Origin of the sequence: Cystobacter fuscus DSM 2262, assembly GCF_000335475.2 — a bacterium.
Lineage (GTDB): Bacteria > Myxococcota > Myxococcia > Myxococcales > Myxococcaceae > Cystobacter > Cystobacter fuscus.
Map to the genome: position 1 here is coordinate 1 of NZ_ANAH02000008.1, position 56,842 is coordinate 56,842.

The following is a 56,842-nucleotide window of genomic DNA, read 5'->3' on the forward strand; positions in this document are numbered from 1 at the left end:
GCGCCGCGCCCCCCCGTCGCGGGACAGGTGACGCCGCCTCGTCCCGCCACCGCCGTGGGAGGAGCCGCCACCCCGGCCCACCCGACCATGGCGCCTCGTGTTCCCGGAGCGGCCCCCGGGCAGATGCGGCCCACGACTCCGGTCCCTGGCGCCGCTCCAGGCACCGCCGTCCCCACGGCGCGGCCCGCCGCGACGCCCGTGCGTGCGCCCACGACGGCTCCCGCGATGTCTCCGGCGCCCATGGCGCATCAAACTCCGCCCGTGGCCGCCGCTCCCGAGGTGGCTCCCGCTCCCACCGCGCCCGCGGTGTCGGGAGGCTTCCCCTCGGCGGCGAAGATGACGGCGGCGGGAGGGCGCAAGCCGCGCATCCTCATCGTCGACGACAGCGAGATGACGGCCCGCATCATCGAGGCGGACCTGGTGACCAAGGGCTTCGAGGTGCACATCGCCGACTCCGCGGACAAGGCGACGAAGATCATCCTCAAGAAGCAGACGCGTCCGGACCTCGTGCTGCTGGACGTGCGGATGCCCAACGTGAACGGCGAGCAGTTCTGCCGGTTCATCAAGAGCAACAGCCTCTTCAAGGGCATCAAGGTGCTGCTGTGCTCCGGGGAGAACGTGGAGGAGTTGCAGCGCATCTGCCGCGAGGCCGGCGCCGATGGCTACGTGCCCAAGGACGCCGTGCTGGGCAACCTGGTGGCCAAGGAGCTCAACCCGGTCGTCCCGAACGAGTAGTCCCCTCCCCTCCTCCCGGAGCCCGCCGCTACACGCCCGGTGGGCGCCGGAAGGGACCGGCCACCTCGGCCAGGGCCTCGGCCACGGACAGCAGGGCCTCGTCCTTCCACCGCCGGCCCACCACCTGGACGCCCAGGGGCAGTGTCCGCCCGGACGCGGGAGGCAGCGGCATCGCCACCACCGGGTGTCCCGTCAGGTTGAAGAAGTTCGAGAAGCCGCACGTGCCCTCCATGTACGGCACGCGCCGTGCGTCCACCTCCACCCAGTCTCCGCTCGGGCGGTGGGTGAAGGCCGCGCCCATCGTCACCGGGCACAGCCAGGCGTCCCACCCCACGAGGAAGTCCTCCACCTTCGCCATCATCTGATCGCGCACCGAGAGCGCCTGGACGTAGTCCGTCATCCGGCCCCACAGCCCACGAACGATGCCGCGGTTGATGGCCGAGTCGCCCCGCATGGAGCGAAAGTGCAGGGCCGTCATGACGCGGGCAGGCAGGGGGATCTCCGCGCCCACCTCGGCGCCCAGCAACTGGCCCCAGGCCGTCCACACCGCGTCGAAGTCGATCTCCGGCGTGCGCCGCTCCACCACGCACCCCGCCCCTTCCAGGGTCCGCGCCAGTCCCGCCAGCGCCGCGCGCGTCTGTGCCGAGACGGGCATGCCGCCAAAGTCGTCCGTCCACACGAAGCGGTACGAGCGCAGCTCCCGCCTCGGCACCTCCTGGAAGGGCACCGGGGGCATCTCCGTGTCCACGCCATCCGGCCCGGAGAGGATCCGCAGCGCGAGCCGCAGATCCTCCACCGTGCGCGCCAGCGGCCCGGCCACGCCCTGGTGGCGCACGCCGCGCGCAGTGCCCGGCAGGCCCGGGATGTGGCCGGACAGGGGGATGCGGCCATCGGTGGGCTTGAGGCCGAACACGCCGCAGTAGTGCGAGGGGATGCGGATGGAGCCGCCGATGTCACTGCCCACCTCGAGGGGGCTCATCCCCGCCGCCACCGCCACCGCGCCGCCCCCGGAGCTGCCTCCCGGCGTGCGCTCCACGTCCCAGGGGTTGTTCGTCCGGCCGAAGACGGTGTTGTGCGTCTGCGTGTCCAGCGCGAGCCGGGGCAGGTTCGTCTTGCCCACCACGACGGCGCCCGCCGCCTTGAGCCGGGCCACCACCGTCGCGTCCCGCTTTGGCACGTAGTCCGCCAGGCGCTCGAAGCCGCTCGTGGTGCGCAGCCCCGTCGTCTCGAAGGCATCCTTGATGGTGAGGGGCACGCCGTGCAGGGGCCCCCACACCTCGCCGCGCGCGAGCGCCTCGTCGGCCTCGCGCGCCCGCGCCCGCGCCCGCGCCTCGTCCAATGTCACGAGGGCATTGAGCCGCACGTTGTTGCGCGCCACCTGCTGGAGATGGGCCTCCAGCAATTCCACGGCGGACACGTCACGAAGGCGCACGCGCTCCGCCATCTCATGGGCGGGCAGAAAGGCGAGTTCTTGCATCCACCGAGTCTATGCCCGATCCCCTCGCCCCTGTCGCTCGTCGAGACCGCGCGCGAAGTTGCCGATGACGAGCCCTGGCCGGGCCGCCTTGAGCCGGCGCAGCAGCTCGCGGATGCCCACCGGCTCTCCGCCCGCGCCCTTGTCGCGCGCCACCTCCAGGTACTGGATGGGATCGATGCACAGCGAGCGCGTCTGCACCTGATCCACCTTGTACTTCTTCACCAGTTTCGCCAGCGCCTGCACCTCGCCCTCCCGGTCGGTGACGCCCGGGAAGAGCAGCAGGTTGAGCGCGAGGTAGGCCCCGCGCTCGCGCGCCAGGGCGATGGACGCCTCCACGTCCTCCCAGCCGTACTTCACCGGCTTGTAGTAGGCCTCGTAGAGATCCTTCACCGCCGAGTTGAGCGACACGCGGATGGCGTCCAGGCCCGCGTCGAAGAGCGCCTCGAGGCCGTGGGTGAGGCTCGCGTTGGTGTTGATGTTGATGGAGCCGCGCGAGGAGTGGGCGCGCATGTAGCGGATGGACTCGGCGATGAACTTCCAGCGCGTGAGCGGCTCGCCCTCGCACCCCTGGCCGAAGCTGACCATGGTGCGGCCCGGCGCGTGCTCCAGGTGGTAGAGGCCAATGGCGCCCATCTCCTCGGCGCTCGGCCCGTCATCCATGCGCTCGTGCGAGGCGGGCGGCCCGTCGGCGGGCTGATCCGAGATGCAGCCCACGCAGCGCGCGTTGCACATCACCGAGGCGGGGATGGCGCCCTCGTCGCGCACGTAGAAGATGTTCTGCGAGGTGAAGCACCGGTAGAGCATGGCGCACGTGGTGAGCTGCTTGAGCACGCGGTTGCCGGGAAAGCGCGCCAGGTGCGTGTCCACCAGCTTCTTGAGCTCCGGGGTGGAATAGCGCTCCGGCTCCCAGTGCGAGCGCTTGTCGGTGTGGATGGCCCACGCCACCGGGCCGTCCTCGCCCCAGGCGGCGGCCGTGTACGCCCACTGCGGCAGCACCGGCCCGGAGGCCTTCACCTCGCCGGGCAGGAACGTGCGCGTGTAGCCCGGGGGCAACAGCGCGCCCACGGCGCTGGGCACGAAGGTCTTCCCCTCCAGCTTCATCTCGCGCACCAGCTCCAACTCGCCCGTCTCCGGGTTCAGCCCCACCGGCAGCCGGCCAGGCAGATGCACGAGCCGTCCCGCGGAGGGCAACGGAATGGGCTTGTCCTGCGGCGGGACGAGTTCCTCCCCACTGCGCAAGGTGGCCAACAGGTAGGGGTGCTCCATCACCCGGCCCTTGGGATCCGCGAACAACAACTTCGGTGCCTGCGTCATGATCCCGTTAACTACCATTGAAGGGCGCGGCTTTCGACGCATGCCTGGGCGCGTCTTGACTCCCCCCAGGGCCCTGCCTAGGGTCCGCCCGCTTTTCGCCGCGCCTGGATCGCGGCGCATCTGGAGGCATTCCACGTGATTGTCGGCGTTCCCAAGGAAATCAAGACCCGGGAGTACCGGGTGGGCATGGTTCCGGCGGGGGTCCGTGCGCTCACCAGCGCGGGTCACACCGTGCTCGTCGAAACCAATGCGGGCGGTGGGTCGGGCATCCCCGACTCGGAGTACCAGCGGGTGGGCGCGCAGATCGTCCAGACCGCGGACGAGGTGTGGAAGCGCGCCGAGATGGTCGTCAAGGTCAAGGAGCCCATCGCGCCCGAGTACGAGCGCATCCAGGACGGGCAGATCATCTACACCTACTTCCACCTGGCGGGCGTGGACCCGGAGCTCACCCGCACGCTGGTGAAGAAGCGCGCCTCGGCGGTGGCCTACGAGACCATCCAACTGGATGACGGCAGCCTGCCGCTGCTCAAGCCCATGAGCGAGGTGGCCGGGAAGATGGCCATCCAGGTGGGCGCCGCGTGCCTGGAGAAGGCGCACGGGGGCAAGGGGATCCTCCTGGGCGGCGTGCCCGGCGTGCGCCGCGGCCGCGTGGTGGTGCTGGGCGGCGGCGTGGTGGGCACCTGCGCGGCCAAGGTCGCCGTGGGCATGGGCGCGGAGGTGACGCTCATCGACATCAACCTCGAGCGCCTCACCTACCTGGATGACGTGTTCCTCGGCCGCGTGGCCACGCTCGCCTCGGACTCGGAGAGCATCTCGCGCAGCGTGCGCGAGGCGGATCTCGTCATCGGCGGCGTGCTCATCCCCGGCGGCAAGGCGCCCAAGCTCGTCTCCGAGGCCCTCATCGCCGAGATGAGCCCCGGCTCCGTGGTGGTGGACGTGGCGGTGGACCAGGGCGGCTGCATCGAGACGTGCGTGCCCACCACCCACGACAACCCCACCTTCGTGAAGCACGGCGTCGTCCACTACTGCGTGGCCAACATGCCGGGCGCCGTCCCCCAGACGTCCACCTTCGCCCTCACCAACACCACCCGGCCCTACGCCCGCAAGATCGCCGACCTCGGCCTCGTCGAGGCCATCAAGTCCGACAAGGCGCTCGCCCGCGGCCTCAACACCTACAACGGCCACGTCACCTACGAGACCGTCGCCAAGGACCTGGGCTACAGCTACCTGCCCATCCTCGACGCCATCGGCGCCAAGGGTGCGGCGAAGTAGTCGCTCGTCCTACCTGAACCGACGTCCCCCCCCTTTTCAGCGGGGGGGACGGGAATAAGTTTTCCCCCCGCGCGTCTCCTGCCCTTTCGGGCAGCCGTGCAAACGGCGCGAGGTGATTGGCTTGTTGTCCAATCTGTTCCCGTACATACATTGACGGGTGGACCACGACTCATTTGCCTGCAATTTCGGGCCTTTGGAAGGCGGGAGCATGCTGGACTTCAGGCAGAACAATCGGACCAAGCAGGAGTTCGAGGAACTGGCCCTGGCCCACCTCGATCCGCTGTACTCCGCGGCCTTGCGGCTGACGAAGAACGAGCGGGATGCCGAGGACCTGGTGCAGGACACCTGCATGCGGGCCTACCGCTTTTTCGACAAGTTCGAGCGGGGCACCAACATCAAGGCCTGGCTGTTCAAGATCCTCACCAACACCTTCATCAACCGCTATCGCCGCAAGGTGAAGGAGCGCAGTGTGGTGGAAGGTGTGGAGCGCGAGGCGGTACATGAGCGCTTCGTGAGCCGGGACGCCACGGACTTCGCGGCCAACCCCGAGCAGTACTTCTTCGATCGGCTCCTGTCGGACGACGTGTTGAGGGCCATCGACGCGCTGCCCATCGACTTCCGGCTGGTGGTGATCCTCGCGGACCTGCAGGAGTTCTCCTACAAGGAGATCGCGGAGATCCTCGAGTGTCCCGTGGGCACGGTGATGAGCCGGCTGTTCCGGGGCCGCAAGCTGCTGCAGAAGACCCTGAAGGAGTACGCCGAGGGCACCGGCGTGCTGCGTCAGGAGGCGGGTGGCGAGCCGGTGAATCTCGAGAACGCCACGGCGAGCCTGGACGAGTATCGTCGCAGGAAGAAGGTGGGGTAGTCCGAGGTTGATGGGCCCGGAGAAATATTTCTCCACGGGCCCACCGCCTTCACCCCTCCCTGAGCGCTCATGACCTGCCAGGAATTCGAGTCGATTCTCTACCTGTACCTCGATGGGGAGTTCCAACCCGAGGAGCGCGTGAGCGCGGAAGCGCACCTGAAGGGGTGCGCCACGTGCGCGCGCCGGGTGCACGCGGAGGGGCAGTTGAGGCAGTCGCTGCGCCGGGCCGCGCGCCACTCCGTGGAGACGTCCCGGGCCCCGGCGGCCCTACGCTCCCGGCTCCAGGCCAATCTCCACCAGGAGCAGCGCCGGGCGGCCCAGGCGGCGTGGTTGCGCATGGGAGCCGCGGCCCTGGTGTTGGTGACCGTGGGCGGTGGCACCTGGATGGCGCTGCGCCCCGAGCACCGCCAGCGCTACATGGAGGATGCCGTCCGGCGCCACACCAAGAAGCTCCCGGTGGAGATCGTCGGGGTGTCGCACGAGAACGTGGAGGCGTGGTTCGACGGCAAGTTGGATCACCGCGTGTCCGTGCCCCGGCTGCACGATGTGCGGCTGTCCGGCGCGCGCATCTCCAACGTGACGGATCGCCCCGCCGCGTACATCAGCTACGAGCACAACGCGGAAGGCCAGGGCGGACCCGCGCGGCGCATCGGGGTGTTCGTCTTCGATGACGCCCGGCGCGAGGTCGAGGCTCCCACCCTTCCCGCGGTGCAGGTCGGCTCCAGCCTCGGCTACAACGTGGCCATGTGGCGCGACGGGGAGCTCGTCTACGAGCTGGTGTCGGATCTCAACGAAGCGGACATCCGCCGCATGCTCGCCGAGCAGTCGGCCCAGAAGGCCGCGGCCGTGGCGCCGACGACGCCGTCCGTGCCCGTGCTCCCCGTGTCGCTACATCCTTGATCCGGCTCGGGTTGCTCGCTTCTCCCAGCAGCCTGACGGCCGGGCCCCCTCTTGGACCGAAGATTGACGGTCTGGGTGTGCGCCGATAGCCTCCGAGCGATTTTCTTCCAGACTCGTCGCTCCCGCGTCCCACCGCGGGAAGCGCGCGCTCCTCCTGGTCCGGCACCTCTTCCATGTCCAAGAACATCCTGATTGTCGAAAGTGACACCACGCTCTCCGCGACGCTGCGAGAGGCCCTGGAGGCCCGGGGCTTCGCGGCGCAGGAGACCACCGACGGCAAGGGGAGTGTGGAGCGCATCCGTCAGGAGCGGCCGGATCTGGTGGTGCTCGCGGTGGACCTGTCCGCGGGGCAGAACGGCTACCTCATCTGCGGCAAGCTCAAGAAGGACGACGAGCTCAAGCCCATCCCCATCATCATCATCGGCAACCCGGACGGCTTCGCGCAGCACCGCAAGCTCAAGGCACACGCGGATGACTACGTCTCCAAGCCGGTGAACCCCGAGGAGCTGGTGGAGCGCGTGGGCGGGCTCATCGGCTTCCCGGAGCTGCCCGCGGGCGAGGTCGTCGACGACGGCTTCGCGCTCGGGGACCTGGACGGCTCGGGCGATGCGCCGATGCAGGGCGAGGAGCTGGCCATCGAGGGCGAGCCGCTGGAGAGCCAGGGCGATGATCTCTCACTCGACAATCCCTTCGGCGAGCCGGGCGAGCCGCTCGGCGGCATCGAGGAGCCGGTGGAAGCGCCCGACGAGCTGCGCTCGCCGGAAGAGGACTACGGTGGCCTGGATGACCTGAGCGGCGGCGGGGACGACAACGAGCTGGACTCGCTGGGCGTCAGCGACGACAAGACGATGGTGGGCTTCCGGATGCCCACCGCGCCCCCGCCCGCCCCCACTCCGGTGCCCCGCCCTTCCATGGTGATGCCCGCGGTGACGAGCCGTGCCGCGGCCCCCACCCCGGCCCCTGTTCCCACCCCGGCCCCCGTCCGCGTCACGGCCCCGGCCCGCACGGCCCCGAGCGCCCCCGCGGCCTCCGCCGCGGACATGGCGGAGCTGCGCAACCTGCGCGCCCGTGTGGCCGAGCTGGAAGGCGCCCTGGACGATGCCCGCAACCAGGCGAGCACCGCCGAGTCCCGCGTGGCCGAGCTGGAAGCCGAGCTGGAGTCGCGCACCACCGAGCTGGAGACGCTCAAGTCCAGCGCCGGCAAGAATGATCAGGCCACCCTGACGCTGCGCGAGGCCTCCAACCGCAAGGATCGGGAGATCCTCCGGCTCAAGACGGAGCTGAACCAGAAGGAGCAGGAGATCGTCGAGCAGCAGGATCGTCTGCTCGCGCTGGAGCAGCAGACCAACGGCTCCTCCGAGGAGCTCGCCCGGAAGGACTCGCAGCTCAAGGTGCTGCAGGCCAAGGCGGAGCAGCTCCTGATGGATCGTCGGCGCGTGGAGCAACAGGCCACGGCACTCAAGGAAGAGGCCCGGAGCGCCACGGCGCGCGCCACGGCGCTGCAGGCCGAGGTGGAGCAGTACCAGATGCAGTCGGGCGAGGTGGAGGATCTCCGGGCGCGGGCGGATCAGCTCGAGGCGGAGCTGACGTTGGCGCGCAACGACGTGGACGCCGCCCGGGCGGAGCTGGACGATGCTCGCGCCCAGGCCAGCCAGGAGAGCGACGAGCTGCGTCGGCGCGTCACCGAGCTGGAGGACGCGGTGTCCCGCAACGAGGGCCGGGTGGCTCGCCTCTACACGCGCATCAAGGCCGACGAGAAGGTGCGCGAGAAGGCGAAGAAGGCGCTGGCCATCGCCTCGCAGCTCATGGAAGAGCAGCCGGTGGCGATCCACGACGACGAGGAAGCGGTGGCCTGAGCCCCTCGTGCCCGTCCTTCCCGGGCGGGCGCGTGCTGGAGCGGGGGCCTCGCGCCCCCTGCCCCGCGGAAGACGGCCCTACTTCTCTTCCTTCTTCTCGTTCTTCTTCTCCAGCATCTTCTTGGCGACGCCCTGGAGGCCGGACGGCACGTTCTTGTCGCGCGACAAGTCCTTGACGTCGTTCTCGCGCAGGGTGTTGAGGAACTTCATCCCCACGGCGAGCGGCAGCTTGGGGTTCTTCAACAGCGCCATCTTGATCTTGTAGTTCTTCGTCCACTCCCGGCTGTTGTAGATGTAGCGGAGGATCTCCTCGTTGACGGCCTTGTTGCCGGCGCAGTTGAGGATCTCGCCCGCGGTGATGCGCGGGCTGCGGATCGCGGCGGTGCAGACGAGCTTGTTGGTGTCGCGCAGGAGGTGGCCGCGCGCCTCCTTGTTGCCCAGCGTCGCGAGCTTGATCTTCTGCGCGATGCTCATCTTCATGATGCGCTGGGTGAGGCTCTGCCGCTTGACCTCCTCCATGGGCGGAGGATTGGGATCCTCGTCCTCCACCTTCTCGTTGGCGCCGTCGGCCTGGAACTCCGCGATGACCTCCTCGGCGGTGGGGCCGGGCTCCGGCACGGCGGCGGCGGCCTGGGGCCCGAACAGACGCACGCGCGCCGCCTGCATCTGGGGGACGTCCGCGAGCGCGAGCCCGCTGCGCACGGCGAAGTCACACACGTTGTCGATCAACGCGGGGCTCGCGTTGGGGTTGGTGCACAGCTGGCGCAGGATGTCCTCGTGGCGCAGCACGCGCAGCTGGTTCTGCCCGATGATCTCCGCCACCTTCGCGCTGCAGTCGCGCGCCACCTGGGCCACGGCCTCGTCGGGCGTGGTGGTGTTGAGCACGAGCATCTCCGCGAAGGCGTCCTTGGTGCGCAACAGCGGCAGGAGCCAGCCGAGCACCTGGGGCGCGACGTTCTCGTCCCGCAGGCCCGCGGAGAAGCGGTCCGGCAGGGCGGCGGCCGTCTTGGTGGCCGTCTCGCGCACGCTCGCGTCCGCGTCGAAGGTGAGCATGAAGAGCGCGCCGAGCATGTCCACGGGCGCCAGCGGCACCATGGCCTTGGCGGCCATCATCCGCAGGGGCACGGGCGCGGCGGGGTCCACGTGCTTGCGCGTGTTGGGCGGGAGGACCTCCGCGGAGATGGGACAGCCGGCGGGAGTCGCGGCGGGAGGCTGCGGGGCGGTGCTCATGGGGTGTGATTCCTTCCGTAGATGATGCGCAGTCCCTCGAGCGTGAGGAACTCGTCGACTTCCTGGATGTGCGTGGAGGCGCCCGCGACGAGGGGCGCGAGGCCGCCGGTGGCCACCACGTGCGTCTCGAATCCGAGCTCCGCCTTCATCCGCGCGCACAGGCCATCCACCATGGCCACGTACCCGAAGAAGAGTCCGGACTGGATGGAGTGCACCGTGTTGCGGCCCACCACGTGCGGAGGCCGGGCGAACTCCACGCGCGGCAGCTTGGAGGCGTTCTGGAAGAGCGCCTCCATGCCGATGTGGATGCCGGGGCAGATGGAGCCCCCGAGGTACTCGCCCCGGGGCGTCACCGCGTCGAAGGTGGTGGCGGTGCCGAAGTCCACGACGATGAGGCCCCGGTGGTGCTTGTCGTAGGCGGCCACCGCGTTGACGATGCGATCGGCGCCCACCTCGCGCGGGTTGTCATAGAGGATGGGCATGCCCGTCTTCACCCCGGGCCCCACGAAGAGCGGACGCGTCTTGAAGTAGCGCTCGCTCATGCGTCCGAGATGGGACTGCAAGGGCGGCACCACGCTGGAGACGGCCACCGCGTTCACCGCGCCCGGCTCGATGCCGCTGGCGAGGAAGAGCTGGCGCAGCAGGATGCCCAGCTCGTCGGAGGTGCGGCGCGCGCTCGTCTCCACGCGCCAATGACTCAGCAGACGCTGGCCGTCGTATACCCCCAACACGGTGTTGGTGTTGCCCACGTCGATGGCGAGAAGCATGGCTCGCCACGCAGTCTAGCGGGGCCGCACCTGCTCCACATCCCCGGCGAGTACCCTTTCCAGGCGCCCCTCCGGCGTGCGCACCAGCAGCGCCCCCGCCGCGTCGATGTCTTCAGCCACACCGCGCAATTCCGCCCGGTCCGTCCGGACCCGCACCTCCTGGCCCAGCGTGGAGGACAGCTCCACCCAGCGCTGGCGCACCGGCTCGAAGCCCACCTCGTGGTGGAGATCCATCCACTCCTCCAGCCGCCCCCAGAGCGAGCTGGTGAAGAGCGCCCGGTTGACGCGCCGGCCGAGCACCCGCGACAGCGAGGTGGCCGTCTCCGCCAGTTCGGGCGGGAAGTCCTCGGGGCCGGAGTTGAGGTTGACGCCCACGCCCAGCACCACGAAGTGCACCTGGTCCGGGTCTGCGGACAGCTCGGTGAGGATACCCGCCACCTTGCGCCCATCTATCTGCACGTCGTTGGGCCACTTGATGCGCGCGTCGGCGTCCTGCTCGCGCAGCGTCTCGGCGAGCGCCACCGCGGCCACCAGGGTGAGTTCCGAGGCGCGCTGCGGCGGCAGCTCCGGCCGGAGGATGGCGGAGAAGTACAGGTTCACCCCCGGGGGCGACGTCCACACCCGGCCCCGGCGGCCCTTGCCCGCCGTCTGCTGCTCGGTGATGACCACCTCGCCGTGCTCGGCGCCCTCCGCGGCGAGCTGGAAGGCCGTCACGTTGGTGGACGGCAGGCTCTCGTGGAAGTGGATCTGCTGGCCCAGGTGGTGCGTGGACAGCAGCGGCGTGAGCTCCAGCGGCGTGAGCTTGTCCGGCACGTCCACCAGCTTGTAGCCCCGCGCGGGCACGGCGTCGATGCGGTAGCCCTTGCCGCGCAGCGACTCCACGTGCTTCCACACGGCGGTGCGCGACAGGCCCAGCTTGTCCGAGAGCGCCTCGCCCGAACAGAACTCATCCCGTCCCTCCACGAGGAAACCAAGGATGATCTCTTCGTACGTCTGCTCGGCGCTCTCGACACCCATGGGGCCTGCCTTCCTGAAAAAAGGCCCACAGGGTAGGGAGGCGCGATCCGACTTTCAACCCGGCCCCCTCCCCTCCTGTCGATCAAGCCGCTCGCCTGCCCTCCTGGCGGCCAGCTAGCGGCCGGAGAGCAGCAGACCGGGGCCTTCCTCGATGCGGATGACCTGGGTGGGGGCCCGGGTGCTGCGCAGCGAGTCAATCCACTGCACGGCGGCGATGACGTCCGCCTCGCGCGTGTCGTGGGTGAAGACGACGATGGTGGCGTGCGTGTCCTCGGGGCGGGGCGGGCGCTGGAGCACCGAGTTGATGCTCACCCCCTTCTCGCCGAGCACGCTGGCGATGCGGCCCAGCACGCCGGGCTCGTCGCTGACGGAGAAGCGCAGGTAGGTGGGCCCGCGGCGCTCCCCCGGAGGCAACAGGGGCACGTCCTGCACGTTGGGCGCGCACGGCAGGGGCAGACGGCCCGACACCCCCGCCAGCAGGCCCCGGCAGGTGTCGATGATGTCGGACACCACCGCACTACCCGTGGGCAGGGCTCCGGCGCCCAGGCCCGAGAAGAGCGAGGCACCCAGGGCCGCGGACTGGAGCAGCACCGCGTTGAAGCCGCCCTTCACGTCGGCCAGGGGGCTGGCGGCGGGGATGAAGGCCGGGTGCACGCGCACGTCCAACCCGTCCGACACCCGGCGCGCCCGCGCGAGCAGCTTGAGCACGAAGCCCGCCTCGCGCCCATGGGCGATGTCCGCCGGGGTGAGCGTGGAGATGCCCTCCACGAGGATGGACCCGGGGGACACGCGCGCGGAGAAGGCCAGCGAGGCGAGCAGACACAGCTTCTGCGCCGCGTCCATGCCGCTCACGTCCAGCGTGGGGTCCGCCTCGGCGTAGCCCAGCTCCTGCGCGCGCCGCAGCGCGTCCGCGTACGTGGAGCCCTCGTCCGCCATGGCCGAGAGGATGAAGTTGGTGGTGCCATTCACGATGCCCGTGAGCGACTCCACCCGGTCCGAGGCGAGCGCCTCGCGCAGCGTGCGGATGATGGGGATGCCGCCACACACGGCCGCCTCGAAGTGCACGTCCACGCCCCGGGCGATGGCGCTCGAGAAGAGCGCCTCGCCGTGCGCGGACAGGAGCGCCTTGTTGGCCGTCACCACATGGCGGCCCGAGGCGATGGCCTGCTCCACGTACTCGCGCGCGGGGCTCAGGCCCCCCATGAGCTCCACCACCACCGACACCTCGGGGTTGGCGAGGATCGTCTTCATGTCGTGGGTGATGAGCGCCGAGGGCACGTCCTCGGGACGCGCGCGGCCCGGCTCGCGCACCAGCACGTGATGCACGCGCACCCGAGCGCCCAGCCGCCGCTCGATGTCCTTCGCGTGCTGCGTGAGGATGCGGTACGTCCCCAGTCCCACGTTGCCCAGCCCCAACAGGGCGATTCCAATCTCCTTCATGGCGCTGCCTCCGCCTGGCCTCGCGCGGTCGGCGCCCCAGGGTTGAGTTGATAGGACACCAGCTCCAGCGACGTCTGCGGCAGGCGCTCGCCGTTGCTCTTCTGGACGAACAGCTCCATGCGCACCAGGCCCACGCCCCGCGCGAAGGTGAGCGCGTTGATGAGCGTGGTGTTCGCGTCCACGCGGTTGCTCGCCTCCACCCGGACACACGTGGGGAAGGCGCCCGCGCGCGTCTCACACGGCACGTCCGCCTGGAGGATGCGGTAGCGCTCGGTGGACGCCACGGACACCACGTTCGTCCACTGGCTGCCCTCGGTGAGCGGCCCGCGCAAGAGGTAGCGCTTGCGGTCGCGCACCCCGAAGGCGTCCACGGTGAGCTGTCCGCCCTGGCTGTCGTGGAAGTAGCCGTCCTCCTCCTTGAGCACCTCCACCGACACCGGCTTGTCCTCGCGGCCATTCACCCGGTACGTCCAGCGGTTGCCCACGGCCAGCGGGTAGTACGCGGACAGCGACTCGGTGGCACGCGAGGAGGACTCGGACGCGGAGTCGGCCACCGGCTGCCGGCCCGCGCACGCGCCAGCCCCCAGCACCCACGTGGCCCCGAGGGCCATTCGTACGACGACAGACGAGAGCTTCATGTCTCAGTGTTCCGCGCGGTCCGTGCCGCGCGCCTCCGGGGTGGCGAGCTTGTGAGCCGCGTAGAGTGTATCGAGCGCCTGCTGGGCCGCGGCCTGGACATCGGGCTGATCATGCCCCTGTGCCACGGTGAAGAGATACGCCTCGGCCTCGGCCCCGCCGATCTCTCCGATGGCGAAGACGACCTCCTGCATGAAGCCCACGTCCCGCTCCTTCACCAGCTCGATGAGCGCGGGCACGGCGGCGCTCTCCTTCATCTCCACCAGCGCGCCCATCGCCTGGCGCGCCACCTGGAGATCCTCGTCCTGCAACTGGCGGATGAGCAGCGGGGCCGCCGCGGGGTTGCGCCGCTCGGCGAGCACGCGCAAGGCGAACTCCCGCACCCGCTCGTCCGGGGACTGGAGATCCATCACCAACGCCCCGTCCGGGCGCCCCACCGCCGCCAGTTGGAGTCTGGCCGCGTCGGCCAGTTGGACGAGCCCGCGCCGCAGGGCCTCGCGCAGCGCCTTGCGCCGGGCCTCGGCGTCCTTGGCCTCCACGCGCACCTCGCCCAGCCCCACCACCTGGTAGCGCTGGGTACCCTCCCCCGAGCGCCGCTCCATCACCAGCGTGGCGCCCACCTCGGCGAAGGAGTACGTGCCGCCGTCCTTGAGCGCCTCGCGGGTGAAGGGCAGCTCGAGCGTGAAGGACCAGGAGCCCGGCTCACTCCGCTCGGGTGCGTCCTCCGAGAGCAACTCGAAGCGGCGGCTGTCTCGCAGCACGTCCGTGAAGAGCGCCTGGATGTCCGACGCGGACCATCCGAGCAGACCGTTGTCGATCACCGTCGCGCCCTTGAGCGAGACGTGCTCCACCGGGAAGCGCGGCTCGCGCGAGCGGCAGGCGCCGAGCAGCAACAGCGCCACGAGGAAAGGGAGCAGGCCGGACTTCATACCGGCCTACCCTAACCCAGTCCCGCGCGCCCCTCACGCCCGGAGCGCGTGGATGTCAGGCCGTTCCGCCTTCCGGCGAGCCACCGTTCGATGAGGACGGCCCGGGCTCCCCCTGGGGCTTGGGCTCCTCGGGGGCGGCCGGAGCCGCCTCGGGAGCTGCCTCCGGGACAGGCGACGTCTCGACGGCCACGGCGGGCTCGGCGGGCGGCACGTCCAGGGCAAGCGAGCCCTGGGCCTCGACCGGAGGAGCAGAAGCGGCCTCCACGGGCCCCGCCTCCACGATCGTGGCGGTGACCAGGGTGGTCTCCTGCTGGGTGGTGGTCTCCATCGCCGCGGTCTCCACCGTGGTGGTGGACACCAGGGACTCGGTGGTCACGGCGACGGCGACAGCCCCCTCGGCGGCGCCCGGCTCACCCGGAGCGCCCTCCGGCCCACGACCGCCCCGGCCGCGACGGCCCCGGCGACGACGACGACGACGCTTGCGCTCACCTGCCGCCGCGCCCTCTTCCGAACTCCCCGCCTCGCCTGCCCCACCCGCCACGAAGGCGCTCGCGGCCTCGAGATCCTCGTCCTCGCCCTCCTCGTCGCCCTCCTCCTCCTCGGACAGGCCAGCGGGCGCCGTGGGTGCCGCCTCGGGCGCGGCCGCGGCGGGCGCGGACTCCTTGCCCGGCTCCTCCTTCGCGGCCTTGCGCGCCTGGCGGCGCTCCTCCCGGCGCGCGTCCCGCTCGCGCTGACGCTCCTCGCGCCGCTCCTCCCGGCGCTTCTGGCTGTCGTCCGTGGCCTCGACGGTGACGGGCCCGCGCGACTCCCCTTCCACGCCCGCCTCCTCGCCCTCGTCGGCGCGGGACAGCTTCTCGCGCTGGCGCTCCTCGCGCCGCTTCTGGGCCTCCTCGGCCTCCAGCTTCGCCACCTCGAAGAAGCGCTCGTCGACGTCGTACAGCTCCACCGTGGTGACGCTCACCGCGGCCTTCGCCTCGAGGAACTTCTCGCCCAGCGCGTCGCCGCACCACAGCATCACCAGCGAGCCACTGGCCTGGGCCTCGGTGCGCGCATCGCCCCGGGCCTCACCGGCGCACGCGAGCAGACCCACCTGGGCCGCGTAGTGGCCCAGGTCCTTGCGCAGCTCCTGCACCGCCTTGCGATCCAACGCGGGCGCGCCCTTGAGCATGCGGATGGCGAAGCGCAGATCCACGCTGCCCTCGCGCTTGCGGGCGGTGAGCAACGGGCCTTCCTTGGAGCGCTTGGCCACCTTGAGCTCGCGGAAGCCCAGCGCGTGCATCATCTTCACGACGGACTTCTCGAAGGTGCCCACGTCCAGCTCGCCCAGGCGCTTGCGCAGCGAGCGCGCCACGGCCTTGCGCGCGTCCTTCACCGCGGAGCGCGCCGCCGTCAGCAGCGCGGCATCCGCCAGGGCCTCGGGGGCGGCGGCGGCGGCGCTCGGGCGGTTGAGCACCGGACGCCCGTCCTCGAGCGGAATGCCCAGCGCGGCGGCGAACGCGGCTTGCAGCTCCAGGGGCGGCGCCTCGCTCGGCGAGCCCGCGCGCTCCAGCGTCACCGCGCCCGTCTCCGTGGAGAACGAGAACTGGGGACGACGGCCCGCGTCGATTCGCCGCTGGTTGTCCTCCAGGAGCGCGGTGAGCAGCGCCTCCACCGTGGCGTCCTCGGCCGCCAGCTCCTTCGCGCGCGCCTGCTCGAGCAGCTGCTCCGGACGCAGCGATTGATCCGCCTCGCTGAGGATCTCGAACACCACCTCCGGCATCGGCGGGAAGCGGCGCCGGCGACCACCCCGGCCCTCCTCCTCCTCCTGGCGACGCTGCTTGCGCTCGCTGCCCCGGCCCGCCACGCGCACGTTGTCCGTGCGGGGATCCGGGTGCCGCTCGGTGGGCCGCAGAGCGGGCAGTCCCTCCTCGGGATGCGCCTCCATCACGCCCGTGTGCGCCAGTGCCTCCGCATCCTCCGGCAACGACCAGTCCGTCAGCGCGAACGTGTCCTTGGCGGTGACGATCACCTTGCGATCGCGCGTCCGGCGGGCCATCGCCGCGAGCCGCGACAACATCGTCAGCTCGGGCGTCTTGCCCACGTGGGACAGCAGGTTCTGGGCGATCGATCTCTCGGTGATCTCGAGGAAGTGGAGGGGACGGCCTTCGCTCTCGAGCACGCGGAGAGCGGCCTCATAAAAAGTCATCGACGATTCCCCAATAAATTCAAACGGTTACAAAAATGTAGGTCCGTTGGGCGGCGGATGCTAGCCATCGCTATTCTGGCTTGTCAACGAATGGGGAAGGGATGATCCGCTTTCGCATCGGACATCGATGGAAGCGCGAACCCGCGGAGGCGCCGCATGATTCCGTGTCGCTGGAATTGGACGGGGTGAATCTGCTGCCCGGCGCGGTGGAGGAAGCGCTGGTGGACGTGGTGCCCGCGCTGCTGGGGGCCCTGGCCGCGCTGCACGCGGGAGGGCAGAGGCTCGCGCAGGTGTCGCTCACGGAGGCGCACCTGGAGTTGGTGCTGAGACGTTCAGGAGGCGACATCGAGGTGCAGGTGGCGAGCCTGTCGCGTCCGGCGCGGCTGCTGCGGCCGGCGTTGCGGCTGGACGCGGAGGAGCTGGTGGAGGCGGCGCGGGCGTGTGGCCACGGCTTCCTGGAGGACCTGGAGCAGGTGGCGCCGGAGCGGCTGCGGGACGAGCCGGGCCAGGCGCTGAAGCGGGCCCTGAAGGAGCTGGAGGAGTCCGCGCCCCATCCCCGCGAGCTGCGCCCCGAGCCCTTCACGTTCCGCGCCACGGCCCCCACCCTGCCCGGCTTCGGCTTCGTGCTGGAGGATGGGGATGACGTGTTGCGGCGGGCGGCGCGGGAGAAGGGGCCGGCGCTGGCGTCACTGCTGTGTCCGGGCGAGGTGTGGCTGGCGCTGCCGCAGCGGCCGGTGGCGTGGCGCGCGCCGGGGCCGCCCTTCCTCACGGCGCTGGAGCTCACGCGGCAGGCGGCGGACCTGGCGCGCGCCATGGAGGTGGGCGAGCCGCGCTTCTCCTTCGAGCCCGCGGGCGTGCGGCCCGAGCTGACGTTGGACTTGAAGGCGGGAGAGGCGCGCCTGGGCGGGCCCCCCATCGCCCTGCGCGCCGAGGAGCTGCTCGCGGCCATGTACCACCTGGGCCAGGCGCTCGCCCTGGCCATGTCCGAGCGCGAGCGCTCGCTCGCGAACAACCCGTACCTGCAGGAGCTGACCGAGCGCAGCCGCGAGGGGCTGTCCCACCTGCGCGGCGCCGTCCGGCCCCCCGAGGAGGCGGGAGCCGCGCCGGCCCGGGTGGCGCCGGCCTCCGGAGCCTCCCGCCCGCTGAAGGTGCCGGGGAGGCTGCGCCGGCTGCGCTTCGAGAGCCTGTGGGAGCAGCGCAAGCTGGTGGACGCGGACACGGGGCGGCTGATGATGGGGCGCCAGGGGCTGGTGTACTCGTCGCCGGACATGGCGTGCGCCTTCGAGCGCAAGACGGGCAAGCAGGTGTGGCGGCGGGCGGCGAGCCATGGCGTGGCGGCCTCGGAGGACGGCTACAGCCTGGCGGCGAGCGCGGTGCGCCTGTGCGGCTTTCCCGGCAAGGGCTCGGGCGCGGACTGGTTGCGCGTGCATGACGGGTTGCGCGTCGGCCCGTTGCTCCTGCGGCAGTACGGCATGCTCTACACCCTGGCGGATGAGCGGGTGGTGCTCGCGCTCAACGAGGTGACGGGCCGCGAGGCCTGGCGGCTGACGCCCGCGCGCACGCGCCGGGGCTACCTGTCCATCCATGCCCACCGCGCCCTGCTGGCGACGGACTCGGGCTACCTCTACGGGCTGGGGCTCGGGGATGGCCAGGTGCGCTTCCGCATGAGCGCGTCCCTGCCCTTCCTGGGCGCGCCGGTGCCCTGGGCGCGGCGCTTCGTGGCGCTGCTCGGCCAGGGCTCCAACTCGGCGCTGCTGCTCGCGGACGCGCACACGGGCGAGGCGGTGTGGACGTACGAGATGTCGCTCGCCCTGCCCTCCACGCCGCTGCCCAGCGGCAAGCGCGTGTACATCGCCGGAGAGCTGGAGGGAGAGGGCGTGCTCTTGTGCGTGGACGCGGCGGGCCAGTCCCGCTGGCAGCGCGCGCTGCACCTGGGCCCGGGGCCCTTCGCGCTCGCGCGTCTGCCGGGCGCGGTGCTGGTGACGTCCGCCCTGGGCGCGGCGGCGCGGGTGAGTGACTCGGGCGAGGTGGACTGGCGCGTGGGCGCCTCGGGCGAGCAGCTCACCCGCCCCCTGCGGCCCATCGTCTCGCGCGGCGTCGCCCTGGTGCCGGGCGAGCGCGTGCGCGCGGTGGATCCCGTGCGCGGCGACGTGCTCGCGGAGGTGCGCGCCGGCGCGGGACTCATGGCGCTCCAGGCCGACGCCCAGCTCAACCTCTACTTCCTGGACGAGCTCGGCACGCTGTCGGCGTACCGGTTGGGCTCGCACTTCACGCTGGTGGGCGGCTAGCGCCTACTTGCGCGCCGCCTTGGCCGGATCGATCTCCTCCTCGGGGCGCTCGGTGACCTCGGCGCCCTCCCACTTCTCCCCCGCGCCGAGCCGCCAGTCCGAGGGCACGTCCAGCTTCCACACGTAGGAGGCCGTCACGTCCCCGCCCGACACCGCGCGCGAGCTCACCTCGAAGGCGATCTCCATCTTCTTCACCTCGTTGGGCACCAGGTCCATGTCGTAGTGGCCCAGCACCATCTGCGGCGGGAACTCGGCGATGAAGCGCTCGGGGAAGTCCACCTTCATCGAGGGGTCCTCCGCGCTCATCTCGCCCAGCAACTTGCCGCGCTCGTCCGTGAGCTTCCACTGCGTCTTGAACGAGGCGCTCGTCACCATCTTCTTCACCTTGCCGTCCGAGCGCTCCTCGCGCTGGGCGCCCCAGAGCGCCAGCCGCAAGCGCACCTGCGGCTTGTCGAGCACCTTCACCACGTCCGCGGACACCACGTCCAGGCGCATGCCCTTGTCCGTCGCCGTCCACATGGGCGCGTACTTGCCCTCGCGCATCTGATCGAACACCTGGCGCGTGTACTCGTAGAAGGCCTTGCGATCCTGGACGCGGTCATCCTTCTCGCCGCGCTTCTCCAGCTCGGCGAGGTACGCGTCGTACGTCTTGCCCAGCTTGTAGCGATCCTGGTGCGCGTCCACCTGCGTGAAGTACGCCTTGAAGAAGGGCGACAGCTCCTGCCGGTAGGCCTTCTCGTCCGGGTTGACGCGCAGCCAGCCCACGCGCTCCAGGTAGTCCTTCTGCACCCGGGCGAAGTCCGCATCCCTCTGGGCCTCGAGTGCCCGGGCACTCGAGGCACGGGTCGTCACCACCGCGGCGAGGATGACGCCGACGATGAGCACGATGAATCCGAAGTAACGCTTCACGCGAGCAGCTCCTGGGTCGGTGAAAAACGGTCGTAGTGATATGAAGCCTGACTCTCGTGTACCAGACCCACGGCTCCTACGTGTCTCCGGTTGCACTTCCCCTGGAGGAAGGCGGCCTGCTGGGCGCAGCCCGGATCGCCTGGTGCGCCTACGGCGAGCGCTCCGAGGACAATGTTGTGGTGCTGTTGCACGACCTGCCGCACTCCCACCACGCCCTTCACCCCGCGGGGCAGGACGCCGGCCCTCACTCCGGGTGGGGCTCGGAGTTACTCGGCGAGGGGCGGCCCCTGGACACGGCGGCGCTGCACGTGGTGGTGCCCAACCTGCTCGGCAGTCCGTTCGGCTCCACGTCGCCGGTGGCGGTGGATCCGCACGTGGGCCGGCCCTATGGCGCCGCGCTGCCCACGGTGACGGTGCTGGACATGGCGCGCGGGGTGGCGGCGCTCTTGCGCTCGATGAAGGTGGAGCGCGTGCGCGCGGTGGTGGGCGTGGGGCTCGGCGGGCTGGTGGCGCTGCGGCTCGCGGCGCTCTTCGCCGAGCGGGTGGCGGGCGTGGCGGTGCTCGGCGCGGCGCGCACCCTGCCCGAGTCCCTGCGCGAGCGCCTGGGCCTCTCCCGCCACCTGTTGCGCCTGGATCCCGACTTCCATGACGGGCACTACGCCCCGGGGGCCGGACCCCGGCGCACGCTGCGCAAGCAGACGCTGGAGTACCTGCGGCTCGTGCACGGGCCCGGTGGCGAGGCCCCGGACACCCCCCAGACGCTGGAAGCCCAGGCCCAGGCCCTCGCGGACTGCTTCGACGCGAACGCCTGGGCGCTGTTGTGCACGGCCTACGCGGGCGCGGACCTCACCGAGTGCCTGGCCGAGGTGCGCGCGCCGGTGCTGCTCGCGGCGGCCGCGAATGACGCCCTGGCCCCTCCCGCGCGCGTGCGCGACACGTACCACCTGCTCAGCGCGGCGGGCATCCGGGCGCACTACCACGAGCTGCCCGAGCCCTGCTCGCACCAGGGCCTGCTCGCCGGCTCCCGGCGACTGCACGGCCCCCTGCGCGACTTCGTGCGCCGCCGCGGCTGAGCGCGCTCAGCGCGGCGCGGCGGGGTTCATCAGCCGGGCGCGCAGCGCGCCGACGATCATCCCGATGGCGATGTCGTTGTTGCCCCCCTGCGGCACGATGATGTGCGCGTGGTGCTTGGAGGGCTCGACGAAGCCCATGTGCATGGGCCGCACGTGGCGCAGGTACTGGCTCACCACGTGATCGAATTCCTGGCCGCGCTCGTGGATGTCGCGCTCGAGCCGGCGCAGGATGCGCAGGTCGTCATCCGTGTCCACGTAGATGCGCACGCTCATCTCGTCGCGCAGCGGCTTCATGTGCAGCACGAGGATGCCCTCCAGGAGGATCATGTCCCCGGGCTCCACGCGCACCGTCTGCGGCTGCCGCGTGCAGGTGACGAAGTCGTACACGGGCTTCTGGATGGCGCGGCCCGCCTTGAGCTCCGCCAGGTGCGCCACGAGCAGATCCGTGTCGAAGGCATCCGGGTGGTCGAAGTTGACCTCGCGGCGCTCGGCCATCGGTAGGTCCGACAGATCCCGGTAATACGAATCCTGATCGATGAAGGCCACACGGCAGTCGGCGAGCGCCTCGCGAACCTTCCGGGCGACCGTCGTCTTGCCGGAAGCGGTACCACCGGCGATGCCTACGACGAGGGGTGACGACATGGGGCGCGAACTACCGCAGTGGGTGGACGGACGCAAGACTGTGTCCAGAACTCCACCTTTCTCCCTCCCCCCAGGGCACCTCACAGTCCTGCAGTCCACGGACTCCCTGTTTAAACCGACACCACTCCCGGTTCGCAAGACTGGCCCGTATTTCAAGTTTGTCTATTTAGGCGTATAACCCAGGAGTGGAGCCATGAGCGTGGCTTCACTCCATGGACGCGGTCCAGTGCTCGTTGCAGACCGGTGCTGTCCCTAGCCGCCGGGGGGATGACATGCAAAACGTACCGAACGAGACGTCTCGTCGTCTGTCCTCTATCCACGGGCCGTGTTTCCGAGCGGCGCTGTCGCTGTGGCTGGGAGTGGTCGCGGGTGGCTGTCACCCCGCCGAGGAAGGGAGCGAGCAGCAGGAACGGCCCGTCCAGGTCTGGGCCGTGGGCTCCATCAATGGCCTGTCGCTCAATGGCCTGTCGCTCAATGGCTTGTCACTCAATGGCCTCTCCCTCAACGGCCTGTCGCTCAATGGCCTGTCCACCAGCCAGTTCGATCTCTGGTTTCAGACCAATCCCACACTCAACGACTCGGTGATGCGGTACGTGGTGATGTGCGCCGTGCCAGCGGGAGACACGCGCACCTATACGTCCTCCAGCACGGGGAGCACCTGGAGCTGGACGGGAAGCCTGGGCCTCGCACCCGCCTGGGCCCAGGGCGCGCCCGCCACGCTCACCGAGCAGCGCCTCGTGTCCGCGTGCCTGGCCGCCCATACCAACAAGTTCGGCGTGCAGATTCCCCTGTCCGTCCAGGGGCACGGCGCCGCGGGCTCGAGCATCCCCACCGACCCCGGCGAACTCGAGGACTACCCGGAGCGCGAGGGCTGCTTCTTCGGCAACCTCTTCAACGGCGAGGGCGTCTACGCCGGCAACAACCGCAAGGCGCTCAACCACAAGGAGAGCACGCCGCGCGCCTGCGCCCTCTCCATCAAGAAGTCCGGACCTCCCGAGTGCCCGCCCCTCATCCGGGTGGACCCGGACTGCTCGGAGATCTGCACCCAGGACGCCGCGAGCGGCATCTACACGTCCTGCACCTACAACGGCATCACCTACCCGGCCCTCACCACGCGGCTGCGCAAGCAGGACATCTACACGTGTGGAGACGGCGTCTGCCAGGTGAGCGAGAAGTGCGGCACCGGCAACGACTACGACAACTGCGCGTCGGACTGTGGCCGCTGCCCCTGAGCCCTTCCGAGCCCCTTCATCCCCAGCGCAAGAGGCCGAGCACCCCCGCGTCGGCGAGCCGTTGGACGGGCACCTCCCGCGCGGGCCGGGGCGCCCGCTCCAGCGCGGCCAGCTCGTCGAGCACCGAGGCCGCCGCCGTCAGCACCTCCAGCCCCCGGCCCTTGCGCCGCACGATGAAGCGCCATGGACCAGGCGCCGGACGCCGCGCCACCTGCTCGAGCGCGTCCAGCCCGCTCACCTCCAGGGCCTCGCTCGCCCAGGCCCGCCCCGTCAGGTGACGGCGCAGGGCCCGGGCGGCGAAGACCAGCTCGGTCAGGTCCACCGGGAAGTTGCCCAGACGCACGTCCTCGGCCAGCCCCACTTCGCCCGGCCCCGGCGCGGCGCGGGACCGGGCGCGCGCGGCCTGGGGAAGGAACGTCTCGAAGGAGACCGCCGCCGCGAGCCCCTCGTCCGGACGCTCGCGCAAGCGCCGCCGCGTCCAGGCCGCGAACGCATGCCCGGGCGAGCGCCCCAGCCCCTCGAAGAGCTCGCGGAACTCACGCGACGCGGTGAAGGCCAGAAGGCGCTCGCGCGTGCCCGCGAGCAGCAACCGGGACAGGGGCCAGTCGCGATCGAGCCCCTCGGCCACCACCGCGAGCCGGAAGTCCTGCTCCGCCCGGACCCCCTCCTCGTCGCCGCCCGGCTCCGCCGTCACGCCATATCCGGACTCGAAGAGCGCCCAGGGCGCGCTCTCCCGGGCGAGGGGCGGCGCGGGCCGCTCCACCGGGGGGAGGGACAGCGCGGGCCGCGGCGCGGCGGGCACGAGCTGGCGCAGGCGACGCAGCGTGAGGAGCGCCACGTCCAGCGGGTGTCCATCTCCCTCGAAGGTGACGGCGCGCAGCGCGGGGCAGCGCGGCAGGAGCCGCTCCAACAGGCCGAAGAGCTCCTCGCGCACCGGCTGGGTGTGGTCATCCACGTAGTGGCTCCGGCCGCCCCTCCGGGTGACGACGCCGCCCGCGAGGTGCACCTCGATGACCTGGTCCAACGGGAAGTCCGCGAGCCCCGCGTCCAGGGGCAGCCCGGCGGCGAGCTGGTAGCTGAGCAGGTGCCCCAGGTCGAGCAGCAGCGGCAGTCCGGTGCGCGCGTGCAGGCGGGCCATGAAGTCCAACACGTGCAGCTCCCCCCGCCGGGCGAAGACGGCGGGATTTTCCAGCGCGAGCGGCACGGACAGGTGGGACTGGACGTGGAGCGCGTGCGCGGCGCAGTCGCGCACGCCCGCCTCGGTGAAGGGGGGCGTGAAGTAGAGGTAGCCCGGAAAGGGCTGTCCCCCCGAGTGCCACCACCCCACGTCGTTGCCCACCCACGCGCTGCCCACCGCGCGCGCGTGCGCGTCCAGGGCGGCGAGCGCCCGCTCCGGCTCCAGCTCGGGGCCATAGAGGTTGAGGTGCACCGGATGGAAGAGCACCGGCACCTCCCCCCGGCGCTCCCACATCTCCGGGAAGAGCGAGGCCTCGGCGCGAGTCTCCTCGAGCGACAGCGGCGCGCTGTACTCCACGAAGTCGAAGAGGCCTGGCGCCTCGGCGAGCAGGCGGTAGGGGTGCGGTGCGTCCGCCGCGTCCAGGTTGCTGCTCAAGCCCAGGCCCCTCCAGGGCAGCTTCCAGGCGGATGCCTTCGTGTCGCTCATGGGCTCACACCCTAACGCGAGCCCGTTTCATTCTCCCCGTCCAAGGACACGAGCACTGGAATCCTCGTCCCGGGGTTGGCCGGTGTACCAGGGTCCAGGCCCGCCTCTTGCGTCCGGACGCCCAGTGCCGTAACTCGCCCGCCATGCGCCCTCTTCCTGTCATGCATGAGACGAAGACATGGACCACTCCGAATGGGGAGCAGTGGCTGTGGCGGCCCGCCCCCCATGTCATCGTCACGAAGTTCAGGGGAGCGATGTACGACGCGTCCCTGGCGAACCTGGCCATGCGAGCCATCGAGGACATCATCTCCACCGAGCCCCGGGTGGACATCTTCCATGACTGGGAGGACATGGAGCTGTACGCCACCCCGGCCCGGACCCTGATGACGGAGCGGGCCATCCCCCTCGCCCCGTACATCAACACCCTGAGCGTCCTGTTCGGCTCGAAGGTGGTGCTCATGGGCGTGTCCCTGGCCAGCATCAAGCTGGGCGGCATTCCCACGTTCACCCAGCGCAAGGAGTTCGAGCAGGCGGTGCGGCAGGCCGCGGAGTCCCCTCCGGGCACCTTCAAGCTCAAGCTGCCCATGGAGGAGTAGTCCCCCACCCCCAGGGCCCGCCTCACGGGCCCTTCTGGCCGCGCCGCCACTCCTCCCGGCGCCGATCCTGGGTCGCCTTGCGCCCGAGCGCGTCCTCCACCTGCCTCGGAATCTCTTCCAGGCGGGTGCGGTGCATCTGGATGCTCAGCTCATACAAGCCGCGCTCCTGCTCCGACAGTTGAGCGCCATGCTCCTGGAGCACCCGGCTGGCGAACGCGATGAAGTCCTCGGACACCGCGCGGCGGTGATCGTAATACTGGTGGATCTCCTCCTCCGTGGCCGTGTTCGACTGAACCTTGCCCAGCAACGCGTTCCAACGCCCCGCCTGTTCCTCGCGCCTGCGGAGGATCTCCGGATCCTTCGTCGGGGCGCCCAGCTCCCAATAAAGATTATCGGGCATCTGCTCGCGAAGTTTCTCCAGGTTCACCGGATGCTCGCGCGCCGCCTCGAGCGCGGGCGCCTGTTCGGGCGCGGACGGGGCGGAGCCGGCATCGGGCTCACCCGCCAGGGTTGCCTGGGGAGCAACGGAGCGGGACGGCGTGGGCGCCACGGTGTCCACCGCCGGCGGTGGGGGACGGCTCCGCGCCTCGCGTCCGGGTGCCTCGGAAGAGGGGTTGTCCTCGCGTGGCGGCAGCCACCACAGGACAGCCATCAGCACCGTCATCAGCACCACAATGATTGACGCGCCGAGCCATGGCGAAGCCTTCGACCGCGGAGTGACACCCATGCGGTCCAGATACCTTGCGCCCCTCGCGCTTCGCAACCCCGCGCGTTAAAGTGCGCCCCGGTTCTCCGAGCTTTCCGGATGGTCGAGAACTGAATCGAATAGCCTTACCCCAAGCCCCCACAGGAATACTCACATGAAAAAGCAATGGCTGTTGGGCCTTCTCCTGGCCGCGGCACCTGGTGTCGCGAGCGCCGAGGTGCTGGTCTCCGGCATCGTCGACGTGCTGGTGGACGGCGGAAACACCTACGACTGGAGCAAGGTGGAACTGCCGGGAACGACGTGCGGCAACGGCTCGCAGTACAAGTTCTTCGTCCATCGCAGCACCACGGGCTCGCAGAACCTGCTGTTCTTCTTCGAAGGTGGCGGCGCGTGCTGGGACTACGACACGTGTAGCGGGCGCGCGGGTGTCATTGGCGCGGCCAATCCCAACGGCATCACCGACGACTACATGACGCAGTTCACGGCGAAGTACGTCTCGCCCATCGTCAACGGCGCCGATCCGGGCCTGCCCTTCCGCAGCCGCACGGACATCGTGACCAAGGACTGGAACATCGTCTACATGCCCTACTGCACGGGCGATGTTCACGTGGGCAATAACGTCGCCACCTACGCGGACCAGACGGGCCAGCAGCCGCCGCTGTCCTGGCACCACTCCGGCTACAAGAACTCGCTCGCGGCCATCAACTACGCGAAGGTCCAGTTCCCCAACGTGCAGAAGCTGCTCGTCACCGGGTTCAGCGCGGGCGGCACCGCCACCTCGTCCTCGTACTACTTCGTGCGCCGCATCATCAATCCGGCCCGGGGCTACTTCCTGAACGACTCGGGCCCCATCTACCTGGCGCCCAACGTCAACGACAACTCGCGCCCCCTGCACGACAAGATCCGCCAGTCGTGGAACCTGGACTCGGTGTTCAACCAGTTCCCCGCGTCCTTCGATCGCAACAACCTGGGCACCATCAACCGCATGCTGGCCATGGAGTTCCCGAATGATCAGCTCGCCTACACGGGCTACTCGCGGGACTACAACTACTCGCGCTTCTCCTACGAGCGCTTCTACACGCCCAACGATCAGGAGGCGGTGCTCACCCGCTGGAAGGCGGACCAGGACAAGCTCGTCGCCGAGCTGAACCTCTACAACAACTACAGCTACTTCATCCCCCACGAGCGGCAGATCAACGCGAGCCACTGCAGCACCATCATCACCTTCGTGGGCGCGCACGCCTGCCAGCGGATGGAGAAGAAGAAGTGGTACGAGTACGTCAACGAGCCGTGGCAGGACTACAAGTGCAACAGCGAGTTCGTGTCCATGAGCACCTTCCTCCAGCGCTTCATCAATGACAACCAGCGCGTGCGCATCTACGAGCCCGCCAACGGCTACAACGCCGATGATCCGGGCATGTCGGTGCTCGCGCCGCTCATCAACGGCGCCCTCGGTGGCTAGTCCGTACCGGGCCTGACCGGGCCTTCGGGGGGAGCCTTCCGCGTGGAGCGGGAGGGCTCCCCTTTTTCATGGGCCAGGGGCGGACCCGGCGCGACCCAGGCGCGTGGCGAGCAACGTGTGCACGGAGGCGGGCAACCCGGTCAGCACCGCCTCGCCCACCAGGTTGTGGCTGAACCACGCGCCGCGCACCAGGGCCCCCTCCTCCAGCTCCCGCCAGGCCTCCACCAGCCGCGCCACGCTCACCTCCAACACCTCGGCCGCCAGCTCGAGGCCCACGTCGGCGCGGGCCACCGCCAACAACTGCGCCAGCCGGAGTGCCTCGGGCGACAGACTCTCCAGACGATTCTGGATGATGTAGCGGGCCCGGCCCGGAGGCGGCATCCCCTCGGGAAAGCGTCCTCCGAGGCTGTTGGACTCGATGAGATGGCGGGCCGTTTCCACGATGAACAGGGGGTTGCCACCGGTGTAGCGGACGATGTCCTCGGCCATCTCCTCCAGCCGGGGCTCGTTCATGCCACGCAGCAGGGTGCGCACCTCCGGCAGCGCCAGGGGCTCGAGCTGGATGAGCTCCGCGAGCCCCGCCTCCACCTGCATGTGGATCCGCTCGCCCTTCCAGAGCGTCTCGTCCGTGCGCTCGCTGAGGAGGATCCACGGAAAGCGCCGGGCCAGCATGTCCTCCTCGAGCTGGGCGAGGAGGTAGAAGCTGAGCTCACTGCTGCCGCTGTCGGAGTACTGGGCATCGTCGAAGACGAGGACGTCCAGCTCCCTCAACGCCTGGCGCGCCATGTGGAGCACGGCGGAGAACAAGCGGGCCGTCTCCTCGGGAGTCACCGGCAGGGGCAGGGGCTCTGGACCCAGCTCCGGCACCAGGCGGGACAGCTCGCGGCGGACCCAGGGCTCCAGCACCAGCCCCGGGTTGTGCCGCAGGAGGGTCCGCAACCCCCGGGCATGTGTGGAGAAGGGCACGTTGATGTCACCCGGGCGCGACGTCAGCAGCAGCGAGCGGCCCCGCGAGCGGGCGAAGTCCCCGATGAGCCGGGACTTGCCCACCCCCGCGGGCCCCAGGACGAAGGTGGGCCGGCGCGCCGCATGAGCCGCCTCCAGCTTCGCCCACTCGCGCTCGCGGCCGGCCAGCACGGGGGGATGTACCACCGTGAGCGGAGGCACCTTGCGCTCCGGACCCGCGGAGGGTTGCACCGTGGGCTGCCGCTCCAACTCGCCCGCCAGCCGGCTCGTCTCCGCCGAGGGCCGGATGCCCAACTCGCGCGCCAGCACCTCCTCGCACTGACGCCAGACGCGCAGCGCGGCGTCGCGGTTGCCCATCCGATGATGCAGCCGCATGAGGTGGCGGAACGTCTCCTCGGAGGTGGGCTCCAGCACGAGCATCCGCTGGGCCGCCTCCAGGGCCAGGGTCATCCGCCCTTCCCGCTCCTCCAGCCGCAACTGCTCTTCCAGGGCCTTGCGTTGCAACCCCGTCACACGCGGGCGGGTGGCGCGCAGCCAATCCTCCAGCGCCTCGCAGTCGTCGTAATTCAAACCCGCGAGCAGCTCGCTTCCTGGACTCTCGAGCCATGAGGGCTGGCCGCGCACGAGCTCGCGCACGTCCACCCGGAGGTCATCGCGCAGCCGCACCGTCTTGCGGCCCTCCACGCCAGACTCGCCCAGCAGCTCGCCCAGGCGGCGCAACAATTGAGACAGGTTGTTGCGCGCCGTGGCCTCGCGGGACTCCGGCCAGAGCAGGCCCGCGAGCGTTCCCCGCGCCGTTTCTCCCTCCAGCGCCAGGTAGGCCAGGAATGCCGCGGTCTTCCGCTCCAGCGGCCTCGATTTGTGGCGCTCCTCCAGAATCCGGGCACCACCCAGAAGCTCGATACGCGTCTCGCCCAAGCGGAGGGAGTGTAGACGCGCGCTCGTGGCAAGTCACAGCCTTCCGGTGGCCGATCGACACGACGGGGCCCGCCCCTGCTTCGGGACGGGCCCCGCGTGTCACGGCCTCTGCCGTACGTGGACGCTTCTACTTCAGGCCCAGGGTGCCCGCGGACAGCCCGTACTCACTGGCCCCGATGTCCGGCGCGGAGCCCGAGAACGGCAGCCCCACGTTCGCGCCGCGATCCACCACGTTGGCGCTCGCGCTCGCCGCATCGAAGTAGGGGAAGGGCATGGCCCCCGAGCGCACGAGCTGCGCGCTGCCCAGCAGGTTGCCCGCCTGGGAGGCCGTGGGGGGCAGGGCCGTGGGCGCGTTCCTCGACAGGTTGTTCGTGAAGGCCACGCTCGTGGGCGCCGTCGCGTTGTTCTGCTCCGTGTACGCGAACATCTTCACCGCGCCGCCGGTCTCGAAGATGTTGTTGCGGATCTCGATGGCGCCGCTGCCCTGGGAGCTGGGACGACGGAACTCGAACAACGCCGGCGTGGCCGTGCTGATGACCGTGTTGTTGTAGAACTTGAAGTTGTCGACCTTGGTGGTGAAGACGAACATGGAGGGGCCGGCCGCCGCCAGGTTGAACACGTTGTGGTTCACCCGGATGTTCTTGAGGAGGGTGCCCTGGGTCGAGGCCTTGCCCTCGTTGTACTCGCCCATCGTGTTCCAGGGATTGGTGTTGCCCGTCATGTCGAAGGAGTTGTGCTCGACGATGATGTTGCTGTTGGCCAGCTCCAGGAAGCCCGCCTTGGTCACCTTGAAGCGGTTGTGGTGGACATAAAAGCTGTAGGGGTACTGGTCGATGGGCGCGTTGAACTCGAGCGACATCGCGGCGTTGAAGTCACAGTGGGCGATCTCCACCCCATCGGCGCCGATGTTCCAGAACTCGAAGCCGATGTTGGCGGCCTTGTAGTTGTCCCAGGGAGCGCTGTCCTTGCCACGCTGGATGATGTTCAACAGCTTGGAGCCGCGGATCTCATCCTGCTTCCGCGCGGTGTCCTCCCAGGAGCGCAGGGCCTTGAAGGCATAACCCGAGCCCGTGTGGTAGTTCTCCGGGCGCGAGGCGGTGGTGTAGTGCTCGATACGGCCGTTCTGGATGAGGGCCCCTTCGTGGGTGCCGCGCAGGGTGATGTTGCCCCAGGACGCGCTCGTGTTCTCGAGCGAGGACTCGGCGATCTCGAAGTCGGAGACGCGCAGGTTCTTCACCCCCGCGTAGCCCTCGCTCGAGCTGTAGATGCCCGCCCACGAGTAGTTCTTGATCTTCACGTGATGGATGTTCACGCCGTTGCGGTTGACGATCTTGATGCCCGAGGAGCCCTTGTTCTGGCCATCCATCGAGAACCCGGAGAGCTCCTGGGGGGAGTCGACCGGGAGGTAGCGGTCGAACGGGCCGTACGTCTCGCCTTCGTGCTCGAAGGCGGGAATCTTCGCCGCCGAGGGGTCGAGCACCCGGGACGCCAGCTGGATGAGGCCGCTGCTGTTCCAATCGAACTGGCCGCCCCGGATGAAGGTGGCGTCCGCGCCCGCGCCGATGAGGTTGACCTTCTCCTTGAGTTGGATCTGCCGGGTCTCGTCGAACGTGCCGGCGCCCACCTGGATGGTGTGGCCCGCGTTGGCGGGCGCCACGTCCGCGGCCTTGGCGATGGTGCGGTAGGGTTTGGCCTGGGTGCCGTCGCCCGTCGAGTCATTGCCATTCAAGGCCACGTAGTAGACGCGGCCGCCCGTCGACGGGGGCGGAGGGGTGGTGCCCAGCGTGAAGAGGGCCAGGCCCATCAGGTGCGGATCTCCCGACCGGGCGCTCAGGTCCAGGTTGAGCGTGCCGTCGGACACCTGCACCGAGTAGGGGCCGTACTTCTTCCACTCCCCCTTCGCCAGCGTGCCCACGCCCTGCGCCACCTTCTGTCCTTCCAGGGAGACGTCGAGCGAGCGGTAGTTGGTCTGGTGGTTCTCGAGGATGTAGAGATAGACGCCGTAGCTGGCCGCGGGCACGGTCTGGGCGATCTTCAGGGTACCCGCCTGCCAGATGGCGCTGTTGAGCATCACTCCCGTCGGGGCGTCCGTGGCCGGGCTGGGGCTCAGGCTCGACTGGGCTTCTGAATAGCCAGAGGGGATGCTCAGGCCCTGGGCCTTCGCCTCGGCGAAGGAGAGGAACGGCCGGCCCTCGATGGTGGCCGCGCTCCCGGCGAAGTTGATCGCCTTGTAGAAGGTCTCGCTCTCGGCGAGGGCTTGAAGCTGCTCGGAAGTGTCTGGACTGGCTGGCGCGCCCACGGACGTGGAGGGATCGCAAGCGGACAAGGTGCTGGAGAGGAATACCAGCGCGGCGGTTCTCTTCATGGGGAGCATCCTTTCGAGGCCACTCGGGAGAAGGGCCCTTCACGCGACCAGGAACGAATTGCCGGTCTGGCTGCGATTCCCGCTCTAGCAGGAGATGCGTGACTGCAAGATGACAGTGGCTGGGAGGGTAAATGACAACAGCGCGACCCGGCGCGGATGGGCCAGTCATCATCTCGCGCTCCTGGGGTCATCTCCCAACTTTCGAGAAAGGATTCATTTCCCGAGAACGTGAACTCCAAATGATGAGAAAAAAAACAACAGGACGAGCGATTTCCCCTCCTTGACGATTCATGGAATTCAGGTCCAAAGTATAAATACGAACTTACCGTACAAAACCAACAATCAGGAGATTCGACATGATGAAGTCAGTGAAGGTGGGCTTTCTCGGGCTGGCGATGGGCGTGATCGGCGCCGTGGCACTTCCTGCGCAAAATGCCCATGCCCAGAGTGATTCGGGTCCAGACGGGAAAAGCCCTGTTTGCATGGCAAGCTACGCGGCTTGCATTGTTGGCGCGAATGGCAACGCAGCAGTTATCGCCGTGTGTCAGATGAAGTACGCGCTGTGCAAGTAAGGCTGGACTCCAATCCCGAGCAGGGTTGAGTTCTTCCTGCTCGGGCAGTCCGTTGCCAGATGAGCTGTTTGCTTCGCGGGACCAAGGCCATCCACTCGAACGAACGCCTTGTCCGGCGGATGCATTTGTCACCGGAAAGCACAATCCACGCGCGGCTCGTTGTCTGTCATGAGCGCGCGGGCCGGTGCCCTCTGCTCTTGGGGGCACCTGTCCAATGGGCAACGCCGTGACGGCGCTCCCCTCCTGGTGAAGCCAGACCCCGGCGCAGAATGGGACACGTCACGAGGGTTGCTCGCGACGGGCATGCTGGCGCTGTGGTTCCGGAGCGACGGCGTCTGGCCACGTTGCCTCCGGAGGTGCGCCGTGTCCATCCGTCTTGCTGGCTCGCGCCCTCCTGGCGCATGGCTGCGCCCCTTGCTGGCCGGCTGGCTTCTCCTCGCTCTCTTTCTCCAGTCCGCCTGCGCCACGGGCTCCCCACGTGGCGGCCTCCTCGTGGGCTACCGCTCCCATCAGCTCACGCCCCCGCCAGCGCCCAAGCAGGACGTCACCCTCACGCCGAGTAGCGACTTCGCGCCCGTCCAGCTTTCGGACGCGCAGTTTCGCCAGGCCTTCACCCAGCTCGTTCTGGAGGTTCCCCTGCGGGTGGCCCCCCGTCCTACCAGGCCTCTGGCGGGCCGCCTGGTACTGGCCTCCTGGCCACCGAGCGGCGCGGGCGACTCCAGCGTCGAGGGCGGCTACGCTCGCCTGTGCGAGCGGCGCGGCTCTCCGGGGGACTGCTTCTGGTTCCTGGGAGAGGGCCCCCACGATACTGCTCTCAGCCACCGGGACAGGTTCGCGCTGGCCCTCATCCTCGCTCTCACCCCCGCGGTGGAAGCGGCCACGGGCATCCTCCAGGACATCTCCGCGCACGCCCTGACGACGCTGCTCACGGGCCTGTCCCTGTACCTCGTGGTGCTCATGGCACCGGAGCCCATCTCTAAAGGCCTCGCCCTGGCGATGACCCTCTTCCTCTGGGGCTACCTGGGCCATGAGCTCTGGGGATTGATTTCCGCCACGAAGGACCTCTGGGACGAGGCGAAGGCCGCCAGCGCGTTCCACGAGCTACGCGACGCGAGCGAGCGGTACGCCCGGGTGCTCGGACCCAACACCTTGCGTGTCCTCATCCTCCTGGCGACCTGGAAGGCGGGCGCCAAGGGCCAGGAAGCCGTGACGGGGAGCGGGCTGCCGGGTTTCCCCCAGGCGGTGCGGAACGCCGCCGCCGCGGGCCACTTCCGCCTGCCCGCGGCGGCTTCCGAGGCGACGTCGGTGTCCGTGGTGGAGGGCAGACTCGTTCTCACGCTTCCCTCCGGCTCAGGTGCCATCCTCGCCATGCAGAATCAGGCAGAGGGCGAGAAGACCCCCGTCCACCATATCGCCACCGTGGAGAACGAGAAGTCTCCTGCACGCGGCGGACCCTGGACGCCGAAGCTCAAGAAATTCTTCGACAAGGCCGGCATGTCCATGGAGGACGACGCCAACAAGATCCCCATCCCGGGCCACAAGGGCCCCCACCCCGAGGCGTACCATCAAGAGGTCTTCACGCGCCTCGGGAGGGCAGTCAAGACCTGCGGGACCACGATTCAGTGTCGGGAGGCCCTCACCCAGGAGTTGAAGCTGCTTGCCGAGCAAATCCAAAGGGCAGGCTCCAGGCTCAACAAGCTCGTCACTCGGTCCGAGTGACGCTAGGAAAGCCACATGACGAAGAGGTACTTCGAGCTGTACGAGGACATGAGCAGCCCGGACCGATGGGTGCTGGACGACACCCTGGATGCCCAGGGGCAGCCAGTGGGAGCGCGGCTGTACCTCAACGCGGTGCCCATTCGTTTCGATGGTCGCCTCCGGGTTCCCATCCTCCATCCGGGTAGTCCGCTCGACTTCTCGCTAGCGGACGCGGGGGATTTTCCCGTGGTCACCGAAAAGGTCGCCAGCACCCTCGCCGAATTGGCCCCTGACGACGTGCAGCTCTACCCCGCCGAGGTGGACTCGCGGCCAGAGCCCTACTTCCTCGTCAATGTCGCGCGACTGGTGAAGTGCATTGACGACGAGACGTCCGAGGAGGTGCTCTATTGGAAACCGGAAGACAACCGACCTGACCTACTCGGCCAGTATCGGTCCGTGGGCGGCATGCGCATCGACCCCTCGAAAGTGGGTGATGCCAAGGTCTTCCGACCCTGGGGATGGCCGCCCGCACTGCTAGTTGCCGAGGATGTGAAGGAGGCCCTCGAGCGCACTGGCGCCACGGGATTGGAGTTCACGGAAGTCACCGGACCCAGCCCCATCTCCGACGAGGAGCGTGCCTACAAGCGCAGGTGTAACGAGCTTCTGGATCCTCCCCCTGCCGCCAGACGTGCGGCGTGGAAGTCGCTCGGCACGCTGGATGAGCTGGCTGGCACCCCCAGAGCCATCTGTTACGAATGGCCAGGCCACCGGCAGGATTGGGGCCTCATCCATCGCGGGGCAGGGCGCTTGCTCCTCGTCTCCGAGGGCCTCTCGGATCCCTTCATCTCCCGCCTGGAGCCCTCCGTGGGCTATGGCTTGGAGCTCGCCCTGGAGACGGAGCCGACCGAGCTGCCCCTCGACGCCATTGAGCAGAGCTGGCCCTACCTCCTGCTGGAGCGAGTCTCCAGGGAGGTGGTGGCCCACGAGCACGTGCGTGAGAGGGCCAAGACGGGCCTCCTCTCGCTGGAGGTGGCGGGGACAGACATGCCCGCGTCCCTCGTTTCCTCGGGGGGTCGCGTGGGCGTGCTGCTTGGCCAGGAGTCGCGCTCACTGCCCCGACTGTTTCCCACACCCTTCGGCGACGTGCGGCTCGTCACCGTCAAGGCCCTGCTGCCCGCGGAACTGGAATACGTGTCGAAGCAGGGCGCGGAGGGCCTGGACGAACTGGCGCGGCGCTTCGCGCGAATCGGGGAGGAACATGTCTCACGCGCCAGGCGGCGCGCGGTGGTTTAGCTCACACCTCCGGAAGCACATTCACCAGACGCCATGGGCGGCGAGCCGCCCTCACATCCACGCGGGTGATTCGAGGCTCTGGCGTGAGCCCGCGGGCCGGATGCTCAGGGCACGTACGCGATGCAGTCAATCTCCACGCGCAGGCCCGGCTCGGGCAGCGCGGACACCTGCACGGTAGTACGCGCGGGCCGGTGCCCGGCGAAGACACGCTCGTAGACGGCGTTCATCCGGGGGAACTCCTTCATGTCCACGAGGAAGACACCACAGCGCAGGACGTGCTGCAGGGAGGAGCCTCCCGCCACGAGAATGCGCTCCAGGTTGCGCAGCACCTGCTCCGTCTGAGCCTCGATCCCCTCGGCCTGCTGGCCAGTGGTCAGGTCGGTGGCGCCCTGCCCGGAGATGAAGAGCAGCCGGTCCAATTGCATGCCGGGGGAATAGGGACCGGCGGGCTTGGGCAGGTTTGGGGAAACGATGGGTTGGTGCTTCGGTGACGTCATGGGACTCCTCCTCGAATCGGCGAGACCGGGAGATAGACTCACACAGCACGTTCGCGCGGGGAGCAACTCCCGGAACGATGCGCACTTTACCAGCAGTTGGAGTGCGGACTCCAGACAATGAGAAACCACGAACAGTTCGAGTGTATTAATCCAGTTTGACAAACCGCAACGTTCCCGGCACAAAGATGGAGATGGGAATCAACCAGGATTCCCGTCGGCCATGAACCCCTCCAGACGACCCGGGCGGGGTTGAGTTCTTCCTGCGCTCGGCGGACACGCGCCTGGCGAAGCAGGGAGTCGCAAGCTGGCCGCCTGGCGGCAAGGCCATGAGGAGCTGAACCCACCGTCTCAATCAGCGAAACACAATCAGCAAAAGGTGTTGAACCATGATGAAGGCATTGAAGATGGGGTTTTTCGGACTTGCCCTGGGCGCGCTGGGCGCCGTGGCCCTTCCCGCGCAAGAGGCCGAGGCGTGTGTCGGCCTCGCTTGTCTCGTCTGCTGTTCGACGTGCAACCCCACCTATCAGACCTGCCTGAACAGCGCTGGCAACAACTCGTCGGCGATCGCGCAATGTGTATCGCGGCGCAGCTCTTGCGAGGCCTCCTGTAACCGCACCTGCTGAGCCCCGTCAGGAGCGGCCACGGTGCGGCTCCGGATGTACCGGCCCATGCGGAAGCTCGGCGTGGGGCACACCTGTCCGATGGGGCACGCCGTGACGGCGTTCCCCTCCTTTAGAAGTCAGACCCCGGCGTAGAATGGGAGAAGTCACCTGGTGAGCCCGCTTCGGGCAAGCCACGAGCTCACCAGGAGCGGGGGTCGGACATGAAGAAGAGCAGGCGCGCGGCGACCTATGAGGACATCGAGGCGCTGCCGGTCGGATGGGTGGGGGAAATCCTGGAGGACGAACTGGTGGCCTCACCGAGGCCCGCCCTGCCCCATGCGCGAGTGGGTCTGGCGCTCAGTGCCCTGTTGGGCATGGCCTTCGATCTGGGACAGCCCGAGACGCGTGGCGGCTGGTGGCTCCTCTACGAGCCGGAGCTTCACCTGGGCGGAAATGTCCTCGTCCCGGATCTCGCCGGGTGGCGCCGCGAGCGGGTGCCACTTCCCTCCTTCAAGGACGCACCCTTCGCCACGCTCGCTCCGGACTGGGTCTGCGAGATCCTCTCCCCTTCGTCAGTGGTCATCGACCGGGAGCGCAAGCTGCCGCTCTACCACCGCGAGGGCGTGGGCCATGTCTGGCTGGTGGATCCGCCCACCCGGACCTTGGAGATCCGCCGTCGACGGACTCGGGGCTGGCGGCTCGTCGCCCGTCACACGGGCGACCAGGAAGTCTTCGCGGAGCCGTTCGACGCGCTCGCGTTGAGGCTGGGTGCCCTCTGGTGGCCCTCGGGGGCGAGCCCTCGGAGTGAACCCGTGGGAAGGTGACGTCCTGGGGAAGAAGGTCCGGGCGCTCTCCCCCACTCACCGGCCGCCATAGGCGGCCTCCAGGAGTTGCTCCTGTGGGGCCCCGCTCACCTTCGCGGCCTCGACGTCGAGCCCCTCGCCATGTCCCTGGCCCTGTCCCTGGAAGGTGACGCGCGCGTCCTCGAAGGCGGCGCTTCGGGGACACGCGGGCAATTTCAGCGTGGAGCGCAACACCTCACACGGCAGGGACTCGGGCGCGTCGAACACCGCTCCGCCCTCGCTCCTCGTGCGCAGGTAGTGCACGCGTCCCTCGGCGAAGCGCACCGCCGTCACACCCCGGCCCAAGAGTGACTCCACCTGCGCGCGCGGGCGCGTCTGCGTCCAGGGCGCCTGTCCTCCCTTGGAGAAGGTCAGCCACTCGCGCCAGCGCAGCGCCGGGGCCCGGAGTGCCCGCGCGTCCTCGGGCGCGATGCGCACGGTGCCCTGGAAGGACTGGCAATGCGTCGTATCGCAGAGGGGCCGGCCCGGGTGGCGGCTGTCCGCGTGCCGCTCGTTGTGCGCCACCACCCGCGCCAGCGCCACCCTCGCCTCCCCCTTCAACGCCGCGTCCTCCGCCGTCACCACCCCGGCCGCGTATTGCAGCCGCGTGGTGCGGAAGACATACGCCGAGCCCCGCCTCGCCTTGAGCGCCGTGGGACTCGTGGGCACGCCCGCCGGAGGCGCGTAGGGCGGCGGAGGCGACCAGGTCAGCACCCCCGCGTAGTCGCGGCCCGCGGGCACCTCGGGGAAGCGCACCCGCCAGGGACTGCCCAGGCACACCGCCCCGCCCTTCTTCACCCACGGCTCCAGCTTCGCGAAGTCTCCCGGCACCACCCGCGGCGTGCCGTCCTCCAGCACGAAGCCCGCCCCCGGGCACCGCGCCTCGACCACGTCCGAGGACAACAGCCCCAACACCTGCACCCGCGCCGCCTCCAGCCCCGCGTGCTGGCTTCGCACCCGCGCCAGCAGGCGGGGCACCTCGTCCGCGAAGGCCCTCGGCATCTTCCCCGGCCTCGCCACCACCGCCACCAGGTCCGCGTCCACCGCGACAATCCACCCGAGCACCGGCCGGCTCTCCGCGTCCCGCACCGTGCCCGTCTTCGTCGCCACCCCCGCGTAGTCCTTCGACGCGGGCAGCTCCGACAGCGTCCCCCGCGCCGCGGTGTCCGCGAGCCACGTCAGCAGGTCCGGCCGTGCCTCGGCCAGCAACCGGTACGCCTGCGCCAGCCCCCACGGAGACAGGCGCAGCGTCGCGCGCAGGCCAATGGCATCCGCCATGTCCAGCGGCTCGCTCGACAGGCCCACCGCCGACAGCACCGCCCCCCAGGCCCCGAAGGCCCTCGGCGCGCTCCCCTTCCCCTCCCAGTCCAGGAAGTAGCCGTTGCACGAGCGCAACAGCGCCGTCCTCACGTCCATCCGCTCCGGCATCCGCTCGCCGCATCCCCACTCCGCCACCTCCGCCCGGGGTGAGAGCACCGGAGGCGCCACCGTGCTCCCCGCCACCACGAAGGGCTTGAGCGTCGAGCCGTAGGGCATGGCCGTGCGGAACGCCCCCTCGGAGAAGAGCACCTCGCCCGAGTGCCGGCTGAGCACCACCGTGGCCTGGGCGGCGCTCCGCTCCGCGTGTCCGGCCAGCTCCCCCACCGACAGCGGCACCGTCCAGCGCGTCCCCTCCTGGCACTGCCGCAGCCGCCGCGTCAGCGCCCTCGGAAAGCCCGCGTCCTCGTTCAGCACACGCGCCAGCGCCCGGCGCGCCCGCGGCGTGTCCACGTCCGGACTCCGCGCCAGCTCCACCGAGGCACTCGCCAGCGACTGGTAGGGCGCCTCGCGCCACTCGGCCAGCTCGCCGCTCACCGCCAACGCGAAGGCCTCGTGGAACAGCCGGTCCTCCGCCGACGCCGGACAGGCCCACCAGAGCAGCTGGTGCGCCAGCTCGTGCCGGAGCGCCACGCGCAGCCGCGCGTCCAGCACCCCGGCGGAGTCCTGCCGCAGCTCCACCACCCCCGGCCGGCCCTGCCCGTTGCGCGAGGGCAACAGCGTCTCCCCGCGCTTGAGCAGCACGGTGGCCGGAGCCCGGGCGGGCGCGCCTCCCGCCTCGGCCACGTAGCGCGCCTCCAGCGAGCGCCAGGTGGCCTCCGCCTCGGAGCGCAGCGCTGCCTCGGGAGTCACGTCTCCCCGGGTGACGAAGACGGGGGTGGCCGCCAGCACGACGGCCGTGACCGCGGCCCACCCCATCACCACCTCACCCTCCGCCCGGCCCCACGTCCGTCTGCGAGGGCGCCACCTTCAGCACGTCCGTGCCCGTGCGGCCGCGGATGCTCGTGACGTACATGTCCTCGATGACGGCGGGCGGCGCGGAGAAGCTGCCCACGAACTGCGCCCGCATCACGTACCCCACCGTGCGCGGACTGTCGCTCCACCACGCCGGCTCCTCGAAGAAGAACGTGGCGCGCTGGGGGCTGAGCGAGCGGCGCTTGAGCGCCTCGGGGGCCAGCGGCAGCTCGTGCGGAGCCGCCCGGTACTCCTTGTCCTCAATGAGCGGCACGAAGCCCGCCGGTACCGCGTCCTCCACCACGTAATACGCCGAGCGGTTGCGGTTCTCCCCCCGCGCGTCCAGCGTCAGCTCCACGTACACCACCTCGCCCTGGTTGAGCGAAGTGCCCGGCTCGAGCCGCACCTTGCCGCTCTCGCGCAGGACGTAATAGGCGCGCGTGAGGCTCATGCCCTCGGCCATGGGCTTGACGTCCGCGAGCGGCGTGGCCGCCGTGCCCCGCAGGCTCGCCACGCCCTGGAAGTCCGCCACCTGCACGCCGCGCGTGCCCGGCTCCAGCACCGCCACCAGCCCCATTCCCCGCGGGCTGAAGCGCACCGGGCTCTTCGTCCCCTTCACCTCGGGCGGCGGCAGCTTGCGGAACTCCTTCGCGTCCCGCTCGACGAGCCACAGCGAGTGCAGCAGCGCCGTGCTCCTGTCGAAGGTGGACAGCCCCGGCTCCGACAGCGCCTCCAGCAGCCGCCGGCGCGCCTTGGCCACGTCCAGATTCCCGAAGGACGCCGCGTGGGCGAGGATCGCCGTGAGGCCCACCCGGCGCAGCGGATAGCGCCACATCGCCTCGCTCTGCGCGGGCAGCTTCGCCAGCGTGACGAAGCCCTCGTTGCTCTGGGCCACCAGCGCGTCGATGCGGCCCTTGAGCGCGGGCTCCTTCATCACCCCCGCCTTCTCCGCCGCCAGCACCGCCATCGCCAGCGGGTAGAGGTCTCCCGGCGGCGCGGCCTCCACCAGCGCGCGCACCCGGGCCGCCTGCCGCTCGCCATCCATGCGCGCCAGCACCCACGCCCGCGTGGCGTCCCACTCGAAGGGCAGCCCTTCCTGGGCCTCCAGCCAGCGCAGGCTCTCGGTGATGCGCGGATCGTTGCGGTCCACGAGCCCCGCATCCACCGCGTACGCGAGCCCGTCCAGCGCGATGAGCGTCATGGGCAGGTCCGCCTGGTTGTAGCCGCTGAACCAGGTGAAGCCGCCGCCCTTGACGCCCATGTCCAGGATGCGCGCCGTGCCCTGCACCGCGCGGCTGCGCGCCTCGGCGAGCAGGCCCTGGCTGTCCGTGTCGAGCGACTCCAGCGCGCCCGCCTTCTTGAGCGTCTGGTACAGCGCCACGTTGGGCACCGTGGTGGACACGAGCTGCTCCAGGCACCCATACGGGTAGGTGAGCAGCTCGCGCACGTTGGCGAGCGCCGCGTCCACGATCGAGGGCTGCAACACCAGCTCCACGTCCGCCACCGTCGCGCTCGCCGCCGCGGGCAGGGACAGCTCGCCGCCGCCCCACTTCGACACCTTCACCGGCTCCTCGAGCACCGCCGGGCGCACGTCCAGCACGTGCCTGTCCCTCAGCGGCTCCTTGCCCCCCGTCACCTCCACCGCGAGCTGCGCCATGCCCGCGCCCTTCGTCTTGAGCTGGAGGGGCAGCACCTGCTCCGCCCCCTTGGCGAGCTGCACCTTGCGCTGGTCCTCGGCGGCGTCGAGCACGCCCGACGCCACGAGCCGCACGTTCAACTGCTGGCTGTCCGGGGACTTCTCCCCCGCCGACAGGCGCACCGACGCGCGCGCCTCGTCTCCCTGGCGGAGGAACTGGGGCAGCGCCGCGTACAGGGCGAGCCCGCCGCGCGTGGCGAACTCCGCCGTGCCCTCGCCGAAGCGGCCCGAGGTGTCCGCCGCCACGCCCGTCACCACCCAGAGTGTCTGGTTGGAGGGCAGCTTGAAGCGCACCGTGGCCCGTCCGTCCCGGTCCGTGACGACCGAGGGGCTCCAGAAGGCCGTGTCGCGCTCCAGATCCTTCGCCTGGCGCGTGGGCGGCTTGATGGAGGCGAAGGCATGGTCCGGCAGCCCCGAGAGCTTGCGGGCGATGGCCTCGCCGTAGCCGTAGCCCTGGAACTCGGCGGACACGAAGGTGGCCACGTTGTCGCGGCCCGGCGGGTAGAAGAAGTCGAGCACCTTGGGACGGAACTCGCTCTGGATGGCGTAGACGGCCTTGTCCACCACGCCCACGGATACCTGCGACACCACGCCCACTCCCTCGTGGTTCGTCACCCGGATGTCGAGGACCTGCTCGGTGAGGGGCGTGGCCTCGGCGCGCCGGGGCTGCAACGACACGCTCAGCGTGCGCTCGGCGGGGACGATGCGGAAGCCCACCGTGCGCTCCTCCCAGCCGCCCGCCGCCGTGGGGTACGCCACCGACGCGTACACCGCGCTGCCAAAGCGCTTCTCCACCTCGAAGTCGTACACGAGCGTGCGGCCCTTCAGCTCGAGGAGCTTCGTGCCGTACACCCCCGCGCCCGTGAGCGTCACCCACACCGGGCCGCCCTCCGTGCCGTTGGGGCCCCAGCCCTGGGGCAACAGGCCCACGAGCTGCGCCGTGTCGCCCGGCGACAACGTGCTCGCGAGCGCCGCCAGCGTCAGCGTGGGCACCTGCGCCACCGGCTCGCTCTCCGCGCCGATGACGAGCAGTTGCTCCTCGCCCGTCCACGTCTCGCCGCCCTTGTCCTTCACCGTGACGCGCGCCAGCACCGCGCCCGCGTCCGGGGTGGGCACCTTCTCGCGCGCCGTGCCATCCGGCCCCGTGGTGAAGCTCCTCTTGCCCAGGCTCTTCTCCTCGCCATCCGCGCGGCGCAGCACGAACTCCACCTCGCCCGGCGTGGTGCCGTAGGGCTTGCCGGACAACGTGGTGGCGCGCACGCTCAGCACCGCCTCGCCGCCCTTCTTCACCACCGCCGCCGAGTAGCGCGCGCTGCCCAGCACCTCCACCTTGGACAGGAAGAAGGCGGAGCTCGCGTTGGCGAACGTCTTCTGGTCATCCCGCGCGCGCACCGTGAGGGTGTAGCGGTAGGGCAGGCGCTCCTCGCCCGGCTTGAGCGCGGGCACGGGAATTTCAATCACCGCGTTGCCCTCGGCGTCGAACGTCGCGGCGCTCGCCCACGGGTCCTCCTCCACCTCGCGCTGGGCCACCGTGGAGTACAGGCGCTCGGGCACGCTCAGCTTGCCCTCCATGGTGGAGGCGCTCCCGTACGTCACCGCGCTGCCCTGCCCGCCCAGGCCCGCGTCATCCACCCAGGCCGGCGCGTCCAGCAGCGTGCGGTAGAGGAACACCTCGTAGCGCGTCTCCGGAGGCACGGCCCCGTCATACCGGCGCGCCTGCACCGTGGCCTTGATGGACTGGCCCGGCACCACCGTCTCCGACTCCGGCCGCAGCTCCAGGTAGAAGGTGGGCTTCACGTAGTCCTGCACGCGCGCCTCGCCCTGGTGCGGCTGGCTGTCCAGCTCGGCCGTGACGCGCAGCACGCCGGTGCCCAGGTCCTCGGGCACCTTCACGTTGCCGTTGAAGGCGCCGAACTCGTCCACCCGGGCCTGCGTCTTCACCTCGCGGCCCTCGGCCGACACGAGCTTCACCGCCACGTCGCGGCGGCGGGGCGTGAACAGGCGCGCGAGGTAGCTGTCCGGCTGGCGCACGAGCCCGCGGAAGCGCACCTCGTCCCCCGGCTTGTAGATGGGCCGGTCGCTGTAGATGAACACGTCGGGCGCCACCGCGAGCGACGAGTAGAAGTCCGTGTCCACGAGCGCCGTGTCCCCGTCGGCCGTGGCGGTGGCGATGATGCGCGGCTCCTGCACGGGCAGCCGCACCTCGCCTTGCGCGTCCGTGGTGCCCGTGGGGCCCTTGCCGTTGGGCAGGTACACCTGCACCTGGGCGCCCACGCGGGGCCGCTGATCCCTCCCCGCCACGCGCACCAGCACCTGGCCATCCGTCTGCTTGAGCTGCACGGTGAGATCCGTGACGACGAGCACCACCTGCCCCTCCACGCGGCCCTGGACGAGCTGGACCAGGTACGTGCCGGTCGGCAGGGGCGCGAGCGTCACGCGGCGCTCCTGGAAACCACTGTTGTAGAAGGAGGTGTCGAAGCCCGGCACGCTGAACTCGGAATCCGTGCCGCCCAGGTCCAGGTTCAGCCACTGGCTGCGCACCGCGGTGAAGCCGGCGGGCACGCCCACGAGCTTGCGCGCGCCCTCGGCCACGCGGGCCAGCGACTGACCCGGAGGCGGAGGAGGCCGCGCGGGCAGACGAGGCGCCACCGCCTCGCGGAAGTCGTTGCCGAGCGCGTTGAGCAGGAAGGTGCCCGGGGAGCGCGTGGCATTGAGGCCGCGGCTGAGCGCGTTGCCCGGATTGGCGAGCGTGGGCGGCGTCTCGTACGCGCGGCGGATGTCGCCCTGCGCGCGGATGAAGGCCTGGAGGTTGTCGGGCTTGAGCACCCGCAGCTCCACGGGCCCCTTGCTCTCGAAGGCCACCTCCACGGCGACCGGCTCGTGGCTGCCGTAGGCCCGGGGCACGGTGATGTAGAGGGGCTTGGCCGCGGCCACCCCGGCGGACACCAGCGCGGCCAGGGCCGCGATGCGAGCGATGGACTTCATGAACCAAACCCTCCCGGCACCAGCCGGTTGCCATCCACCGTGCCGCGCAGGCCGATGTACGGAAGCGTTTCGAGATCCTTGCGCGCGGCCTCGATCTCCGCGGGCACCTTGAGCGCGGGCGGCTTCGCGCCTTCCCCGGAGGACAGCTGCGACGTGTAGCCGTCCACCATCAACCCGCCGAGCAGCGTGCCCGTGCGCACGCCGAAGGACACCGAGCCCTTCTCGCGCAGCCCCGCCACGACGGGGGCCGCCGCGTGCAGCAGGTTGGGCACCTGGCCCTCGCACGCCTTGCGCAGCCGCTCGAGCACGGCGGGGGAGGAAGCCAGCACGTGGTGGCCACACATCGTCTCGCGCTCCATCCGGTTGGGTCCGGAGAAGAGCGTGTCGAGCGCCACCGCGTCCTCGGGCCGGCCCCAGAGGAGGGCCACCTCGCTGGGCAGGCTCGCATCCCCTCGGGGCGTCCACACCAGCGCCACCTGACGCGTGCGCACCGCCATGTCCGCGCTCCCGCCCGACCAGAAGGCCTTGAGGCTCGGCGCGTCGAGCAGCTCGGGCAGCTTGAGCTGGAGCGCGAGCAGCACGGGCGTCTCCTCGGGGATGAGCTTGAGCAGCTCCTCGGACAGGGGGGCGCTGTCCAGCCGGGGATCATCCACCACGGGCCCGGTGATGCCCCGGCCCACCAGCCGATTGCCCTCGGCGGCGAACTGGAAGCGGATGCCCTGGGACACGCCCATCACGTGCGTGAGCAGCTGCGCCTCGCGGCCGAGCGCCTCGGGGGAGAAGCCCAGCTCCAGGTCCACCTCCTCGGGCGGCTCCAGGTCCAGGTGGGGCTCGCACAGGCCCTGCAGCACGACGGCCGGGCTCCGGCCGAACACCATCCGGTCATCCGTGCGCGCCGCCCACAGGGACTGCTCGGCCACGAGCCAGCGTGTCAGCGTGAAGCCCTTGCCAGGCACCTCGCCCTGCCCTCCCGGACACGCGTCGGCGGTGAGGACGTCGCGGCGCACCGCTCCGGCCATGCCGTCGAAGGCGGCCATGACGGTGTTGCCCGGCTCGGGCACGAGGATGGCGGGCGTGCCGGTGCGGGTGTCACCGGAGAACCACACCACGCGGAAGGGGGCCGAGAGGAGCTGTCCGGCGAGCAGGTCGAACACGGCGCCCTTGAAGCCCAGGCCGAGCTCCTCGCTCCGGGTGCCGAGCATCGCGGCCCAGCCGCCCACGAAGCCTTGGCCGAGCGGCTTGCGCAACTGCTCCTGGAGCCACGCGTTGCCCGTGAGCGCCTCGCGCACCTCGCCCGGCGTGTAGACGTCCACCCAGAAGGCGGGGCGCACGACCTCGGAGGGCACGTCCATCTTCCGGGGTTTGTCGGGCGCCGGCGGCAGGGCCTGCAGCAGGCCCGTGCCACTCGGGGCGTCACCAGAGGACGAGGAGGCGCCGGGAGTGCCGGAGGAGGACGGAGAGGGGGCGCTGCCCCGGCCGAGGAAGAAGGCGGCGGCGAACACACCCGCGAGCACGGCGACACCGGCGCCCACGAGCAGGGCGCGGGGAGGACCCTTGCGGCCCGGAGGCGAGGGGGGCGGCGGAGCGCCCGGCGGGGATGAGGGAGGGTTCATCGTGTCCACTCCTTGAAGCGGAAGAAGCCGAGGAAGGCGGTGTTCTGGGGCACCGGACGCCACTCCAGGGGCGCCTCGGTGACGAGCGACTGGAGGACGCCGGTGCGCACCGCGGCGCCCGGTTCCCCCGGATGATAGACGACGCGCGTGGGGGCATGCGCCTTGTCCTCGGGGCGCACCACGAGCATCAGGTGGAAGACGGGGCCCGCGTCGCGCTCCAGGCGGAAGGCCACCACGTCCCCGGTGCGCAGGGACTCGCGCGTGGCCTCGTCCCGGCCGAGCGGCACGAAGGACCGGGCGAGCAGCGTCTCGGCGTCCGCGAAGTCACCCGGCGCACCCCGGTCATCGCGCCACAGGGGCGTGGCGAGCCGCTCGGGGCGCCAGCGCCGGTAGGCGCTGCGGAAGACGAAGCGCACCAGGCCCGCGCAATCGCGCTGCGCCGGGTGCCAGGCGGGGTCCATCTGGCGCACCTGGGCGATCGCCACGCGAGCCACCTCGCGGCGCAGCGGGGCCTCGTCGGCGCTGGCGGGCGCAGCGTGGAGCGACAGGAGCAGGAGCAGGGAGAGCATGGCGGGCCGGGGCCCTCACTCGCCTTCGCCTTCGCCGCCGCCCTCATCCGAGCCGCCGCCCTGGGTGAGCGTCTTGACGGCGTCCTCCAGGTTGACGGGCCACGCGGGGGACTTGGGGACCGGGCCCTGGCCGGGCACGTACACCTCGGCCTTGCCCTCGCCCAGCACGTTCACCCACGCGAGCACCCGCGTGGAGCCGGGCGTGGCGAGCGGGATGCGCACCATGCGGCGCACCTCCTGGGGCGTGCCCTCGTAGAGCGCCACGTTGAGCGTGGCCACGGTGTGGGCCTTGTCGCCGCTGGGCCAGTAGTTGGTGGCGATGAGGTAGAGGCCCTGGGGCGGGGCCCGGTGCACGTAGAGGTAGGGGCCGTAGGCGGGATCGTCGAAGGACGACTCGCCCTGCTCGTTGAGAAAGAAGGTGCCTCCGCTGGGGCTCTCGGTGTTGGCCCAGTACACGTGCGCCATCTTGCGCAGATCCAACCGCGCGCCCTTGCCGTCCTTGCCCGGGGTGACGCTGTCCTGGGTGGGCTCGTAGATGTGCAGGTCCGTGTAGACGCCCTCGGTGTCGCTGGTGAGGATGGCCTTGAGGGGCACGGGGGGAATCTGCGCGTAGCTGGTGGCCTGGGCGCGCGTGGTGCCGCCCTGGTTGGTGGCCATCACCGTGACGACGTTCTTGCCGCTGGCGGCGGGGAACTTGCGCCGGAAGCGCCCCCCGAAGGTGCGCATCAGGTAGCGGTCGCCGTTGATGGAGAGCACCACCGGATCGATGGTGGTGTCACTCACCGTTCCCTCCACGAGCAGCATCCGGTCCACCGTCCAACCGCCCGAGGGAGCGGTGAGGCGCACCGTGGGGGGCGTCTTGCCCTTTCCGATGGGGACGCCCTGCTGCCGCGGCGGCGCGGGCGGGGCCTGGGTGAGCAACACGGCCAGGAGGACGGACAGCATCGGGAGCTCGTGAGTGGAGGGGAAGGAGGGTCAGATCGGCTGGAACCCCAGTTCGCAATTGTAGTCGAACGTCAGCTCTTCTCCAGGGTCGATTCGCCTCAGGGCCTCCACCAGGAACGTGTTCGGCAGCGGGCCGTCCTTGAGTTTGACGTTGGGCCGGGCCGAGTGGTTGTAGAGCATGAGCAGCCCCCCCGCGATGGCGAACTCCCGGCCGGGCTCGTCGCTCCAGTACAGCAGGTAGCGATCGAACACCGTCCCACTCAGCGGCACGGGCAGGTCCTTCTTGGGGATGATGATCGCCGGCACCACTTCCACCGCCTCGCCCGGGGCGAAACCACGCAGCGCCACCACACCACGGCCCTTGCCCGGGATCTCCCGGAACCCCACGCTGCTGGTTTGAGGCACGACTTGCATACGCGAATCCATGGCTCCTGAAGGCGACGCGACAGGCGAGCAACGCCAACACCGCGCCCCATGTACTTCAAGGCGGATTCTTTTGCTCGGGGCTCACGTCTCCTCGTCGTCCCCGGCCTCGTCCGCCTTCTTGCCACCCATCAGCGCGTCGATCTCCGCGTGCGCGGCGGCGGCCTGCTGCGCATCGAGCCGCTTCACCCCCTGCATCTGCTCGATGACCCAGTGGGCCCGCTTCTTGAGGGCCGGCGAGCCCGAGGCCGGCGAGCGCCGCCGGGGCGCGGGCAGCATGGACGCGAGCAGGGCGCCCTGCGCCGGGCTGAGCTCCGCGGCGGAGACCCCGAAGTGCTCCCGGGCTCCCGCCTCGATTCCGTACACCCCATTCCCCCACTCCACCACGTTCAGGTAGAGCGCGAGGATGCGGCGCTTGGGCAGCGCCTTCTCCAGCCGCCGCGTGAGCACCAGCTCCTTCGCCTTGCGCAAGAGGCTGCGGTCCGTGGACAGCCACAGGTTCTTGGCCAGCTGCTGGGTGATGGTGGAGGCCCCCCGCCCCAGCTTCCCCTGGCGGATCGCATCGTCCAGGGCGTTCTCCAACTCCTTGGTGTCCACACCTTCATGGAGGAAGAAGCTCGCGTCCTCGGAGAGCACCACCGCGGCGATGGCGTGCTTGGACACGTTGGACAGGCCCACCCAGGTCTGCCTGCGCCGGGGCTTCTGGTTGGCCGCGCGCGCCTCCTCGGCACGCTGCTCGATGAGGGCCGTCGTCTTCGGGTTCTGCTTGAGCAGCGGCTCGGCGTCTGGAAGGCGCGCGTATTCGTAGGACACGAACACCACGAGCCCCAGGAACAGCGCGCCCAGGATCCGGCCCGGCCACTTCAGGCCCCCGGAGGAGGCCGCCTTGGGCGCCTTGGAGGGCTTGGGTGTCTTGTTCCCAGGGGACGTCTTGCTCGTCTTCGTCCGGCCCGACGGGGGGCCCTGCTGCTTCACCTTCATGGTCCGGCTGCTCATGGGGGAGTCCCCTCTACCCCGAAGCCCCTCCGGAGGAAAATTCACCTCTGGCGTCTTCCCTCCGGCACGGATGGAGCACCCGGCTCAGGCCTCGGCTGCCCGCCCGCCCCCTCCCCGGATGCCTCCTGGCGGCCGATCTTCCCCACTCCACAGGAGGGAGTCATGGGCATGGGCACGAGGTGGGTGGGGTGGCTGGCGGTGGGAGCGGCGGTGCTGGGAGGGGGCTGCGCCAGGAGCAGCACGGCCGTGGCGCCGCCGACGGCCCCGGAGACCCGGCCTCTGGAGGACGAGGCGAACAAGCGCTGCGACTACGAGGATCCGAACCGGTACTACGTCGCGCGGGATCCCGAGCGGTGCGCGGTCATCCGGTTCGTCTGTCCGAACCCGGAGGACACCGCGACCCCTCCCCGGGCGAACTACTTCAGCGATCGCTGCGGCTGTGGCTGTGAGGCCGCCCCCGCTCCCTAGCGGAGACTCACGTCAACCAGAGCCACAGCGCCAGGGCCAGGAGCAGGACCGCCCCGAGGCCGCCCGCCAGGCCCACCATCCAGAGGGGACGGCGCTTGCGGATGATGGGCACGTACTCCGGCGTCCGGTCGACGCGGTCCAGCTTGACGCTCATGCGGCGCTGGACCGTCACGGGCAGGGTTCGGCCCAGATCTTCCGGACGCACGAGCTCCCCGTTGATGAGCAGACGGGGACGGCTGGCGGCGGACGGCTCGGAGGAGTCAGGGGGAGAGGAATCGGAGGCCGTCATCGGATCCTCACTGTAACCCAGACGGCGTTCCCCCAAGTGCCCGTCTGCCCACGAGACAACAGAACAGGAAGAGCGGCGCGCGCCCCCTCCCGGCGCTAGACTCGGCGGCATGTGGCAACTCCTCAATCCCCACAAGCAGAAGCTCCCCAGCCCGGCGGAGGCCCTTCCGGGCCGTTCCACCCGGATGAAGGTTCCCGCCCGGCACCACGTCAACGGCACCCCCCTCGAGGGGCCCCTCCCCGAGGGCATGCAGGAGGCCGTCTTCGGCCTGGGCTGCTTCTGGGGAGCCGAGCGCAAGTTCTGGCAGACCCCGGGCGTCTACTCCTCGTCCGTGGGCTACGCCGGAGGCCTGACGCCCAACCCCACCTATGAGGAGGTGTGCTCGGGTCGTACCGGTCATACCGAAGTGGTCCGCGTGGTGTTCGATCCCCGCAAGCTCTCCTTCGAGGCGCTCCTGAAGGTCTTCTGGGAGAGCCACGATCCCACCCAGGGCATGCGCCAGGGCAACGACACGGGCACCCAATACCGCTCGGCCATCTACTGGACCACCGAGGAGCAGCGCCGGCAGGTGGAGGCCTCGCTCGCGGCGTACCAGAAGGTGCTCGGCCAGGCGGGCTACGGGCCCATCACCACGGAAGTGCGCCAGGCGCCCGAGTACTACTACGCCGAGGACTACCACCAGCAGTACCTGGCGAAGAACCCGAACGGGTACTGCGGCCTGGGTGGCACGGGCGTGAGCTGCCCGGTGGGCGTGGTGGCCGCATCGTAGCGACCCGGGGCTACTCGCTGCGCATGGCCTCGACGGGATCCAACCTCGCGGCGCGAGCCGCGGGGTAGATGCCGAAGATGAGCCCCACGCCGGAGCTCATCCCCAGCGAGAGGAAGACGGCCCAGGCGGGCACCACGGTGTTGAAGCCCAGCACCCAGCGCACGAGGAAGGCCAGCCCGAAGCCCAACCCCACGCCGATGGCGCCGCCCAGGAGCGCCATCATCACCGCCTCGGTGGCGAACTGGCCGAGGATGCGCGCCTTGCGCGCGCCCAGCGCCTTGCGGATGCCGATCTCCTTGGTCCGCTCCGTCACCGACACCAGCATGATGTTGAGGATGCCGATGCCGCCCACCACGAGCGACAACAGGCACACGCCGAAGCTGGCGATGGTGATGACCTGGGAGAGGCTGTTGAAGGTCTGGGTCATCGACTCGTTGGTGTGCAGCTCGAAGTCGTTGGGCTCGAGCGGGGCCACCTCGCGCCGGCGGCGCATCAGGTTGGACACCTCCTCCTGGGCCTTGGAGAGCAGCTCCGGCGTGGTGGCCTGCACCGACAGCTGCAGCGAGCCGCCCGCGCCATAGAGCAGCTTGTAGACGCGCAGGGGCACGAAGACCTCGTTGTCCATGCTCACCATGCCCAGGAAGCTGCCGCGCCGCTGGGTGACGCCCACCACGGTGAAGGGCCGGCCCTTGATGCGCAGCTGCTGGCCGATGGGATTCATGCCCGGGTAGAGCGCGTCCACCACGTCCATGCCCACCACCACCACCTGGCGCCCATCCACCTCGTCCACCGGGCCGAAGAAGCGCCCCGAGGCGATGCTGATGCCGCTCGTCTCCAGGTACTCGGGGGTGGCGCCGGTGACGTCCACCGAGGGCCGCGTCTCCATGTTCGCCGTGGACAGCTTCTGCCCCCCCTCGCTGTCCGACGCGGACACCTGGAGCACCGAGGGACACGTCTCCAGGATGGCGCGCACGTCCTCGAGCGTCATGTTCTTGCGCATGGCGTACTTGCGCCAGTTCACCCGGCCGAAGCCCACCGGCCACTTGCTCACCTGGAAGGTGTTGGCGCCCAGCTGGGACAGGTCCTTGTTCACCTTGAGGCGCAGCCCCTCGATGAGCGCCATCATGGTGATGACCGTCATGACGCCGATGACGATGCCCAGCAGCGTGAGCAGCGAGCGCAGGGGGTTGCCCAGGAAGGTGCCCACGGCGAGCCGCAGGTTGTCGGTGGCCGCGAGCCAGGAGGCGCGGAAGCGTCGGAGCATGGGGAGACTCATTCGTAGCGAAGCGCTTCCACGGGATCCAGGTTGGCCGCGCGCGCCGCCGGCCAGATGCCGAACAGCAGACCCACCAGCGCGGCGAACGCCACGCCGCCCACCACGGTGATCCACTGCACGTCCGCGGCCAGGGGGGTGAGCAGCGAGAGGATCTTCGCCGTGCCCAGGCCCACGATCGTGCCCGTCAGCCCCCCGAGCGCGGACACGGCCGAGGCCTCCATGAGGAACTGCAACACGATGGTGCGCTTGCGTGCCCCGAGCGCGCGGCGGATGCCGATCTCCCGCGTCCGCTCGCGCACCGACACGAGCATGATGTTCATGATGCCGATGCCGCCCACCAGCAGGGTGATGAAGCCCACCCCCACCGCCACGCCGAAGAGCGCTCCGGTGAGCTGCTCGTACGTCTTGGCCATCATCTCCGGCTTGTTGATGGAGAAGTCGTCCGGGGCGCCCGGGGGCGTGGCGCGCACGCGCCGCAGGATGCCCACGAGCTGATCCTCCGCCTTCTTCATGTCCTCGGGGCGCTCGATGGAGATGGCGATGCTGAAGCCGCGGCCCTTGCCGAAGGTGGAGTAGAACGTCTTGAAGGGCATGACCACCTTGAGGTCCTGATCATTGCCCAGCAGCTTGCCCTTGGGCGCGAGCGTGCCCACCACCTGGAAGGGGTGGCCGTCGATGCGCACCGTGCGGCCCACGGGATTGAGCCCGGCGAAGAGCGTGCCCACCACGCTGGAGCCGAGCACGACCACCGGCCGCGTCACCGCGTCATCCGCCTCGGTGAGGGGCCGGCCGGAGAGCAACTGGTAGGCGGCGACGGACAGGTACTCGTGCGTGGCGCCGGTGATCTCCACGGTGGACACCTGCTCGCCGTTGAAGGCCACGTCGCCCACGCGGTTCACCACGGGCGACATGCCGGAGATGTAGCTGGACTGCGCGCGGATCTGCTCGAGCTGCGGCAGGGTGAAGTTCTTGCGGTTGCGGTACATCCACCAGTCCCCCGTCATCACCCAGGGGAACTTGGAGACGTAGAGGGAGTTGGTGCCCATGCTGGCCAGCTGCTTGTCGAAGGAGCTGTTGAGCCCCTGGATGATGCCGACGATGGCGAGCAGCGTGGCCACGCCGATGCCGATGCCCACCGTGGTGAGCACCGTGCGCATGCGGTTGGCGCTCAGCGAGAAGAACGCGATGCGCGCCCCCTCGAGCACGTCCACCCTCACCGCCCGGCGGCTCATACGCCCTCCACCGCCTGCAGCGGAGCCCCATGCCCCAGGGCCACCTCGCGCCCGGGCCCATCGGCGACGATCTGCCCATCGCTGAGGCGGATGGCCCGCGGACAGCGCGCCGCCAGCTTGGGCTCGTGCGTGACGAGCACCAGCGTATTGCCCGCGCGGTGCAGCTCCTCGAACAGGCGGACGATCTCCTCGCCGGTGGCCGAGTCCAGGTTGCCCGTGGGCTCGTCGGCCAGCAGCATGGAGGGCTCGGCCACGAGCGCCCGGGCGATGGCCACGCGCTGGCGCTGACCGCCGGACAGCTCGTTGGGCCGGTGGTGCATGCGGTGCTCCAGGTGCACCTTGGCGAGCGCCGCCCGGGCCCGCTCGCGCCGCTCCTTCGCCCCCAGGCCCCGGTACACCAGGGGCAGCTCCACGTTGGCGAGCGCCGTCTCGCGCGGCAGCAGCTGGAACGTCTGGAAGATGAAGCCGATCTCCTCGTTGCGCACCACGGCCAGCTCGTCGTCGACCATGTGCGACACGTCCTTGCCGTTGAGCATGTAGCTGCCGCTGGTGGGCGTATCCAGGCAGCCCAGCACGTTCATGAGCGTGCTCTTGCCCGAGCCGGACTGGCCGATGATGGCCACCCACTCGCCCCGGCTGATGCCGAAGGAGACGCCGCGCAGCGCGCGCACCTCCTCGCCGCCCACGTGGAAGACGCGCGTCACGTCCCGCACGTCGATGAGCCGGGCGTCACCCGGGAGCGCCGCCGTGCTCACGACTTGCCACCACCCGGCCCACCCAGCATCGGCTCGCGCACCAGGTCTCCCGACTTGAGCTCCTTGGACAGCGTGCGGTAGGGGCCCTCCACCACCCGGTCCCCCTCCTGGATGCCCTCGAGGATCTCCAGGTCCGTGTCGGAGGCGATGCCCGTGCGCACCCGGCGCGCCTGCGCCTTGTTGTCCGCGTCCACCACGAAGACCACCTTGGCGAGCGTCTCCGCGCGGTGGGGCGCCGACAGACCGCCCTCCACCGGCGGCTTGTAGTCCGGCAGGCTCTTCTCCGGCCGCACCGTCACCGCCTGGATGGGCACGAGCACCGTGTCGTTGTGCACCTCGGCGGAGATGCGCACCTCGGCGCTCATGCCCGGCAACACCCGGGGCGGCCGCGTGCTCAGCGCCACCGTCACCGGGAAGCTCGTCACCTCCGACTCGGTGCCCGGGTTCTTGATGAGCGCCTTCTGGGCGATGTCCACCACCGCGCCCTCGTAGGACTCGCCCTCGAGCGCGTCCACGGTGATCTCCGCCGGCTGGCCGGGCTTGAGGTGCACCACCTCGTGCTCGCCCACCTCGAACTTCACCTCCATGATGTTGAGCGCGGCGATGGTCATCACCACGTCCTCGGACAGGTCCGAGCCACGCACGCGCTCACCCACCTCGCGCGACAGTTCAATCACGTTGCCGTCGATGGGCGACAGGAGCGTCGTCTGAGAGAGGTTGTTGCTCTGCTCCTCGTACACGGCGGAAGCCTGGGACAGGCGCTGCTGCGCCGCCGCCAGCCGCACCACGGCCGAGTCCCGCGTGGACTTGGCCTGCTCCAGCTCGGCCGCCGAGGCCAGCTGCTTGTTCGCCAGCGCCTCCACGCGCGCGAGATCCGCGTTGGTGCGATCCACCTCCACCTGGATGACCTGCGCGTCCGAGCGCGCCGCCGCCTGGGCCGCCTGGGCCTGCTTCACCCCGGCCGCGTACCGGCGCGGATCGATGCGGCCGAGCACCTGACCCTTGGTCACCCGCTCGCCTTCCCTCACCTTCAGCTCCACCAGATCTCCGGAGAGGTTGGAGGAGATCTTCACCGTGGTCGCCGCCTGGACCTTGCCGGCGCCGGTGATGGTGCGGGTGATTCCGCCCTTGCGGGCCTTCGTCAACTGGGCCTCCACCGAGGGAGGAGGCCTGTCCTTCAGCCCCCCCGCGGTGATGGCCGCCGCCCCGAGGAACAAACCGCCCGCGATGACCGCCTTCCACCACTTCATTTCGCTTCTCCCGGATTCAGCGTTCCCATGGCGCGCATCAGCGCGAAACGGGCGATTTCCACATCAATCCTGTTCTCGAGCAGGGTCAGCTCCGCCTGGGTGAGCTTGAGCTGGGCGTCACGCACCTCGAGCGTCGAGCTGACCCCCGCGTTGAAGCGCTCGCTGGCGAGCGTCAGGGAGTCGGCGGCCGCCTTGCGGTTGGCCTCCGCCAGCTCCGTGGCGACGAGCTGCGCCTCCACCGTGGCATGCGCCTGACGCACCTGCCCCTCCAGATCCCGCTCCGCCTGCCGCAGGTTCAGCTCGGCCACCCGGCTCTGGGTCCGGGCCTGGCTCTGCTGCGCCGTCGTGGCCCAGCCATTGAAGAGATCCCACGACAGCGCGATGCCCCCGCGCACCGAGTTCTGCAGCCGAGGCTGGAGGAAGACGATGTCCGCGTCCGGACCCCCGCGCTGCAAATCCACGGAGAGGGACAGCCGCGGCAGGAAACCCGAGTGGGCGATGCGCTCCTGCAACTCCGCGGCGCGCAGCCGCTCGCGCAGCGCCACCAACAGCGGTCGGCGGGCCCGCGCCTCCTCGAGCGCTTGAGGCAGGGACATGACGGGCTCGGGCGTCTGACGCAGCAGCTCCGGCTCCACCGCCGTCACCTCCTCGGCGCCCGGCAGCGCCAGCCACGTGGCGAGCTGCACCTGGTTGCCCGCGAGCTGGGACTGCCGCGCCACCACGGCGATGCGGTCATTGCCCAGGTTCACCTGCGCGGACAGCTCCTCGGCCTTGCCCACCCGGCCCGCCACGAACAACGCCCGGGCGCGCTCGAGCTGCTCCTCGCTGCGCTTCACGTTGGCCTGGAGCACCTGGATGGTGGACTGGGTGCGGTAGAGCAGGAAGAAGCGCTGGATGCCCTCCTGCTCGCTGGCGTCGCGATCCTCCAGGGCCTGGCCCCGCTGCGACTCGAGCTGGGCGCCGCTCTGCTCCAGCCTCGCCCAGATGGACCGGTCATAGATGACCTGGCGGATGGACACGCTCAGACCGAAGTCCGCGAAGGTCGCCGCCGGCACATCCACCGGGATGTTCACGTAGCCCCCCTCCGGCGAGGGCACGACGTTGTAGTCGCGCGAGGGACCCGAGTACACGCCCGTGGCGCCCACCTGGAAGCCCACCTGGGGCAGCAGCGAGGAGCGCGCGATGCGCACATCCTGCTCGGCGGCGGCCACCTGGAGCAGGGCCGTGAGCGACTGGGTGTTTTCCCGGCTGCGCGCCCGCGCCTCCTCGAGCTGGATGGGCGTGGGGGCGGCGGCGAGCACCGCCGCGAGCAGGAACGCGTTCATGCCGCACCTCCCATCTTGGCCGCCGCGATGCCGGGCAGGCCCACGAAGACCACGCCGATGAACATCATATAGAGGACGCACCCGAGCACCACCGCCCGGGCCCGGCTCATGCCCGTGGCCGCGGAGAAGCCCAGCCCGAGCAGCACCACGCTCCACAGGTTGAAGAAGTCCACCGCGCGCATCACCCGCTCCATCTTGGGCGACAGGCCCTCCAGCACGGCCAGGCTCGAGGGCACCAGATCCTGCACGCGCGCCTCGGACAGGGAGGGCTGGGCGAACGCGCAGATCGTGAAGACGAGGTGGTAGAGCGCGATGGGCAGCATCGCCAGCGCCGCCGCCGACAGCAGCCGGCCGAAGGGCGCGCTCCGATCGAACAGCCACGCGCACACCCACAGCAGCGCCGCCAGCACCAGCGTCTGCAGCGGCATGAGCAGCACCCCCTTGAGGAGGCCCAGGATCAGCGCCTTGCGGGGAGCGCTCTGGATCTCCTCGGACAGCTCGCTCTCCGTCATCCGCTCGAGCTGACCCGTCATCTGCAACTGCTGCACCACCGAGGCGCTCGCGTCCCACCGCAGGGAGAACGCCGTGCCCGAGGCGGACACGCAGAGGACGAGCAGCAGCAGGGGCCATACCCAGCGATGGGCCTCGACCGCGACGCGTGTCGCGTCGAGCGGATCGAGAAGCACCCGGGCGGGTTGAGCAAGTGAGATCATAGTCAAGGAGAAGGCGATCGGAGGCGGCGCGAGAATGTACGCGAGAGGACGCACTTCATTGCAAATGCGCCTGTCCCCTGTCACCCCCAACAGGCTGGCGGCCCACCCCTTCCCGGACATCTTCACCCAGGGCGGAGTCAAGGTGTAGCGACCTGTTACGGAAATTTTGCCGCGCGGATCCGAAGGGTGTATGTGCTCGCCTGCTCGCCTTCTGGAGTCTGAATGGTCGACAGCACGGATTTCGCTCAGGTACTCCACGAAGCCTCGGACATCGCCCAGAGCGTTGAGCACAAGCTCACCTCGGCGCACGTGCTGCTGGC

Annotated in this window: 48 protein-coding genes (1 of these 48 cut by a window edge); 18 read left to right on the forward strand and 30 right to left on the reverse strand. The window is 70.0% G+C overall.

From position 1 onward, the window contains the following. Nucleotides 1-735 (forward strand): response regulator (locus D187_RS57820; protein ID WP_245591722.1); only part of this gene is annotated, 735 nt, incomplete at its 5' end. Between the two features lie 28 nt (nt 736-763). On the opposite strand, the gene D187_RS14880 is transcribed toward D187_RS57820, so the two are convergent. Both D187_RS14880 and D187_RS14885 read right to left on the reverse strand, forming a co-directional pair. Continuing rightward, nucleotides 764-2,212 (reverse strand): amidase, encoded by a 1,449-nt coding sequence (locus D187_RS14880; protein WP_002626144.1) that lies wholly within the window; start codon nt 2,210-2,212, stop codon nt 764-766. A 9-nt stretch (nt 2,213-2,221) separates the two neighbouring features. After that, nucleotides 2,222-3,526, reverse strand: a complete 1,305-nt coding sequence (locus D187_RS14885; protein ID WP_002626146.1) for a radical SAM family protein — start codon at nt 3,524-3,526, stop codon at nt 2,222-2,224. A gap of 135 nt (nt 3,527-3,661) precedes the next feature. Here D187_RS14885 and ald point away from each other — a divergent pair, with 135 nt between their 5' ends. The 4 genes from ald (at nt 3,662) to D187_RS14905 (ending at nt 8,419) form a co-directional block, all read left to right on the forward strand. Further along, on the forward strand, nt 3,662-4,798 hold the full coding sequence (ald, locus tag D187_RS14890; RefSeq protein WP_002626148.1) for an alanine dehydrogenase: 1,137 nt from the start codon (nt 3,662-3,664) through the stop codon (nt 4,796-4,798). Nucleotides 4,799-5,006: 208 nt separating this feature from the next. After that, entirely contained in the window at nt 5,007-5,663 is a 657-nt protein-coding gene (locus D187_RS14895) for a sigma-70 family RNA polymerase sigma factor (RefSeq protein ID WP_002626150.1), read from the forward strand. Between the two features lie 69 nt (nt 5,664-5,732). After that, nucleotides 5,733-6,563: an anti-sigma factor family protein gene (locus D187_RS14900; RefSeq protein ID WP_002626153.1), complete on the forward strand. Its 831-nt coding sequence runs from the start codon at nt 5,733-5,735 to the stop codon at nt 6,561-6,563. Between the two features lie 173 nt (nt 6,564-6,736). Further along, nucleotides 6,737-8,419, forward strand: a complete 1,683-nt coding sequence (locus D187_RS14905) for a response regulator (RefSeq protein ID WP_002626155.1) — start codon at nt 6,737-6,739, stop codon at nt 8,417-8,419. Between the two features lie 78 nt (nt 8,420-8,497). Here the strand turns inward: D187_RS14905 and D187_RS14910 are convergent, their stop codons facing one another. From D187_RS14910 to D187_RS14940, 7 genes are all read right to left on the reverse strand, one after another. Further along, complete coding sequence (locus D187_RS14910; protein ID WP_002626157.1) at nt 8,498-9,649, reverse strand: hypothetical protein; 1,152 nt, start codon at nt 9,647-9,649, stop codon at nt 8,498-8,500. Then, nucleotides 9,646-10,416, reverse strand: coding sequence for a type III pantothenate kinase (locus tag D187_RS14915; protein WP_002626159.1), 771 nt, complete (start codon nt 10,414-10,416; stop codon nt 9,646-9,648). Before D187_RS14915 ends, D187_RS14910 begins: the two co-directional genes overlap by 4 nt. A gap of 15 nt (nt 10,417-10,431) precedes the next feature. After that, the gene (locus D187_RS14920) at nt 10,432-11,433 is read right to left on the reverse strand and encodes a biotin--[acetyl-CoA-carboxylase] ligase (RefSeq protein ID WP_002626161.1); all 1,002 of its coding nucleotides are present in this window, start codon (nt 11,431-11,433) and stop codon (nt 10,432-10,434) included. A 114-nt stretch (nt 11,434-11,547) separates the two neighbouring features. Further along, nucleotides 11,548-12,873 (reverse strand): homoserine dehydrogenase, encoded by a 1,326-nt coding sequence (locus D187_RS14925; RefSeq protein ID WP_002626163.1) that lies wholly within the window; start codon nt 12,871-12,873, stop codon nt 11,548-11,550. Further along, on the reverse strand, nt 12,870-13,511 hold the full coding sequence (locus D187_RS14930; protein WP_020918048.1) for a hypothetical protein: 642 nt from the start codon (nt 13,509-13,511) through the stop codon (nt 12,870-12,872). Before D187_RS14930 ends, D187_RS14925 begins: the two co-directional genes overlap by 4 nt. A 3-nt stretch (nt 13,512-13,514) precedes the next feature. After that, nucleotides 13,515-14,438 (reverse strand): HEAT repeat domain-containing protein, encoded by a 924-nt coding sequence (locus D187_RS14935; protein WP_002626166.1) that lies wholly within the window; start codon nt 14,436-14,438, stop codon nt 13,515-13,517. Between the two features lie 55 nt (nt 14,439-14,493). Next, a complete protein-coding gene (locus tag D187_RS14940) occupies nt 14,494-16,623 on the reverse strand; it encodes an HTH domain-containing protein (RefSeq protein ID WP_002626168.1) in 2,130 nt (709 codons plus the stop codon). 101 nt (nt 16,624-16,724) lie between these two features. Between D187_RS14940 and D187_RS14945 the strand changes: the two genes are divergently transcribed. Then, nucleotides 16,725-18,911, forward strand: coding sequence for an outer membrane protein assembly factor BamB family protein (locus D187_RS14945; RefSeq protein WP_002626173.1), 2,187 nt, complete (start codon nt 16,725-16,727; stop codon nt 18,909-18,911). Nucleotides 18,912-18,914: 3 nt separating this feature from the next. Here D187_RS14945 and D187_RS14950 read toward each other — a convergent pair whose 3' ends face one another. Next, the gene (locus tag D187_RS14950) at nt 18,915-19,820 is read right to left on the reverse strand and encodes a hypothetical protein (RefSeq protein ID WP_002626175.1); all 906 of its coding nucleotides are present in this window, start codon (nt 19,818-19,820) and stop codon (nt 18,915-18,917) included. 56 nt (nt 19,821-19,876) lie between these two features. Here D187_RS14950 and D187_RS14955 point away from each other — a divergent pair, with 56 nt between their 5' ends. Beyond that, complete coding sequence (locus D187_RS14955) at nt 19,877-20,893, forward strand: alpha/beta fold hydrolase (protein ID WP_002626177.1); 1,017 nt, start codon at nt 19,877-19,879, stop codon at nt 20,891-20,893. A 6-nt stretch (nt 20,894-20,899) separates the two neighbouring features. Here the strand turns inward: D187_RS14955 and udk are convergent, their stop codons facing one another. Continuing rightward, nucleotides 20,900-21,535 (reverse strand): uridine kinase, encoded by a 636-nt coding sequence (gene udk, locus D187_RS14960; RefSeq protein WP_002626178.1) that lies wholly within the window; start codon nt 21,533-21,535, stop codon nt 20,900-20,902. Nucleotides 21,536-21,807: 272 nt separating this feature from the next. Between udk and D187_RS14965 the strand changes: the two genes are divergently transcribed. Beyond that, the gene (locus D187_RS14965) at nt 21,808-22,767 is read left to right on the forward strand and encodes a hypothetical protein (protein WP_063724983.1); all 960 of its coding nucleotides are present in this window, start codon (nt 21,808-21,810) and stop codon (nt 22,765-22,767) included. 16 nt (nt 22,768-22,783) lie between these two features. Here the strand turns inward: D187_RS14965 and D187_RS14970 are convergent, their stop codons facing one another. Further along, nucleotides 22,784-24,430 carry an MbnB/TglH/ChrH family RiPP precursor modification enzyme gene (locus tag D187_RS14970; RefSeq protein WP_002626180.1) on the reverse strand — a complete coding sequence of 549 codons (1,647 nt, stop codon included), beginning with the start codon at nt 24,428-24,430 and terminating at the stop codon, nt 22,784-22,786. Between the two features lie 143 nt (nt 24,431-24,573). On the opposite strand from D187_RS14970, the gene D187_RS14975 reads away from it, so the two are divergent. Then, the gene (locus D187_RS14975) at nt 24,574-25,026 is read left to right on the forward strand and encodes a hypothetical protein (protein ID WP_155893361.1); all 453 of its coding nucleotides are present in this window, start codon (nt 24,574-24,576) and stop codon (nt 25,024-25,026) included. Nucleotides 25,027-25,048: 22 nt separating this feature from the next. Here D187_RS14975 and D187_RS14980 read toward each other — a convergent pair whose 3' ends face one another. Then, on the reverse strand, nt 25,049-25,690 hold the full coding sequence (locus tag D187_RS14980; RefSeq protein WP_155893362.1) for a hypothetical protein: 642 nt from the start codon (nt 25,688-25,690) through the stop codon (nt 25,049-25,051). A 196-nt stretch (nt 25,691-25,886) separates the two neighbouring features. On the opposite strand from D187_RS14980, the gene D187_RS14985 reads away from it, so the two are divergent. Further along, nucleotides 25,887-27,194 carry a pectin acetylesterase-family hydrolase gene (locus tag D187_RS14985; protein ID WP_002626183.1) on the forward strand — a complete coding sequence of 436 codons (1,308 nt, stop codon included), beginning with the start codon at nt 25,887-25,889 and terminating at the stop codon, nt 27,192-27,194. 66 nt (nt 27,195-27,260) lie between these two features. On the opposite strand, the gene D187_RS14990 is transcribed toward D187_RS14985, so the two are convergent. Together D187_RS14990 and D187_RS14995 are read right to left on the reverse strand one after the other, a co-directional pair. Beyond that, complete coding sequence (locus D187_RS14990; RefSeq protein WP_002626184.1) at nt 27,261-29,078, reverse strand: ATP-binding protein; 1,818 nt, start codon at nt 29,076-29,078, stop codon at nt 27,261-27,263. Between the two features lie 127 nt (nt 29,079-29,205). Beyond that, on the reverse strand, nt 29,206-31,443 hold the full coding sequence (locus D187_RS14995; protein ID WP_002626185.1) for a DUF1565 domain-containing protein: 2,238 nt from the start codon (nt 31,441-31,443) through the stop codon (nt 29,206-29,208). Nucleotides 31,444-31,799: 356 nt separating this feature from the next. Between D187_RS14995 and D187_RS55145 the strand changes: the two genes are divergently transcribed. The 3 genes from D187_RS55145 to D187_RS15005 all read left to right on the forward strand — a co-directional run bounded on the left by D187_RS55145 (nt 31,800) and on the right by D187_RS15005 (nt 35,006). Next, nucleotides 31,800-32,015, forward strand: coding sequence for a hypothetical protein (locus D187_RS55145; RefSeq protein WP_155893363.1), 216 nt, complete (start codon nt 31,800-31,802; stop codon nt 32,013-32,015). Nucleotides 32,016-32,378: 363 nt separating this feature from the next. Beyond that, complete coding sequence (locus D187_RS15000) at nt 32,379-33,734, forward strand: AHH domain-containing protein (RefSeq protein ID WP_002626186.1); 1,356 nt, start codon at nt 32,379-32,381, stop codon at nt 33,732-33,734. 15 nt (nt 33,735-33,749) lie between these two features. Next, nucleotides 33,750-35,006: an imm11 family protein gene (locus D187_RS15005; RefSeq protein WP_002626187.1), complete on the forward strand. Its 1,257-nt coding sequence runs from the start codon at nt 33,750-33,752 to the stop codon at nt 35,004-35,006. Nucleotides 35,007-35,110: 104 nt separating this feature from the next. Here D187_RS15005 and D187_RS15010 read toward each other — a convergent pair whose 3' ends face one another. After that, a complete protein-coding gene (locus D187_RS15010; RefSeq protein WP_002626188.1) occupies nt 35,111-35,503 on the reverse strand; it encodes a RidA family protein in 393 nt (130 codons plus the stop codon). 386 nt (nt 35,504-35,889) lie between these two features. Between D187_RS15010 and D187_RS55150 the strand changes: the two genes are divergently transcribed. Beyond that, nucleotides 35,890-36,126 (forward strand): hypothetical protein, encoded by a 237-nt coding sequence (locus tag D187_RS55150; protein WP_155893364.1) that lies wholly within the window; start codon nt 35,890-35,892, stop codon nt 36,124-36,126. 200 nt (nt 36,127-36,326) lie between these two features. Next, the gene (locus D187_RS15015; protein ID WP_002626189.1) at nt 36,327-36,929 is read left to right on the forward strand and encodes a Uma2 family endonuclease; all 603 of its coding nucleotides are present in this window, start codon (nt 36,327-36,329) and stop codon (nt 36,927-36,929) included. 36 nt (nt 36,930-36,965) lie between these two features. On the opposite strand, the gene D187_RS57825 is transcribed toward D187_RS15015, so the two are convergent. From D187_RS57825 to mtgA, 7 genes are all read right to left on the reverse strand, one after another. Then, on the reverse strand, nt 36,966-39,182 hold the full coding sequence (locus D187_RS57825) for a SpoIID/LytB domain-containing protein (protein WP_043430043.1): 2,217 nt from the start codon (nt 39,180-39,182) through the stop codon (nt 36,966-36,968). Nucleotides 39,183-39,189: 7 nt separating this feature from the next. Next, nucleotides 39,190-43,899, reverse strand: coding sequence for an alpha-2-macroglobulin family protein (locus D187_RS15025; RefSeq protein ID WP_002626191.1), 4,710 nt, complete (start codon nt 43,897-43,899; stop codon nt 39,190-39,192). Continuing rightward, nucleotides 43,896-45,512: a hypothetical protein gene (locus D187_RS15030; protein WP_002626192.1), complete on the reverse strand. Its 1,617-nt coding sequence runs from the start codon at nt 45,510-45,512 to the stop codon at nt 43,896-43,898. Before D187_RS15030 ends, D187_RS15025 begins: the two co-directional genes overlap by 4 nt. Next, complete coding sequence (locus D187_RS15035; protein WP_002626193.1) at nt 45,509-46,081, reverse strand: DUF1175 family protein; 573 nt, start codon at nt 46,079-46,081, stop codon at nt 45,509-45,511. Before D187_RS15035 ends, D187_RS15030 begins: the two co-directional genes overlap by 4 nt. 15 nt (nt 46,082-46,096) lie before the next feature. Next, nucleotides 46,097-47,026 (reverse strand): DUF2135 domain-containing protein, encoded by a 930-nt coding sequence (locus D187_RS15040; protein WP_002626194.1) that lies wholly within the window; start codon nt 47,024-47,026, stop codon nt 46,097-46,099. 30 nt (nt 47,027-47,056) lie between these two features. Continuing rightward, nucleotides 47,057-47,440 (reverse strand): SET domain-containing protein-lysine N-methyltransferase, encoded by a 384-nt coding sequence (locus tag D187_RS15045; RefSeq protein WP_043429979.1) that lies wholly within the window; start codon nt 47,438-47,440, stop codon nt 47,057-47,059. A gap of 93 nt (nt 47,441-47,533) precedes the next feature. After that, a complete protein-coding gene (gene mtgA / locus D187_RS15050; RefSeq protein ID WP_002626196.1) occupies nt 47,534-48,430 on the reverse strand; it encodes a monofunctional biosynthetic peptidoglycan transglycosylase in 897 nt (298 codons plus the stop codon). A 183-nt stretch (nt 48,431-48,613) separates the two neighbouring features. Between mtgA and D187_RS15055 the strand changes: the two genes are divergently transcribed. Then, nucleotides 48,614-48,913, forward strand: coding sequence for a hypothetical protein (locus D187_RS15055; RefSeq protein WP_155893366.1), 300 nt, complete (start codon nt 48,614-48,616; stop codon nt 48,911-48,913). Nucleotides 48,914-48,920: 7 nt separating this feature from the next. On the opposite strand, the gene D187_RS15060 is transcribed toward D187_RS15055, so the two are convergent. After that, nucleotides 48,921-49,202, reverse strand: a complete 282-nt coding sequence (locus D187_RS15060) for a hypothetical protein (protein ID WP_002626198.1) — start codon at nt 49,200-49,202, stop codon at nt 48,921-48,923. Nucleotides 49,203-49,311: 109 nt separating this feature from the next. On the opposite strand from D187_RS15060, the gene msrA reads away from it, so the two are divergent. Next, entirely contained in the window at nt 49,312-49,971 is a 660-nt protein-coding gene (gene msrA, locus D187_RS15065; protein WP_002626199.1) for a peptide-methionine (S)-S-oxide reductase MsrA, read from the forward strand. A 10-nt stretch (nt 49,972-49,981) separates the two neighbouring features. Here msrA and D187_RS15070 read toward each other — a convergent pair whose 3' ends face one another. From D187_RS15070 to D187_RS15095, 6 genes are read right to left on the reverse strand one after another with little or no spacing between them, the layout of a single operon-like run. After that, a complete protein-coding gene (locus D187_RS15070) occupies nt 49,982-51,235 on the reverse strand; it encodes an ABC transporter permease (RefSeq protein WP_002626200.1) in 1,254 nt (417 codons plus the stop codon). Nucleotides 51,236-51,243: 8 nt separating this feature from the next. Continuing rightward, complete coding sequence (locus tag D187_RS15075) at nt 51,244-52,479, reverse strand: ABC transporter permease (RefSeq protein ID WP_002626201.1); 1,236 nt, start codon at nt 52,477-52,479, stop codon at nt 51,244-51,246. Then, the gene (locus D187_RS15080; protein WP_002626202.1) at nt 52,476-53,234 is read right to left on the reverse strand and encodes an ABC transporter ATP-binding protein; all 759 of its coding nucleotides are present in this window, start codon (nt 53,232-53,234) and stop codon (nt 52,476-52,478) included. The genes D187_RS15075 and D187_RS15080 overlap by 4 nt, the downstream gene beginning before the upstream one ends. Continuing rightward, nucleotides 53,231-54,484 carry an efflux RND transporter periplasmic adaptor subunit gene (locus D187_RS15085; RefSeq protein ID WP_002626203.1) on the reverse strand — a complete coding sequence of 418 codons (1,254 nt, stop codon included), beginning with the start codon at nt 54,482-54,484 and terminating at the stop codon, nt 53,231-53,233. Before D187_RS15085 ends, D187_RS15080 begins: the two co-directional genes overlap by 4 nt. Further along, on the reverse strand, nt 54,481-55,809 hold the full coding sequence (locus tag D187_RS15090) for a TolC family protein (protein ID WP_002626204.1): 1,329 nt from the start codon (nt 55,807-55,809) through the stop codon (nt 54,481-54,483). The genes D187_RS15085 and D187_RS15090 overlap by 4 nt, the downstream gene beginning before the upstream one ends. Then, nucleotides 55,806-56,522: a YIP1 family protein gene (locus D187_RS15095; protein ID WP_002626205.1), complete on the reverse strand. Its 717-nt coding sequence runs from the start codon at nt 56,520-56,522 to the stop codon at nt 55,806-55,808. The genes D187_RS15090 and D187_RS15095 overlap by 4 nt, the downstream gene beginning before the upstream one ends. Before the next feature lie 222 nt (nt 56,523-56,744). Between D187_RS15095 and D187_RS15100 the strand changes: the two genes are divergently transcribed. Further along, nucleotides 56,745-56,842: the beginning of an AAA family ATPase gene (locus D187_RS15100; protein WP_002626207.1), read on the forward strand. The gene runs 2,542 nt beyond the window's last position; only the first 98 of its 2,640 coding nucleotides appear in the window; the start codon lies at nt 56,745-56,747; its stop codon lies off the right edge, out of view.

What these genes read in the sequence shown, in the direction of transcription:
- D187_RS14975 (WP_155893361.1), top strand. Translation starts at nt 24,574, where the DNA reads ATGCGCCCTCTTCCTGTCATGCATGAGACGAAGACATGGACCACTCCG.
- D187_RS14925 (WP_002626163.1), bottom strand. Translation starts at nt 12,873, where the DNA reads ATGAAGGAGATTGGAATCGCCCTGTTGGGGCTGGGCAACGTGGGACTG.
- D187_RS14980 (WP_155893362.1), bottom strand. Translation starts at nt 25,690, where the DNA reads ATGACGGTGCTGATGGCTGTCCTGTGGTGGCTGCCGCCACGCGAGGAC.
- D187_RS15055 (WP_155893366.1), top strand. Translation starts at nt 48,614, where the DNA reads ATGGGCACGAGGTGGGTGGGGTGGCTGGCGGTGGGAGCGGCGGTGCTG.
- D187_RS15060 (WP_002626198.1), bottom strand. Translation starts at nt 49,202, where the DNA reads ATGACGGCCTCCGATTCCTCTCCCCCTGACTCCTCCGAGCCGTCCGCC.
- D187_RS14930 (WP_020918048.1), bottom strand. Translation starts at nt 13,511, where the DNA reads ATGAAGCTCTCGTCTGTCGTCGTACGAATGGCCCTCGGGGCCACGTGG.
- D187_RS15045 (WP_043429979.1), bottom strand. Translation starts at nt 47,440, where the DNA reads ATGCAAGTCGTGCCTCAAACCAGCAGCGTGGGGTTCCGGGAGATCCCG.
- D187_RS14895 (WP_002626150.1), top strand. Translation starts at nt 5,007, where the DNA reads ATGCTGGACTTCAGGCAGAACAATCGGACCAAGCAGGAGTTCGAGGAA.
- D187_RS15095 (WP_002626205.1), bottom strand. Translation starts at nt 56,522, where the DNA reads ATGATCTCACTTGCTCAACCCGCCCGGGTGCTTCTCGATCCGCTCGAC.
- D187_RS15075 (WP_002626201.1), bottom strand. Translation starts at nt 52,479, where the DNA reads ATGAGCCGCCGGGCGGTGAGGGTGGACGTGCTCGAGGGGGCGCGCATC.
- D187_RS14915 (WP_002626159.1), bottom strand. Translation starts at nt 10,416, where the DNA reads ATGCTTCTCGCCATCGACGTGGGCAACACCAACACCGTGTTGGGGGTA.
- D187_RS14920 (WP_002626161.1), bottom strand. Translation starts at nt 11,433, where the DNA reads ATGGGTGTCGAGAGCGCCGAGCAGACGTACGAAGAGATCATCCTTGGT.
- D187_RS15070 (WP_002626200.1), bottom strand. Translation starts at nt 51,235, where the DNA reads ATGCTCCGACGCTTCCGCGCCTCCTGGCTCGCGGCCACCGACAACCTG.
- D187_RS15035 (WP_002626193.1), bottom strand. Translation starts at nt 46,081, where the DNA reads ATGCTCTCCCTGCTCCTGCTCCTGTCGCTCCACGCTGCGCCCGCCAGC.
- D187_RS14970 (WP_002626180.1), bottom strand. Translation starts at nt 24,430, where the DNA reads ATGAGCGACACGAAGGCATCCGCCTGGAAGCTGCCCTGGAGGGGCCTG.
- msrA (WP_002626199.1), top strand. Translation starts at nt 49,312, where the DNA reads ATGTGGCAACTCCTCAATCCCCACAAGCAGAAGCTCCCCAGCCCGGCG.
- D187_RS55150 (WP_155893364.1), top strand. Translation starts at nt 35,890, where the DNA reads ATGATGAAGGCATTGAAGATGGGGTTTTTCGGACTTGCCCTGGGCGCG.
- D187_RS55145 (WP_155893363.1), top strand. Translation starts at nt 31,800, where the DNA reads ATGATGAAGTCAGTGAAGGTGGGCTTTCTCGGGCTGGCGATGGGCGTG.
- D187_RS15005 (WP_002626187.1), top strand. Translation starts at nt 33,750, where the DNA reads ATGACGAAGAGGTACTTCGAGCTGTACGAGGACATGAGCAGCCCGGAC.
- udk (WP_002626178.1), bottom strand. Translation starts at nt 21,535, where the DNA reads ATGTCGTCACCCCTCGTCGTAGGCATCGCCGGTGGTACCGCTTCCGGC.
- D187_RS15040 (WP_002626194.1), bottom strand. Translation starts at nt 47,026, where the DNA reads ATGCTGTCCGTCCTCCTGGCCGTGTTGCTCACCCAGGCCCCGCCCGCG.
- D187_RS14905 (WP_002626155.1), top strand. Translation starts at nt 6,737, where the DNA reads ATGTCCAAGAACATCCTGATTGTCGAAAGTGACACCACGCTCTCCGCG.
- D187_RS14935 (WP_002626166.1), bottom strand. Translation starts at nt 14,438, where the DNA reads ATGAAGTCCGGCCTGCTCCCTTTCCTCGTGGCGCTGTTGCTGCTCGGC.
- D187_RS14945 (WP_002626173.1), top strand. Translation starts at nt 16,725, where the DNA reads ATGATCCGCTTTCGCATCGGACATCGATGGAAGCGCGAACCCGCGGAG.
- D187_RS14995 (WP_002626185.1), bottom strand. Translation starts at nt 31,443, where the DNA reads ATGAAGAGAACCGCCGCGCTGGTATTCCTCTCCAGCACCTTGTCCGCT.
- D187_RS15025 (WP_002626191.1), bottom strand. Translation starts at nt 43,899, where the DNA reads ATGAAGTCCATCGCTCGCATCGCGGCCCTGGCCGCGCTGGTGTCCGCC.
- D187_RS15085 (WP_002626203.1), bottom strand. Translation starts at nt 54,484, where the DNA reads ATGAAGTGGTGGAAGGCGGTCATCGCGGGCGGTTTGTTCCTCGGGGCG.
- D187_RS15030 (WP_002626192.1), bottom strand. Translation starts at nt 45,512, where the DNA reads ATGAACCCTCCCTCATCCCCGCCGGGCGCTCCGCCGCCCCCCTCGCCT.
- D187_RS15010 (WP_002626188.1), bottom strand. Translation starts at nt 35,503, where the DNA reads ATGACGTCACCGAAGCACCAACCCATCGTTTCCCCAAACCTGCCCAAG.
- D187_RS14900 (WP_002626153.1), top strand. Translation starts at nt 5,733, where the DNA reads ATGACCTGCCAGGAATTCGAGTCGATTCTCTACCTGTACCTCGATGGG.
- D187_RS15015 (WP_002626189.1), top strand. Translation starts at nt 36,327, where the DNA reads ATGAAGAAGAGCAGGCGCGCGGCGACCTATGAGGACATCGAGGCGCTG.
- D187_RS14940 (WP_002626168.1), bottom strand. Translation starts at nt 16,623, where the DNA reads ATGACTTTTTATGAGGCCGCTCTCCGCGTGCTCGAGAGCGAAGGCCGT.
- D187_RS14985 (WP_002626183.1), top strand. Translation starts at nt 25,887, where the DNA reads ATGAAAAAGCAATGGCTGTTGGGCCTTCTCCTGGCCGCGGCACCTGGT.
- D187_RS57825 (WP_043430043.1), bottom strand. Translation starts at nt 39,182, where the DNA reads ATGGGGTGGGCCGCGGTCACGGCCGTCGTGCTGGCGGCCACCCCCGTC.
- D187_RS14965 (WP_063724983.1), top strand. Translation starts at nt 21,808, where the DNA reads ATGCAAAACGTACCGAACGAGACGTCTCGTCGTCTGTCCTCTATCCAC.
- mtgA (WP_002626196.1), bottom strand. Translation starts at nt 48,430, where the DNA reads ATGAAGGTGAAGCAGCAGGGCCCCCCGTCGGGCCGGACGAAGACGAGC.
- D187_RS14880 (WP_002626144.1), bottom strand. Translation starts at nt 2,212, where the DNA reads ATGCAAGAACTCGCCTTTCTGCCCGCCCATGAGATGGCGGAGCGCGTG.
- D187_RS14910 (WP_002626157.1), bottom strand. Translation starts at nt 9,649, where the DNA reads ATGAGCACCGCCCCGCAGCCTCCCGCCGCGACTCCCGCCGGCTGTCCC.
- D187_RS14885 (WP_002626146.1), bottom strand. Translation starts at nt 3,526, where the DNA reads ATGACGCAGGCACCGAAGTTGTTGTTCGCGGATCCCAAGGGCCGGGTG.
- D187_RS15090 (WP_002626204.1), bottom strand. Translation starts at nt 55,809, where the DNA reads ATGAACGCGTTCCTGCTCGCGGCGGTGCTCGCCGCCGCCCCCACGCCC.